The sequence below is a fragment of the Vibrio taketomensis genome (assembly GCF_009938165.1).
Classification (GTDB): domain Bacteria; phylum Pseudomonadota; class Gammaproteobacteria; order Enterobacterales; family Vibrionaceae; genus Vibrio; species Vibrio taketomensis.
In genome coordinates, this window is sequence record NZ_AP019649.1 from 2,422,204 (window position 1) to 2,479,874 (window position 57,671).

Genomic DNA, 57,671 nt, shown 5'->3' on the forward strand with positions numbered 1-57,671 from the left:
CGTCATTGGTGTATCCAGCAACATTCGGCTTAGACCAACAATCCCGTTCAACGGTGTACGCAGTTCGTGACTGATCGTTGAGATAAACGTGGTTTTATCACGGCTCGCTTTTTCTAACGACTCTTCATGACGTTTACGTTCGGTAATATCACGGCCAAAACCCACTAATCCAAGGTGACGTCCTTCCTTGCTATAAAAAGGCACTTTGCGCAGTTCAAAATAAATCTTGCGCCCATCGGGATATTCCAACCACTGTTCATAGGTGATCGCTTGGTTGTCAGCAAAAACGGCGTCATCGGTTTCTACAACTTGTTGTGCGACTTCTTTGGTGTAAACATCCCACGGGGTTAAACCAACCAGTTGCGATTCTTTTTTACCCGTTAGCTCTTCCATTGCTCGGTTACAGCCAGAGAAAACGCCTTCTGCATTGCGGTAATAAATCAAATCTGGTGACGCATCGATAAATGAACGAAGTAATGCCGTTCGTTCCGCCAATTCGACTTGTGTTCGCTCACGCTGATACACCTCGTTTTCGAGGTCTTTCATCGCCTCTTCACGGCCTTCTTCCGCTTTAATCCGTTCTTCAATCTCTTGGTTAAGCTTTTCGATATTGAGTTGCAGCTCTTGATTTAACTCTAAGTCGCGCGAGCGCATCACTTTCAGTTTGGCCACGAGTTTGGAAAGTCTTTGGCGAGATTCTTCTAATTGATCCACCACAACCGAGAGGAAATACACCGCCCAAGGGGTAATAACTAAACCAAAAAATACCGAACGAACGATATCTATGTTATCGACGTGACCACTTAAAAAGAGAGTAATGGCAACTTGCACTACAACAGCAAGAGAGATCAATGCCAGTGCAAGTAGAATAGAAAAGCGCAAGATACCCAGTTTGACGAGTAAATCGACATAGTATTGAGCGAGGCTTTTTATGGTTTTCATTGGACGCTCCGAGCGAAACAATACAGCACTCGTCGCTCCATGCTGAGATGTTCTAAAAAAGTGAGTAAGAAGCGACTTATCGCACTATTTTAACTTTTTTCACACATGACTGCTAAACAATCCCTTGTGTAGCAAGCGTTAATTACTGGATGTGTGATGTATGCAAGTTTGGTTACGACCATTTGCCTTAGCTTGATACAACGCGCTATCGGCCATCGCAATCATGACATCACAAGAGTGCTGACTTTGAGGCGTTAACGAGACGACACCAATGCTGACCGTAACGCGATGACCAACTTTAGAGTTAAGATGATCTAGTCCAATCTCCATGACCTGTTGATGAATTCGTTCAGCGATTAGCTCTGCCCCAACTTGCGATGTGTTCGGCAAGATCAGTGCAAACTCTTCACCACCATAACGTGCAACACAATCACTCGAGCGCGTAGCGACTCGCTTAAATGCTTGCGCCACTTCGACTAATGCATCATCACCGGCTTGATGCCCATTGAGATCATTAAACTCTTTAAAGTAATCAATATCACACAGCATGACCGTTAAGGGCTGCTGCTCGCGCAGATGAATATGCCAAAATAGCTCCAACTGTTCATCGAATCGACGACGGTTAGCGATTTGAGTCAAACTATCAATAAAGCTCAAACGCTCGAGTTCTAAATTCGCTTGCGCGAGTTGTCGTTCTGCTAGGTATCGCTCAGTCACATCTCGCGCCATCACTAAAGCACCGTTAGTACCAGACACCGGATCGCGAAATGGTGTTTTTACTACGTCATACCAAATCACCTCACCATTACTTTGAGACACTTGGTCGACGTAACGTAACGATGCACCTTGAGACAGCACTTGTTCATCCGATTCATTCAAGCGTCGATAATTCTCAATAGGAATCACATCTTCCAGTCGACGCCCAATGAGCTCATCAACTTCGGCAATCCCTAAGGCTTTAACAAACGGCTGGTTACAGGCTTGATAGACTTTGTTCTGATTGAAAATACCAATCGAATCCGGACTCGCATCAAGAATGTTTTGCAAAATGGTTTCACGCTGGGCTAGCTCAACTTCCGTATCGCGTCGTTTCTCCATTTCATCGCGTAAATTCCTCTGCATATCATGCCAATCCGTCACATCATGGCTCATTCCCAGCATGCCTAATAGATTACCTTGAGGCGAGAGCAATAAGCTTTGATGGGTTTCCAGCAGACAACTGCGTCCCGATAAGTCAACCGTCCAGTGCCTCAACGATACTCTCCCTTTATCGATACCTTTGATGTCGCTCATTCCCTCATCAAATCGCTCACCCCAGAAGCGCTCAAAAGCTCGATTGATAAACAGTTTTTCACCGTCTGGCCCTTTGATGAATACCGGCGCTGACAGATGTTCAAATGCACTTTTGACCACTGAAAGGGATTCTAATTGCTGATTGATTTCATTCGAGTTGACCTGATATGGCGCGACATTAAACAACCAACACTCTTTACCTTGGTATTGCGTTTGACGCCCATAAATTTCAACACTGATTGATTGGTTAGCCGTAATGGGCCAGTCAAAACGATAAGCTTCTCCTTGGTTAATATAAAAATGATCAAGGAGCTCAAATAGGAATGAGGCAGGTAGCGTGCCGGGTAGTAAATAGTGTTTACCTATTTGGCGAACACCAAGTTGTTTGGCACAAATAGGATTAGAGATGAGGATACGACCGGTATGACTATCCACCAGCATCATCGATACTGGTGAATCTTCAATCAGCTTCTTAATTTGGCGGCTATATCGCAAACGCTGCTGAGCCAGTAAAAGCAAAAACCTAAAATAAAAACAAGTTCAAATCCATGATAACTCATAGATGAAAATAGGTTTTGACTCAGAATATCGATCATAAAATGGCAATTTAGCGCAATTATCGCAAAGGGATTCTGTTTCTATTCGAGAGCACAAAATAAATCAAGCAATACCATCGCTAAACAGTATTATTTTATAAAACTTTCTCGTATTGGAATGCATCGCCGATTAAAGAGCCTTGTGCGCCATCACGATCAAGTGCTCGACCGATTTCCGTCATCGCAAGCCAACGGTTTTCACACCAAAGTGGTGACAACAACATCGGGCGACGTGATGCCGATGAAACTCGGTGATAAACCACATTTGATGGCGTACTACGAATCATCTCACTCGCAATGCTGACATATTCCTCGAGCTCTGGTGCTTCTAATTTTCCCGCTTTCCACGCTTTGGCCATAGTGCTACCTTCAACGATATGCAGACCATGCAGTTTGATCCCATCAGTGCCGACCGCGAGTACTTTTTGCAGCGTCTCAAGGTTATCAGTACGAGTTTCACGAGGTAGGCCAACTATCAGGTGTGTACATACTTTGATGCCAAGGGCGCGAGCACGCTTGGTGATTTCGGCGTAACATTCAAAGTCATGGCCACGGTTAATGCGCTTAAGTGTATCGTTGTTGGCCGTTTGTAAACCCAACTCTAGCCAAATTTCGTACCCTTGTGCCACATACTCTGAAAGTAAATCTAACACCGCATCTGGCACACAATCAGGACGAGTCCCCACACACAAGCCGACAATATCCGCTGCTTTTAACGCTTCTTCATACATGTTTTTTAGTACCTGCACTTCTGCGTAGGTACTGGTATAGGCTTGGAAATAGGCAAGGTATTTCTTCGCGCGTTTTATCTCACCAGCGCGATCAGTAAGCTGTTCTTGAATAGTTTTGACTTGCGTCTCTTCATCGGCAAATGACGCCACATTACAAAATGTACAACCACCACGACCAATCGTGCCGTCACGGTTAGGGCAACTAAAGCCACCATGTAAGGTGAGTTTATGGACTCGCTCGCCATAACGACGGTGAAGATCTTGACCAATAGTGTTAACTAATTCATGTAATTGCATGTCAAACCAGTAATGAGAATGTAAATCATTGATAACCGTGTAATCGAATTACACAATTCGTGTGCTTTTTCGCCGAGTGAGATTTAAACAAATTTTACAATTTGATCCCTATCACAAATCAATAAACATTCATTTTATAAAGCCTGGAGCTAAGATTTAGGCAAAAATCCAACATAAACCAAACCACATGTAAAAAAAATGCGCAACATTGTTGCCTTTTGATTGCATTTTGACCTCAAGAAATTGTAGGATACTTACAGATCTCACTTGCAAAACGTTAGGGCTAAAATCACAACAAGCGCAAGGAGTTCGGTGATAATCCAATCCCACCTAAAAAATCACCACATAAGTGATGCAGTTAAATGGATGTCACCAAAGGATTATCTTTCTCGCAACATTTTTCCTGTGAGAAGAGAAGGGAATCAAACCTAGCCAACCTCGGTTAGGTGCGAATCAAAATTATAAAAGGAAGTGACGCGCGATTAAGTTCGCTTGATGGAAGTGCGTCCAAATTTAGATTGGAAGGATGTATCTATGGTAGATAGAGAGCAGAGCACGCAAGGTCTGTATACTCCTGAATTGGAACATGACGCTTGTGGTATCGGTTTTGTCGCTCACCTCAAAAACCGTAAATCGCATGCAGTTGTAACTCAGGCCCTTGATATGCTGGCACGCATGGAGCACCGTGGTGGTCAAGGCTGCGATCCTTGTAGCGGTGATGGTGCAGGTATTCTACTGCAAAAACCTCATGAATTTCTTTTGGAAGAAGCCGTTAAGCTTGGTATCAAGCTACCTTCTTTTGAAAAATACGGCGTTGGTGTGGTGCTTTTCCCTAAAGACCAACACAAACGCGAGCAATGTCGTGATATTTTAGAACGCAATGCCAAACGCCTCGATCTTGAAGTGATCGGCTACCGTGTATTGCCAGTCGACAACTCAATGATTGGTGCCGATCCACTTAGCACAGAACCTCAATTTGAGCATGTATTTATTAGCGGCGGCCCAAGCACTACACCAGAAGAGCTGGAGCGCAAACTGTATGTACTGCGTAATTACACGGTACGTGTATGTCTAGAAAGCGTGTCAAACATTGGTGATGATTTCTACATCAACTCAATGTCATACAAAACCTTAGTGTATAAAGGTCAGTTAACTACCGAGCAAGTACCGCAGTACTTCTTAGACCTGCAAAATCCAACTATGGTTACGGCTCTAGCGTTGGTTCACTCTCGCTTCTCAACCAACACCTTCCCTAAATGGCGCTTAGCGCAACCTTTCCGCTACATTGCACACAACGGTGAAATCAACACCGTGCGCGGCAACCTTAACTGGATGAAAGCGCGTGAAGCGATCCTTGAATCAGACTTGTTCACTCAAGCTGAAATTGACATGCTGCTACCAATCTGCCAAGAAGGTAGCTCAGATTCCTCTAACTTCGATATGGCACTTGAGCTCCTAGTTTTATCTGGTCGTAGCCTGCCACATGCGTTGATGATGATGATCCCTGAAGCATGGCAAGAAAACAAAACTATGGATCCAAAACGTCGTGCATTCTACCAATACCATGCAAACGTAATGGAGCCATGGGATGGCCCTGCATCAGTCTGTTTTACCGATGGTGTTCAAGTCGGTGCGACGCTTGACCGAAACGGTCTGCGCCCATCTCGCTACACAGTGACCAAAGATGACTTCCTAGTGATGGCGTCTGAGTCTGGTGTGGTCGATATTGATCCAGAAAATGTTGAGTTCCGTGGCCGCTTACAACCAGGGCGTATCTTCGTTGCAGACCTAGAACAAGGTCGCATCATCTCTGATGAAGAAGTGAAAGATGGTATCGCCTCTGCTCAGCCTTATGACAAATGGGTAGAAGAGAACCTACTTAACCTCAATAAACTACCGGATGCGAGTAACCAATTCAGCCAACCATCACCAGAGAAGTTGATGCATCGTCAACAAGCCTTTGGCGTGAGCTCTGAAGAAGTGAATGAAATCATTCTTCCGCTGGCACAAACTGGTTATGAACCACTATCAGCAATGGGGGCAGACTGGCCTTTGGCTGTGTTGTCGCATCAATCGCAACATCTTTCAAACTACTTCAAGCAGTTATTTGCACAGGTTACCAACCCGCCAATCGACCCGATTCGTGAGCGTATGGTTATGTCACTTAACACTTACTTGGGTAGCGATCAAAACCTACTCACTGAAACGCCTCAGCACTGCCAAAAAGTCGAACTGGAATCGCCTGTACTGGCAAACTCTGAGCTGGAAAAACTGCGTGCGATCGACAACGTTCACTTGCAAGCCAAAACCCTGGACATCGTATTCCAAGCCAACGAAGATCCCGGCAAACTTGAGCGTGCGCTAAAACGCATCTGCCAATACGCTGAAGATGCGGTCATTGACGGTTACTCTATCATTCTATTGACTGACCGTGCGGTGAACTCAAACCACGCCGCGATACCTGCAATGCTTGCAGTTGGTGCTGTTCACCACCACTTAATCCGTAAAGGTCTGCGCGCCAAATGTGCCATCGTAGTTGAAACCGGTGATGCACGTGAAACGCACCACTTTGCGACCTTGCTGGGTTATGGTGCCAATGCGGTTAACCCATATTTGGTGATTGAAACCATTATCGATCTGCAGCGCACTAAGAAGCTAGATCCAAACGTAAGCCCGACGGAACTGTTCAATAACTACCGTAAAGGGGTGAACGGCGGCCTACTTAAAATCTTCTCGAAGATGGGTATTTCAACCCTGCAGTCTTACCAAGGCGCACAAATCTTTGAAGCGCTAGGTATTCACAAATCTGTGGTTGATAAATACTTCACAGGTACAGTATCTCGTATCCAAGGTCTAACTTTGGATGATATCGCTAAAGAAGTGCTGATCCGTCACCGTGTGGGTTACCCACAACGTGAAATCCCAGTGCAAATCCTAGATGTCGGTGGTGTCTATCAGTGGAAACAACGTGGCGAGAAGCACTTGTTCAACCCGGAAACTATCTCGCTACTGCAAGAATCAACGCGTAACAAAAATTACGATCAGTTCAAGCAATATGCTGCGGCCGTCGACAAACAAGGCGATAACGCAGTTACACTACGTAGCCAACTGGAGTTTTTGAAAAATCCAGCAGGTTCAATCCCACTGTCAGAAGTGGAACCGATTGAGACCATCGTTAAACGCTTTGCTACTGGTGCGATGTCGTTTGGTTCTATCTCTTACGAAGCGCACTCTACCCTCGCTGTAGCGATGAACCGTCTAGGCGCCAAATCAAACTCGGGTGAAGGTGGTGAAGACCCAATTCGTTTTGAACCAAAAGAAAACGGAGATTGGGAACGCTCTGCAATTAAACAGGTTGCTTCTGGTCGTTTCGGCGTAACCTCTTACTACCTCACCAACGCAGAAGAGCTACAAATCAAAATGGCTCAAGGCGCAAAACCTGGTGAAGGTGGTCAGCTACCTGGCGATAAAGTTGATGACTGGATCGGGGCAACCCGTCACTCCACCCCTGGAGTTGGCCTAATTTCACCACCGCCTCACCACGACATCTACTCAATCGAGGACTTGGCGCAGTTAATCTACGACTTGAAGAACGCGAACCGTAAAGGCCGCGTTAACGTCAAGCTAGTATCGGAAGCAGGTGTGGGTACCATCGCTTCAGGTGTAGCAAAAGCAAAAGCTGACGTTGTACTGATTGCCGGTTTCGATGGCGGTACGGGTGCATCACCAATGTCTTCGATTCGTCATACTGGTCTTCCATGGGAACTTGGTCTGGCGGAAACTCACCAAACGCTACTGAAAAACGGCCTACGTAACCGTATCGTCGTGCAAGCGGATGGTCAGATGAAAACACCACGTGACTTAGCCGTAGCAACCCTGCTAGGTGCTGAAGAATGGGGCGTAGCGACAGCTGCACTTGTAGTTGAAGGCTGTATCATGATGCGTAAGTGTCACAAGAACACTTGCCCAGTTGGTATTGCAACCCAAAACAAAACACTGCGTGAGCGCTTTGATGGCCGCGTAGAAGACGTCGTTACCTTCTTCCAATACATGGCTGAAGGTCTACGTGAAATCATGGCAGAGCTTGGCTTCCGCACTATCGATGAGATGGTAGGACAAGGTCAAAAACTGAAGATCCGCCAAGATATTTCTCATTGGAAATACAAAAACCTCGATCTGTCACCAGTGTTATTCGTTGAAGAAGCTCGTGCAGAGGATGGCGTATTCTGCCAAACCCAACAAAACCATAATTTGGAATCGGTACTCGACCGCAAACTGATTCAAGCGGCTATTCCTGCGCTTGAAAAAGGCGAAGCAGTGAATGCTGAATTCCCAATCGTCAACACTGACCGCTCCGCTGGTACCATGTTGTCGAACGAGATTTCGAAAGTTTACAAAGACCAAGGCCTACCTCAACCAATGAACGTTAAGTTCAAAGGCTCTGCGGGTCAGTCATTCGGCGCTTTCCTTGCTAAGGGCGTGAAGTTCGAAGTAGAAGGCGATGCGAACGACTACTGGGGTAAAGGTTTGTCAGGTGGCACGCTAGTGCTTTACCCTGACGCTAAATCGACCATCGTTGCAGAAGACAATATTGTAGTCGGTAACGTTTGTTTCTACGGTGCTACATCTGGTGAGTCATTTATTCGTGGTCTGGCTGGTGAACGTTTCTGCGTACGTAACTCAGGTGCGAAAGTGGTAGTAGAGGGTGTCGGTGACCATGGTTGTGAATACATGACTGGTGGTGCGGCAATTATCCTTGGTTCAACCGGCCGTAACTTTGCTGCAGGTATGAGCGGCGGTGTGGCCTATGTTTGGGATAAGTCGGAAGACTTTAAATCGAAACTCAACCCAGAACTGGTTGATCTCGACCCAATCGAACAAGAAGACAAAGACCTACTACTCGACATGTTAACCAAGCATGTTCAGTTCACAGGAAGTGAAGTCGCTCAGTCTTTCCTCGACAATTTTGAAGCAAGCCTTGAAAGCATGGTGAAAGTCATGCCACGTGATTACAAAGCAGTGCTACAAAAGCGTAAAGCGGAAGCTGAGCAAAAAGAAACGGAGGCAGTGTAATGGGTAAGCCTACTGGATTTTTAGAGCATGGTCGTGAACTCCCACAGAAGATCGACCCAAAAGAACGTATCAAGAACAATAAAGAGTTTGTTCTTAATGAGGAGTTTGGTGACAAAATCAATACTCAAGCTTCTCGTTGCATGGACTGTGGCGTGCCGTTTTGTCATAACGGCTGCCCTATCGGTAACATCATTCCAGAATTTAACGATGCGGTTTATCGTGATAGCTGGGAAGAGGCTTGGAACATTCTAAGCTCAACCAACAACTTCCCAGAATTTACTGGTCGCGTGTGTCCTGCTCCATGTGAAAGTGCGTGTGTGTTAGGGATCAACCAAGACCCAATCACCATCTGTAATATTGAGAAGACCATCGTTGAGACGGCCTACCGTGAAGGCTATGCGAAGCCGAAAACACCTCGTTCACGTACGGGTAAAACCGTGGCTATCATCGGCTCTGGCCCTGCTGGTTTATCTGCAGCAGAGCAGCTCAATAGCGCTGGCCATTCGGTCACTGTATTTGAGCGAGATGAAAAAGTCGGCGGCCTACTACGCTTTGGTATTCCTGACTTTAAACTGGGCATGGACATCATCGACCGTAAGATCAACCTGATGGCAGAAGCAGGCATCGAGTTCAAAGTGAACCAACACATCGGTGTAGACGTCAATGCACAGCAGCTACGCCAAGAGTTTGATGTAGTGCTGCTAACCGGTGGCTCAACGGTTCCTCGTGATCTTCCTGTACCGGGACGTGAGCTGAATGGTGTTTACTTTGCGATGCAATTCTTAGGTCAAAACAACCGCCGTGCCAACAACATGGATCTCAAGACAGAAGAAATTCACGCTAAAGATAAACATGTGGTGGTCATTGGTGGTGGTGATACGGGCTCAGACTGTGTCGGTACTTCTAACCGTCATGGCGCGCAAAGCATTACTCAGGTAGAAATCATGCCGATTCCGCCAGAAAAACGCCCAGCCAATATGCCTTGGCCACAATATCCAATGATCATGCGTACCTCAACTTCCCATGAAGAAGGGGTTGATCGTCACTGGAATATTCTGACTAAGGAATTTGTTGGTAACGAGCAAGGCGATGTTACTGGTCTGCGTATCGCCGATATCGTTTGGGATGAGCCAAAGCCGGGTGAACGCCCTAACTTTAAAGAAATTGAAGGTAGTGAGCGAGTCATCCCTTGTGATATGGCATTTCTAGCAATGGGCTTCCTACATCCTGAACCTCATGGGGTTCTGGCACAACTTGATATCGCTCTGGATGAACGTGGTAACGTAGCAACTCAAGGCTTTGCCACCAATCAACAAGGTGTGTTTGCAGCGGGCGATATGCGCACAGGTCAATCTTTGGTTGTACGTTGCATTAACGAAGGTCGTGAGTGTGCTCGTGCTATCGATGAATACCTAATGGGTGGCACCAACCTAGAAGCAAAAGCAGATTCACTGATGTTATCTGCATAAAATCATTGATGAGCCTCTACCATGGTTCATCAAGGTTCCTTTCCAAACTATTTGACCAGCCTTGCGCTGGTCTTTTTTATGCCGCTACTTTATCTAGCAACAAAATGCTAACATCAATATAAAGCGAACTGACGAGAGCTCTATCATATTGATTATAGTGATCTCTTCAAACTAGCACGCGTAAGCATCTACATTGAATTATACCCCTTAAAACCACAACACGGACAGCAATCATGAGAGGCTACCCCCTACTTATCTTAACCACACTATTGCTTTCAGGATGCAGCCAAGGAGAACGCACAATGACCAGTAAAATCAACCAAGGGTGTAGTGATAAACCTAACTGTGTTTCAACCCTAGAATCTCGTGAAGACTACAAATTAGAGCCGTATGTTTTACGTGCCGAGGTTAACATTGAGCAAATCGAACACGCGGCACTACAGCTACCAGGAGCAAAAACAGCAGAGAAAAGCGATGACTATCTGCGCATCGAGTGCACCAGTAAAATCATGCGTTTTGTTGATGATCTCGAATTAAAAATCGATGGGAACCAGCTAATGGTAAGATCTGAATCACGAGTGGGTTACTCTGATTTTGGCGTTAATCGTAAGCGAGCAGAGCAACTAAGAACGCTCTTATCTCAAGCCAATTTACTCCAATAACACCGAATGAAAAGCCACGATATCAATCGTGGCTTCATCTTCATCTCAATGAATTATACCGTGCTGTCGGTGATTAAATTGTGCTTGTTGAGCAAACGGTACATAGTGGCACGAGACACTCCAAGCTCCTTCGCTGCCATTGACACTTGCCCTGCATGAGACTCAAGAACCAAGAGTAGCGCATCACGTTCACTACGCTCACGAATACTCTTCAAACTACGTTTGCCATCACTGCGCTTAGGTAAATCAAGGCTCACTTCATCAAGCATTACGCTATCTGACATCAGCACGACCCGCTTGATTTGATTCATCAATTCACGCACATTGCCTGGCCAATGGTAACGAGTTAATGCTCGTACCGCATCTTCAGTAAAACTGCGGGCCTGAGCGTTATATTCACGCGAGTAATCCAACAAGAAATGACGAGCAAGAATTGATATATCCCCAGCGCGTTCTTTCAAACTTGGCACATTGATACGTAATACATTGATGTAATGGTATAACTCTTCATTAAAGTCACCATCGATCAACGCTTTCTCAATATCAGCAGAGTTGGCTGCGAGGACACGTACATCCACTTCCTTACTGCCATTTTCTGTCTCAATTGTTCCTTCTTGCAAAAAGCGTAAGAGGTTCAATTGTTGAGATTTAGGTAAGGTCAAAATATCGTTTAATAGTACGGTACCACCGTCCGCTTGCTCCAAAATTGATGGCGCACTTTCGTCTTCACGGTTAATGCCGAATAATTCACTTTCTATACGACGTTCAGACAATGCGCGACAGTTAACCGAAACAAACTCTTTGTGCGCTCGTGATGAAGTTCTGTGCACAGCTCGCGCAACGGTTTCTTTTCCCGTCCCACTCTCTCCAAAAATCAAAATACTCACATCGGTCGGGCCAATACGTTTAATTTGATCACGTAGCCGTTTCATTGGAATGGAGTCACCAATCAAGCCCATGTCATTATTGTTGCCATAATGAGGCCAAACCTTCTTCTCCAGTTTAAGCATACCAAGTTGGTGGCCGATGGTACTGAGCAACTGCGCATCAGGAATTGGCGCAGTAAAAAAGTCGATACAAAAGTTAACAATAAACTGGCAAATTGTATCTGAGCTGAGCTGAGACTCACGAATAAAAGCGATCCATCGCACTTGCTTGTGGGCACTCACCAAATTGGCGATACCATTCAAACTAAACTCATCATGACTGAGATCGACGACGCCAATGCATGGACCCGTTTCAGAAAACAATGTGTTCGCTTGACGTAAATCTGCGCATTGAGTGCAACGCCACCCCACTTGCTCTAGTACGGAAAGCCATGGCTCGTAGCTACCACCCACTACGATTAGTGATCCCGGGACAGAATCCATACGGAATTGACTACCCATTGAGCTTGTTCCTTATACTGAATTTATAACTTTTACAGTGCAAAAATGCACCAACTAGACTGCTACACTATAAGAGCCTGAGTTGATAATCTGTCTCACAAATAAGACTAGACGCTATTCCACAGTTACGACAAGTTAATCTGCGATAGAGGTACAAGTTTCTCTGTAATTAGATGATTAGCCTATAAATTGTATTCAAAGCCTTTATCGGCTTAGCCTCGCGATGTTATTCGTCTCTCTGTTTACGATAAAAAATGCATAAAAAAAACCACCCGAAGGTGGTTTTACTATTCAATTCAAATTTAGCAATTTGAATAATTAAGCTTGTGGGCGCATTGCTGGGAACAAGATCACGTCACGAATAGTGTGCGTGTTAGTGAATAGCATCGCTAGACGGTCAATGCCGATACCTTGGCCCGCTGTTGGTGGTAGGCCATGCTCTAGCGCAGTAATGTAGTCTGCATCGTAGAACATTGCTTCATCATCACCAGCATCTTTTGCGTCAACCTGCGCTTTAAAGCGGTTATCTTGGTCTTCTGCATCATTAAGCTCAGAGAAACCGTTCGCCACTTCACGACCACCGATAAAGAACTCAAAACGGTCAGTGAAGAATGGGTTATCATCGCTACGACGCGCTAGTGGTGAGATATCTGCTGGGTAACCAGTGATGAAAGTTGGCTGAATCAGTTTTGGTTCAGCAGTTTCACCGAAGATCTCTTCAAGAAGCTGACCACAAGTCCAGAATTTCTCCACGTAGATTTCTAGCGATTGAGCAATAGATACCATTAGGTCACGATCTTGAACGCCTTCTTCTGTAAGCGCTTGGATAGCCTCGTGCTCAGGATTGTAGTGTTTGATTGCTTCAAGCATAGTCATACGAGCGTATTGACCACCAAACTCAACCATTTGGTCACCGTAAGGCATTGCTGTTGCACCTAGAACTTCTAGTGCCACTGTGCTTAGCATTTCTTCAGTTAGATCCATCAGATCTTTGTAGTCTGCGTAAGCCATGTAGAATTCAATCATCGTGAATTCTGGGTTGTGACGAGGTGATAGGCCTTCATTACGGAAGTTGCGGTTGATTTCGAATACACGTTCAAAACCACCAACCACTAGACGTTTTAGGTATAGCTCAGGAGCGATACGTAAGAACATTTGTTGGTCAAGTGCGTTGTGGTGTGTGATGAATGGACGAGCAGACGCACCGCCAGGGATCACTTGCATCATTGGAGTTTCAACTTCCATGAAGCGTTTTGATTCCATGAAACGACGAATCGCAGAAACCAATTTAGAACGTACTTTAAATGCATTACGTGAATCTTCATTCACAATTAGGTCTACGTAACGTTGACGGTAACGCATCTCTTGGTCTGTTAGACCGTGGAATTTTTCTGGTAGTGGACGAAGTGCTTTAGTGAGCAATTCGAACTCTTCCATATTTACGTAAAGGTCGCCTTTGCCTGACTTATGCAATGCACCTTTCACACCGATGATGTCACCGATATCAAGACCGTGGTATTGCTCTTTTAGTACTTTTTGTACTGCTTTGTCAGCGTAAGCTTGGATATTACCTGATGTTTCTTGAAGAAGCAGGAATGGACCACGCTTAGCCATTACACGACCAGCGATTGCAACGACATGGTTAAGCTCTTCTAGCTCTTCCTTAGTCTTTTCACCGAACTCAGCTTGTAGGTCGCCAGCTAGTGCATCACGACGAAAGTCATTTGGGTGACCGTTTGCTTTACAGCTTTGACGGATCGCATCCAGTTTCGCGCGGCGCTCAGCAATGAGCTTGTTCTCTTCATGTGCAGAAGGTTCTTGTACGTTTTCGTTTTGAACAGCATCAGTCATTTTCGATGTATCCTGTTTTTTGTCGGTGAAAAGCTTACAGGCCTGATTTCAGGCTAGCTTCAATAAATTTGTCTAGGTCGCCGTCAAGTACCGCTTGAGTGTTACGGTTTTCAACGCCAGTACGTAAATCTTTGATACGTGAGTCATCCAGAACGTATGAACGGATCTGGCTACCCCAGCCGATGTCAGATTTTGCATCTTCGTTTGCTTGTTTCTCAGCATTTTGCTTTTGCATTTCAAGTTCAAACAGTTTTGCACGAAGCTGCTTCATTGCTTGATCTTTGTTTTTATGCTGAGAACGGTCATTCTGACATTGTACTACTGTATTAGTTGGTACGTGAGTAATACGCACCGCAGATTCAGTGGTGTTAACGTGCTGACCACCCGCGCCAGATGCACGGTAAACGTCGATACGCAGATCCGCTGGGTTAATATCGATTGCGATATTGTCATCAATCTCAGGGTAAACAAACGCAGAAGAGAAAGAAGTATGACGACGGCCGCTTGAGTCAAATGGAGACTTACGAACTAGGCGGTGAACACCTGTTTCAGTGCGCAACCAACCATAAGCGTATTCACCAGAGATCTTCACTGTTGCGCCCTTAAGACCCGCAACTTCACCTTCAGAAACTTCGATTACTTCAGTCTTAAAGCCTTTTGCTTCCGCCCAACGTAGGTACATGCGAAGTAGCATGTTGGTCCAGTCTTGTGCTTCTGTACCACCAGAACCAGCTTGAAGGTCGATGTAGCAATCAGACGAATCGTGGTCACCGGAGAACATACGGCGGAACTCTAGTTTTGCGAGCTTGTCTTCAAGCTCAGCCAACTCAGGTTCGATCTCGTCAAAGGTTTCCTGATCTTGTTCTTCAACCGCAAGCTCTAGAAGACCTTCAACATCTTCTACGCCCTGCTCTAGTTGGTCGATAGTTTCTACTACCGCTTCTAGAGATGCACGCTCTTTACCTAACGCTTGTGCGCGCTCAGGTTCATTCCATACATCTGGTTGTTCAAGTTCTGCGTTTACTTCTTCTAGACGCTCTTGTTTAGCGTCATAGTCAAAGATACCCCCTCAGGACTTTTGTGCGCTCAGACACATCCTGTAGACGGTTTTTAATTGGATTGATTTCAAACATGCTTGCTCAATATTTATGAGTAGAATTTAACCGAAGAATTGTACTGAAAAGTGTGACGGAGATACAGGAATTTTTTTATCCGTGCTATCCACCCATTCAGATAAAAAAATCCCTCGTAATGCTAAGCATCACGAGGGATTACAATCAAACATTTAACGCTAATTAAGCTGCATCTTCAGCTAGCGTTGGTTGTTCTGATTTACCAACAAAAAATACGCCAATCATCGCAACCACAGTTGGTAGTAGCCAACCCATACCGACATCAAATAGAGGTAGGAAGCTAAATACTGATACATCGATACCCGCCACTTTTGCCGCATCAATCAGAGCAAACACTAACGACACTGACATTACTGAACGGTAAGCAAAGCGTGAGTTAGGCAGTTTATTGCGTAGGAATGTTAGCACTACCAACGCAATTGCGACTGGGTATAGAGCAAACAATACTGGCACTGATAGAGAAATAAGTTGCGCTAGGCCTACGTTTGCTACGAACGCACATGCTGCGCCGTTAATGATCACCCATTGCTTGTAAGTAATCTTAGTCAGCGAGCTGAAGTAATCAGAACACGCAGAAATTAGACCGATAGCGGTAGTCAAACATGCTAGTAGAACAATGATAGTCAGAACGACTTGACCATATTGACCAAATAGCGCTTGTACATATTGGCTAAGAACCACACCACCGTTGTCAGCACCTAAAGCGATCGCTGAACTGGTTGCGCCAAGGTAGAACAATGATACATAAACAAACACCAAACCAAGAGCTGCAATAAGGCCTGCACAAATTAAGTATTTAGTTGTCGCTTTTTGCTCAGTAATGCCTTTGCCACGTAGTGCATCAACAATCAGAACACCAAACATCAATGAACCGAAGGTATCCATAGTGTTGTAACCTTCAAGGAAACCTTTTTGCAATGGGTGCGTTAGGTATTCGCCTTGCGCTGCAACGATCTCACCTTGTGGGTTAAAGAACACGGCAAATGCTAATACGATCAAGCCAATGAACAGCACTGGAGTCAAAATCTTACCAATGATGTCAATCAATTTGCCTTGTGACCATGCGAACGACATCGCAACGATAAAGAATAAGATAGAGAAAATAGTCAGGTGGATTTGTTCAGCATGAGCAAAGAACGGTTTTACCGCCATTTCATACGCAACAAGACCGGTACGAGGTGCTGCAAACGCAGGGCCGATAATGATAAAGATCAGCACCGCCATAATCGTTGCCGCCTTAACAGGCAGATCTCTGGTTAGCTTTTCCCATGAGCCACCCGCGACAGCAATAGCAATAATGGTGATCAGAGGAAGACCTACCGCTGTCAATAGAAAACCGAACATAGCTGGAAGTACATTCTCGCCCGCTAGCTGTCCCGCTAGTGGAGGAAAGATGATGTTACCGGCGCCTAAGAAGAAGGCGAAAAGCATAAAGCCTAACGCTGTAATATCTGTTAATTTTAACGACTGCTTCACAGAAATACCTTTACCGCTAATGATGGATGTTGTGTTCGCCTAGATAAGTAAATCACTCTAAACTGTGTTTATGAATCAGAATAATGACCAAATACTCATCTATCCGCAACAGCAAAGCGAAAAACACCATATAAATTTATATCAGCAAGCAAAACCAGTTAATATCACTACTTTTAAAATCATATAAAGAACAATGCATCAATAAAATCATTAACAACACGCGTCAGTTTTAGATTAATATTTTATACAATATTTATACATTGGTTAATTTAACTACAATGAGCAATGATTGCCGGATAAATAATGAACAAAAAAATTAAGCAAACCAAAGGCTTCTGTTTTAAACAATTTGAAATAGATGGTGGTCAATGTGGCATGCCGGTCAGCACCGATGGTGTCATGCTCGGCGCATGGGCTGAAGTCGAACACTGTATGCACTTACTTGATATTGGTACCGGTACTGGACTGCTTGCTTTAATGTGTGCTCAGCGCACACAAAACACTCAAATCTGGGGCGTGGATATTGATGAAAATGCGGCAATTACAGCGCAACTCAATGTAGCAAATTCGCCATGGGCAGAACGAATTCAGATTGAATTAGGCGACATTAATAACATCAGTTACCCACATCAATTTGATGCGATTATTTGTAACCCACCCTACTTTAAAACTGGCGCTCAATCAGAGCTTCAACAACGTGCTACCGCTCGTCACACAGACAGCCTCAATCATCTCGCGTTGCTTGAACGCTGCGCAAGTTTGCTTACCGACGACGGCAAAGCGAGCTATATCTTACCGGAGGTTGAAGGGCGTGAGTTTATCGCCTTAGCTCGCGAAGTCGGATTCTGTCTCTCTCGCCTATGTGAGGTGAAACCAACTGAAAGCAAAGACGTCTCTAGGCTATTGTTTGAATTAAGTAAACACCACACAGAATGTCAGCATCAACAACTGACGATCCACAGTAAAGAAGGTTACAGTGATGCGTTTATCGCGCTAACAAGAGACTTTTATTTAAAGATGTAGAAATAAGGTGTGATCATAATCACCAATGCCACTATAATGTGCGGTCTAATTTTTGGCTTAGCTCGTAAAGGGCTTTGTGCTATACCAGTCCTTATACTTTCAATCTCGCCAACAAGGCTTGTGGAGAACTCACTGTGATTAAAAATTTTGCAGAACTCGATTTGGATCCAAATCTGCTTAGCGCTATCGAAGAAATGGGCTTTAAACGCCCTACTCAAGTGCAGGCTCAGGCGATCCCTCAAGCTCTAGATGGTCGAGATATTCTTGCCTCTGCGCCTACGGGTACTGGTAAAACAGCGGCGTTTGTACTGCCAGCACTGCAATACCTACAGGATTTCCCACGCCGCAAACCTGGACCTGCACGCGTACTGATTCTAACTCCTACTCGTGAGCTAGCAATGCAGGTAGCAGATCAAGCGCGCGCACTGGCAAAAAACACTAAGCTAAATATCTTTACCATCACTGGTGGCGTGCAATACCAAGAACACGCTGACATTCTAGCGACCACTCAAGACATCGTGGTAGCAACGCCGGGCCGTCTAATGGAATACATTAAAGCTGAGCGCTTTGATTGCCGTGCGATTGAATGGCTAGTTCTTGATGAAGCTGACCGTATGCTCGATATGGGCTTTGGTCCAACAGTAGACCACTTGTCTCAAGAGTGTCGCTGGCGTAAACAAACACTCCTATTCTCTGCAACGCTTGAGGGTAAAGGGGTTGAAGGTTTCACTGCCGATCTACTAAAAGATCCAGCAGACATTGATGCTGAACCATCTCGCAGCGAACGTAAGAAGATCACCCAGTGGTACCACCGTGCAGACAACGCAGAGCACAAATTGGCACTGCTGAAGAAGATCATCACTGAACAAGCAGAGCGTTCGATCGTGTTCCTAAAAACGCGTGAACGTCTTGCTGATCTACGTACGGAACTTGAGAAAGCGCAAATTCCTTGTGCATGGATTCAGGGTGAAATGCCGCAAGATCGTCGTAATAACGCAATTGCTCGTTTCCGCGATGGCACAGTAAACGTACTACTTGCAACCGACGTTGCTGCGCGTGGTATCGACTTACCTGACGTAAGCCATGTGATTAACTACGACATGCCACGCAGTGCGGATGTTTACCTACACCGTATCGGCCGTACGGCACGCGCAGGTAAAAAAGGTAATGCGATCTCAATCGTAGAAGCACATGACCAACAAATGATGGACCGTGTTGCGCGCTACGTAAAAGAAGACATCAAAGAGCGCTTCATTAAAGAGATGCGCCCAACCCACAAAAAACCTGTGTTTAAGAAAAAGAAAAAAGACGACAAGAAAAAGTCGACAACCAAAGCGAAAAAGAAACCTTCTAAGAAGAAGTAATTAACAACACTGCGCTTTGAATTGAGCGCGCTTCGCTTTGAGATGATAGAGAGGCTGATGTGAAAACATCAGCCTTTTTGTTTGAAAGCGAGAAGCGAGAAGCGAGAAGCGAGAAGCGAGAAGCGAGATCAGTATGAAACTTGCCTATCTTGAATCAAGCGACTCTCAAAGTATTGCTGCTCAATACGCTCTCAACTCTCATATCTAGATATAAAAATACCGCCTCAAGGACGGTATTTTTGTATCCATCAATATTCAATGTAGTTGGTGTCAGAGCAAGGCGACAAGTTCATTCATCGCCATGAGCATAGTCAACTATGTGATTGGTGTGAATTAACGCAGTCAACGCCGCTATCACACCAAATACGCAGAATATTAGTGTTCGCGAGTCGCACGGAACTGAACATCCGGATGACGCTCTTGCGCTAAATTCAAGTTCACCATCGTTGGTGCGATATAAGTTAGGTTATCGCCGCCATCGAGCGCTAGGTTCGCTTGGTTCTTACGCTGGAATTCATCCATCTTCTTCGCATCGCCACATTCTACCCAGCGTGCGGTTGCCACGTTTACGCCTTCGTAAATGGCTTCTACGTTGTATTCAGACTTCAAGCGCGCCACAACCACGTCAAACTGTAGGACACCGACTGCACCAACGATAAGATCGTTGTTTTGTAGCGGACGGAATACCTGTACTGCGCCTTCTTCCGACAGCTGTACTAGACCTTTTAGCAGTTGTTTTTGCTTCAATGGGTCACGTAGACGAATACGACGGAACAGTTCTGGGGCAAAGTTTGGAATACCAGAGAACTTCAATGATTCGCCTTGAGTGAAAGTATCACCGATTTGAATCGTACCGTGGTTATGCAGACCAATGATGTCGCCTGCGTATGCGTTTTCTGCACGTGAACGGTCACCCGCCATAAAGGTTACCGCATCAGAGATGCTCACTTGCTTACCAATACGCACGTGGTTCATCTTCATACCTTGAGTGTAGGTACCCGATACAATACGCATGAAAGCGATACGGTCACGGTGTTTAGGATCCATGTTTGCTTGAATCTTAAATACGAAACCAGAAAACTTCTCTTCTGTTGCTTCAACGTCACGCTCAACCGCTTGACGAGTTTTTGGCATTGGAGCCCACTCAGTCAGGCCATCTAGCATGTGGTCAACACCAAAGTTACCAAGTGCCGTACCAAAATAAACTGGCGTTAGTTCACCTTTAAGGAACAGTTCGTGATCGAACTCTGGGCATGCACCCATAACAAGTTCAAGTTCGTCACGTACACTTGCTGCTAAATCCGCACCCACTTTGTCATCTAGCTCTGGGTTATCAAGACCTTTGATGATACGTACTTCTTGAATCTCATGACCATGACCTGATTCGTACAGAATCGTTTCATCACGGTGAATATGGTAAACACCTTTAAACTCTTTACCACAACCGATTGGCCATGTGATTGGTGCACACATCATGCCAAGTTCGTTTTCAACTTCGTCCAATACTTCCATTGGATCACGAACGTCACGGTCAAGTTTGTTCATGAAGGTGACGATTGGCGTATCACGTAGACGCGTTACTTCCATCAGTTTACGCGTACGATCCTCGACACCTTTTGCTGCATCGATAACCATTAGACATGAGTCTACTGCGGTTAGAGTACGGTAAGTATCTTCCGAGAAGTCTTCGTGTCCAGGAGTATCAAGCAGGTTTACTAGACAGTCGTTGTAAGGAAACTGCATTACAGACGTGGTTACCGAGATACCACGTTCTTTTTCCATTTCCATCCAGTCAGATTTTGCATGCTGGCTTGAGCCACGACCTTTTACGGTACCCGCTTTTTGGATCGCGTTTCCGAACAGTAGAACTTTTTCGGTAATAGTGGTTTTACCCGCATCCGGGTGCGAGATAATAGCGAACGTTCTACGTTTAGACACTTCGCCAATAAATGGTGTATTTGACATGAAACTGGTCTTCTTTCTCTGTCTAGATGCTTGTTTAAATCACTAAACAAACGGGATTCGATTCAATTTTGCGCGGTATTTTCGCCTATATTCCTTTGCGGGGCAAATCAGAAAAGGAATAAATAACTCATGATAATCGCATCTTCTTTACCGCTTGTAGTCGGATAGTAGTTTTTACGTCGATCAACTTCGTTAAATCCGGCCACTTCATAAAGTGAAAACGCTTTATGGTTGCTCTCACGCACTTCAAGCCAAGCACTTTCCGCCTTCGCTTGCTCGCAAGTATCAAGAAAATGCTCAAGCAAGGCTTTACCAAACCCCTTGCCTTGATGCTCAGGGGCAATCGCAATGTTGAGTAGCGTTACCTCACCCACGATGTTCTGCGCATAAAAATAGCCTACCACTTGCTCATCTTCGAGCAATACATGATGGCAGGCACCACGACTGTCTAAGTCGCGAATCATAGATTCAGCCCAAGGATGGCTGTGAGCTTGCTGCTCAATCGCCCAAACATCATCAAGATGTGATTGAGCCATTGGAAGAAAATGTAACGTCATAATGCTTTAAGAATAGGAGCAAATTTGCTGCCAAAGTGATTTACGTTGTTCGTTGTTACCATCGATTTCTTTCAATAACGGAGAAACCAGAACTTTAGCGGCAATCGCATCGTTTTTTGGACAACCTGCAAACCAGACCCATTCAATGTTGGTCGCTTGCAGTTGGGGAGTTTGCTCGGGGTAAATATGACGAACTTGCGCTAAGTCCAACTGCATGCTCTTTAGCACTCGAGCTAAAAATTCAGCCAGTTGGTTTTGCGGCAGTTCTGGTGAGATAAACAACATTTTACACTCTGCAGGTAGAACCAATGGCGCAGCCTGATAGCCAGTTAAACGCTGTGGATGCGCTAACTGATAGGTATCGATACCCATTTCGGATAAATATGCCATCGGATTGGTTTGCATAACTGTTGCTCTCTGAAGTTTGGTCGCCAATGCTACCACATTTAGCCAACAAAAAAGGGGCATTTTGCCCCTTTTCGCTGCCAAATCTATGGTTATAGATCAGCAAACTCTGGACTGTACTCAATCAAACCTGAGCGTCCAGCAAATTCTTGTTCAGCAATCGCTAATACTTGGAATGCACCAGCAGGCACTTCCCATTCACAACGGAAATCATGCTGCTCTGAGGCAATAAATCCAAAGCGTGAATAATAAGCAGGATCGCCTAACACCACACACGCTGGATAACCAAAGTCGCGCAGAGATTCAATACCTTCACGTACCATACGCTCAGCAATACCTTGCTTGCGGTAATCTTCACGTACCGCAAGTGGCGCTAAGCCCTGCCAGTTTAAATCCTCACCCTCTAGGGTTACTGGACTAAACATCGCGTGACCAACCACTTCACCTTCGTCATTACATGCCACCAGCGAAAGCGTCAACTTGCCATTTTCGCGTAGTGCCATCACCAAGTTTGCTTCCGCCTCGGTTTCAAATGTTTGTTTGAGTAGGCGATCAATGACCAGAATATCCGCTGGCGCTTCAGTTCGTATAAGCATGTGCTACCTCTTTCTGCATTGTTGGCGATTGTACGCCTTTATGCACAAAGTCGGCTAGTTGATTAAGCAAAATTTGCATTGGTTTTGGCAAAAGCTCTAGATCTACGCTATCCATCAAGTTTTTCACTTCCAAACCTAATTCGGTATCGCCTTCAATCGATAAGCGACGTTGGAAAAATAGCGTATCTGGATCTTCTTTACGGCCAGCAATCAACACTAAGTCGTTTAAGTTACCAGAGAAAGAGACATCTTCCGTTACTGGTTTATCAGCGACAACAAGCTTTTCATCTTGGTAGCTAATAAACCAAGCAAGATTCATATCTTTTATCTCAACTTTTAGCCACTTATCTTCAAGGAATTCAAAATCACCGTCTTCTAGAGCCTCTTTGAAGACTAGTTTTAGCCCATCAAGCAAGGCTTTTTTTTGTACAGAATGAGGCAATATATGGACTGGAGATCGCAAAATTGATGCTGCATTTTGAACTAATTGAGTGCGAATCTTGTTAATCACGCAGATTATCCGTTACTTTGTAAATAATGGAAGAATCATAATAGAACATGTTGTAGCGATACCTGTTATGCATCAATAAATCACCATTTGGCTAACATTTGCGAGCTTTATTGATATAAATGTTATTTAAATCAATAACCTTTAGGTATACTCGCTACAAGTTTCTATCTTTGGACAACTGGTACTTTTTTAATGCCTCCGCAACAGCTTCAGCACTGGTTTAAACAAATTACGGCCAAAGGTCCTGTTTTCTCGGCCATTTTAGATAACCAACACAACTATGTGATGGTTAATGAGCGCTATAGTGACATCGCGGCCCTGAGCTGTGAGGAGCTCGTTGGCTTAAACGACAAAACGATTTTAGGACGTCAGCTATATCAACAGCTCAAACCCTATTATGATCTCGCCTTCAATGGCCAACATATTGAAGCTGAAATCGCTATCAAAGACGCGCATTTAGAAACCAGTCTGACTTGTACCTTTTCTCCAATCGTCATTGATGACCAAGTCGGTTATGTCGCTTTTCACGCCGTAGACACGTCAGAAAAACAGCTGTTGGTGCGTTCTCTAGAAGAATCCGAACACAAATTTTCCGCACTATCACACCTTCTTACGGACGGACTTCTTTTGGTGGAAAATGATTGCATCATTTCCGCAAACTCAGCCGCAGTGAGGTTACTTGGTTTTGAATCAAGTGATGATTTACTAGGTGAAGAGCTCTCACGTCTATTTATCGATGAAAACAGCAAAACAGTGTTTAACAATAAGCTGTGTATTTTGCTGCATGACAACCCAATAAAATGTCTAACCGGACCTCGATGCGGGATAGAACGTAAAGTTCAACTTCAAGCGGCGCACACGACGATACTGGGAGCCTCGTCTCAGTTGGTGTTGTTGCAAGACGCAGAAAAAACACCCAATAAAAGCAGCGGCTCAAAAATTGAAGATCTGCATATCGATACGTTAACGGGCTTGTATAACCGCCTTGGTTTTACCAAACGTCTAGAGCAAATGATTAAAAACGACACGCCGTTAATCATGCTCTATTTGGATATCGATAACTTTAAAAACATCAACGATTCACTTGGTCACCATATTGGCGACAAAGTCATTAAAGAAGTCTCTTTGCGATTAAAGCGCCTGCTGCCAGCACAAGCAGTATTGGGGCATCTTGGTGGTGATGAGTTTGGCTTGATTTTACCCGAGCCGGAAAACAGCCAAATGGCCGAAATCCTGTCCGATCGTATTATCTCTCTAATTAACCAGCCTTTTGATCTGCACCATTTCACTAAACGCCTTGCTTGTTCCATTGGCAGTGTGACTTATCCTGGTGACGGCAATGATGCGCGCATTTTGCTGCAAAATGCGGATACCGCGATGTACGAAGCCAAAGAGCGAGGGCGCAATCGCCTGATCAAATTTAATGATCAGATGAACAAAGAAGCTCGCATGCGTTTATGGTTGGAGATAGAGCTGCAAAAAGCACTGCAACAAAATGGCTTAGAAGTTTGGTATCAACCTAAAGTCAATGCTCGGGATTTCAGCATCAATGGCGCTGAAGCTCTAGTGCGTTGGAAGCATCCTGTGGAAGGTTACATTAGCCCTGGCGCTTTTATTCCCGTAGCAGAAAAAGCGGGATTGATTGAAAACCTAGGCCGCGTCGTCATGCGCGAGGTATTTAATACCGTTAAACGCTGGAAGATGCAGGGCATTCTGCCTGGTAGAGTCGCGATTAACTTGTCTCCCGAACAATTTGGTAACCCGCAACTGATCGATTACATGCGCAAGTTACTGCAAACCACCGAGTTAGACCCGAGTTGCATTACTTTTGAACTTACCGAAAGTGCCGTGATGAGTGACAGTGAACACACACTACAAATGCTCAATGCGATTAAGAAATTAGGCTTTGCACTGTCTATCGATGACTTTGGTACTGGTTACTCATCACTTGCATACTTAGCACGTTTCCCTCTTGACGAACTGAAAATTGACCGCGCTTTTATTAGCGAAATTGATAGCCTGCCAAAACAAGTCACCGTCATTGAAAACATTATCAATCTCGGAAAATCACTCAATTTAACAGTGGTGGCAGAAGGGTAGAAACACAACAACAGGCAACGCTGCTGTCCAACCTAAACTGTAACTCGATTCAAGGCTTCCACTTCCATCGACCTCAACCAAAGCAAGAGGTAGAAGAATTGTTTGTGCAAAATCGTCGACATAAAAACTAATTTAACTTTCCAACGAAAAAATCAACATTGTTTACTAGTTAACTAACCTAAATCTGCTTTACATCAAATTGGCCGTTCACAATTCTTCATAAAATGCGGACAATAACAGAAGTAATAGATTTAAGTTAGCGATGGAACTTTTATGTCCTGCGGGCAGCTTGCCCGCTCTAAAAACCGCTATCGATTGCGGAGCTGATGCAGTTTACATCGGCTTTAAAGACGATACTAACGCTCGCCATTTTGCCGGCCTAAACTTCAACGGCAAAAAGTTAGATAAAGCGGTGCAATACGTTCATGACAACAACAAAAAAATCCACGTAGCATTGAATACCTTTGCGCACCCGGATGGCTTTGAACGTTGGACTAACGCCGTTGATCACGCAGCAGCTGTTGGTGTTGATGCATTGATTGTCGCGGATATCGCGGTGCTTGAGTACGCATCTCGAAAATATCCAGAAATGGAGCTGCACTTGTCAGTGCAAGCGTCAGCGACTAACGTTGCAGCGATTGATTTCTACAAAAACAACTTCAACGTTAAACGTGTTGTACTGCCGCGCGTGCTGTCTATTCATCAAGTGAAACAACTGTCGCGCAACATCACCAGTGATGTAGAGCTTGAAGTGTTCGCGTTTGGTAGCCTTTGTATTATGTCAGAAGGTCGCTGTTACCTATCTTCATACATGACCGGCGAATCACCAAACACGGTTGGCGCTTGCTCTCCAGCGAAATACGTTCGTTGGCAAGAAACCCCGCAAGGTTTAGAAACGCGTTTAAATGACATTCTCATTGACCGTTACAGTGACGGCGAAAACACCGGTTACCCAACCCTGTGTAAAGGCCGCTTTATGGCGAATATCGATGGCGAGACAAAACGCTACCATGCGTTAGAAGAACCTACGAGCCTAAACACCCTATCGCTACTGCCAGAGCTTTTTGCCGCAAATGTTGCGTCAGTGAAAATTGAAGGTCGCCAACGCAGCCCTGCTTATGTAGAGCAAGTCACTCGTACTTGGCGCGCAGCAATTGACCGTTACCAAACTAATCCTGAAGCTTATCAAGTTGAAGCGGCTTGGGATGCGGCATTGGCGAATGTCTCTGAAGGCACACAAACTACACTCGGCGCTTACCACCGTAAATGGCAATAATCCGTTAGGAAGAAATTGAATGAAATACGCACTTGGCCCATTGCTTTATTTCTGGCCAAAACAAGATATCGAAAGTTTCTATCAACAAGCAACGCAAAGCTCTGCTGATATCATTTACCTCGGTGAAACGGTTTGTTCAAAACGTCGTGAGATGAAACCTGCTCATTGGTTTGATATTGCCAAAGAGCTCGCAGATAGCGGTAAGCAAGTGGTGCTTTCTACGATGGCACTGCTCGAAGCGCCAAGTGAAGTCAATATCATGAAAAAGTACATTGATAATGGTGATTTCACGATTGAAGCGAACGATGTTTCTGCCGTGCAATTGGCATTTGAGAACAAAGTACCTTTCGTGGTTGGCCCTGCGATCAACACTTATAACGCTCACACTCTCAACCTATTCCTTAAACAAGGCATGGTGCGTTGGTGTATGCCGGTAGAACTGTCACGTGAGTGGTTGAGCAATGTACTGATTCAATGTGAAGAGCTTGGTATTCGCAATAAGTTTGAGGTAGAGGTCTTTAGCCACGGTTACCTGCCCCTGGCCTACTCTGCGCGCTGCTTTACGGCCCGTGCAGAAAACCGCGCCAAAGACGACTGTGAAACTTGCTGTATTAAATACCCAACAGGTATTCAAGTAAAAAGCCAAGAAGGCCAGGAAGTGTTTAACCTCAATGGTATTCAGACTCAGTCTGGCTATTGCTACAACTTAGTAAACGACCTACCAAGCATGCAAGGTCTGGTCGACGTTGTGCGCCTGAGCCCACTGGGTTTAGACACCTTCTCTGAACTGAACCGTTTCCGTGCCAATGAGCAAGGTCAAAACCCAATTCAGATTGCCGATCGTCAATGTAATGGCTACTGGCACCGTCTAGCCGGTCTGGAAATTCAGTCATAAGCTTACGCTTATTCGATAAAAGCCAACCTTCGGGTTGGTTTTTTTATCTCAATTCTCATTTCACACGCTTCATCACCAACAAATATGGAAACTCTCTACCAAACAAAGCAAACGTTTGCATTTTATTGTGAGTTTACTCACTAATTGAGTAAGACCGCTTGTTTATAGTCTGCGCCATTCCCTTTCCAACAACATATTTTGGTTACAGATGACGACACTAACAAAAACTCGCCTTGCACTTTCTCTCGGCGCCCTATTAATGGCTGGCTCTTTTAGCGCAAATGCTGAAGTAAAAGAGATCACACTACTCCATACCAATGATATTGAAAGTGTTTACGAACCTGTTGACGCTTTCTGGAACCCAGATATTACTCGCATTGGTGGTATCCCTTACCTTGCTTCACTGATTAAAGACGTTCGAGCGGAGGAGGAAACGAGCTTCCTGTTTGATGCTGGTGATATCTTTACAGGCTCTCTATCAAAGAAGACTCAAGGTAAATTGGCGTTCGACCTATATAGCGCTATGGGCTATGACGCGATCACTTTAGGCAACCATGAATTTGAATACGGCTGGAAAACGCTAAAAGAAACCATGCCACGCGCAGCCTACCCAGTGCTCAATGCCAATATCAAATTTGAGCAAAACGATGCACCATTTGCCCAGCCATACACTATCGTTGAGCGCGATGGTGTGCGTATCGGTGTGGTTGGCGTGATGGGCATCGATGCCTTCTACAACACGATGTGGAAAGGTAACCGTAAGGGTTTGACTATCGATGATCCTATTGCTGTTACTCAGTTCTGGGTGGATAAAATCCATGATGAAGTCGACATGGTCGTGGTACTGACCCACCAAAACAAAACAGCACCAATGCAAACGGACAAAGAAGCCGATCCGGAAGTACAACGCGGTTTTGATGAAGACTACGCAATGGCAGGCAAACTAAAGAACGTGGATGTCATCTTTGGTGGTCACTCAGATCACGGATTGTGGAAACCCGTTGTGCACCCGGAAACAGGTACTGTGGTTGGCCTAACGTTTGGTCAAGGAAAATACCTCGGTTATACCAAGTTTGAAGTCGATACTAACAGCAACTCAGTTAAATTCCTCAACGGTAAACTGATTCCGGTTGAAGCTGACAAACTGACTCGTGATGAGAAAACAGGTGCGCTTGTTGATCAGGCTCGTCAGCAATACCCAGAGTTAAACCAAACTATCGCGACTATTGATGATACTGCTTTCCGTCGTTACTACCGCGAATCAAATATCGGCAACTTAGTCGCCGACATGATGCGCGATGCAGGTAAAGCGGATATCGCCATGATGAGCTCTGGTAGTATTCGCGTCGATTTAAACCAAGGTGATGTCACTTTGGAAAATGTAATGAACGTGTTCCCGTTTACCGATAAACTTGCCGTGGTTTCAATCAACGGCAAGCAAGTGAAACAGTTATTGGAATACAGCTACACCTTGCCATATGGTTTGGCACAATTCTCAGGCATCGAAGCAACATACGACAGCACAAAACCAGAAAACCAACGCTTAATCAGCCTGAAAATTAACGGTGAAGCTGTTGATGACAATCGCCAATACAGCGTTGCTACCTATTCTTACGCAGCGAGCGGCGGCGACGGCTACCACGTCTTTGCAGAAGGTAAAGCGTTGTCGCAAGGTGAACCTGTCATGCAAGTGTTGATTGAACAATTTGAACAGCGTAAGAACATCACAGTGCCAAAACTTGGTCGCCAAGTCGATATCAGCCGCCAAGAATAATAGATAGAGATAATAAGCCTTGTCTTTTCGACAGAACTATAACGGTTGTAAAACGTTTGGTTGCCGCAATTGCGGCAACCCAAATAAAGACCTATACCACCTATCAGAACGGCTTGGCTATCCAGCATGGCACTGCGATTTATGCGGTGCCTATCCCCCCGAATTACTCGATGCGCCTATCCTCGCTTTGGCAAAACAGATTCAGCAACGCCATTACCTAAGTTACCTAGGCCAAAGCTGTACCTGTATTGATACTTCTTGGCTGCGTTATGGGCGCACACCTTCAGGTAGTCAGCGAATGCAATGCCGAAGCTGCACCGCAGTTGTTACTTTGCCGAATGCGACTTTACTGGGAAATCGACTCCAACCTTGGTTGTCTGCGCTGGTGACTGGCGTCAAACCACAACGGCTACAGCAAGAGCTTGGTCTCACCAACAAGGTATTTAACCAGCATATCGAACAGCTATGCCAATTACTTAATTGCTACACACACCATATCGAGCAACAAGCATTCGCTGTATCTAACCATTTCAACCTGTACAGTTTTTCTCACACTCAAGCCTGTCGTTCAGGGTTACGTCTATCAGCAACACCATCACAAGCAGCCTACTTATGGACGCTCACCACCATTGATAGCCAGACAGGCTATGTGTATCTCATCTCTGACAATGCCCTGCAAAATGAGCTCACTGCTGACTATATTCATCAGCCATGGCTGAACTGCAGTCAATATCAAGCCAAAGAAAAAGAAGTCTCGGCGGGAGATGAAGCGGATGTGTTGTTACGAGCAGAAAAAACCTATCAAAAGATTTTGGCTCGTAGCCAATTTGATCAAATCGGTTACTGCCACCCAACGCATAGCCAACTTAAGCTTGGCAAGAGCAATCAAAATGCCCTTCTGCGTCCGGTATATGCAGCGCATGCACATATGCAAAATCTCTATCAGCACTTTCCAAAATCAGTAAAAATCGATTGGTTGCTTGAACATGAAAGCTTTATTCGAGGAGCGGCGATAACGTCATTTAGTGAGAGCGTTGCAAATGGCACGACCGATCTCTATTACTACCACTATTCGCTCAACTGCGAGCCTGAAAACTCCCTCAATGAAAAACGTACCATCAGTTGGTGGAATGAAAAATGGCACAAGATTCAGCTATGGGATGAACGGAGGTTACATCAAGTCGGTTTAGGCATTTTAACCGCCACCAGCGAAGAACAGCCCGAAAAGCTGCGCCAACGGTTACCCAAACATCTCGATATAAGCGAGCATTTCTGGCTGCAATTTGAAGATTGGCTTCCGGCTCAATACACACATAAGCTCAGTGTCACTCGCATACAGCAATGGCAGACCCTCTATCGTTATTTGCATAACTTTGTCTTAACTGACAAACCAAGAATAGCGGTTTCAAACCCAGCTTCACTGCATTCCATTGCCGCTATGGTCACGGAACTCAATGCTAATTTTGTGGCAAATAGCAAAACGGGGTAAGCAAGCTCACCCCGTCTGATGCATTTTAGTGTGCCAATGTCATTGGCTGAGTTGGCGGCAAAATCATACGTTTCACATCACGCCATAACATCCATGCTACCACTAAGCTCAACGCCACGTTCGACAGCGGGTAAGCAATCCAGATCCCCGGAACACCCATCAGCTTTGGCATAATGAACAAAAATGGCAATTGGATCACCATGTTCCCTACGGTAACGAACATTGCTTTGCTGCCCTTATTAATTGATTGATAGTAAGCGCCTGCCACCACCAAGAAACCATCTAAGAACATCGCAAACATATGCAGGCGAATACCAATCACGGCGTTATCCATTAATTTGGCATCGGTTGAGTTAAATACCGAGACAAACTCGCGTGGGAAGATATTGAGCAAGATGACAAACGCTAAGCCGCCAAGCACCGCACTGCCCATCGCCACGCCTAATAGCTTGCGAATATTATCTTGGTTACGCGCACCGTGGTTATAGCTCACTAGCGGTTGCATGCCATTCGCGATCCCTTCTACGACTAAGTAGTAAACGGTCACGATGTAACCCAGAATGGCATAGGCTCCAATCAATACTGAACTACCGTAATCGGCAAACAGACTGTTGTGCAATGCAACCATCATCGAACCGTAGGCATACATAAAGAAGCTTGAAACACCAATCGCCGCAATCTGTGGTACTTCATTAAACTGCAAGCGCAAGTCGCTCACACGCAGACGCATCTTCGCTTTGCTTGAGAAGAAGTAAGCAACCCCGAGAGTCGTCACGACCATCTGTGCCAGAGCCGTTGCGATCGCCGCACCTTTTAGTTCCCAACCAAGGTGTGCGATAAACACATAATCGAGAACAATGTTCACCAGCGCGCCAATGACCATTAAAAGTGTGGCTAGATTCGGGCTATCGTCATTACGCAATAAAAATGGTGCCGCAATGGACCCCAATGAAAATACACAGGCAAAAATCAAAATATGCAGATATTGCGAACCCAACGCTAAGACTCGCCCTTCTGCGCCTTGCCACAACAAGAAGCTGTCGGCAAAGTTATACAGAACAAATGACACAATGGGTGCTAAAACAGCGAGCAATAGTAATCCTGTCGCTAACGTTGCTCGTGCGCCTTGCTGATTGCCCTCACCTTGCTTAATCGAAGCCAATGCGCCTGTGCCCACACCCACCAGCATACCAATACCAAGAATCGAGCCAATCACTGGCCACGCAACGTTAATGCCCGCTAGACCTTCAGCACCGACATAGCGACCAATAAAAATGCCATCGACCACCTGATAGAGGCCATTCACTAACATTGCAGCTACCGTTGGAATAGCATAACGCCAAAACTGTTTATAAATAGATACTTGCATCTTTTCACCAAGCAAAAGTGCTCTCGCACTGGTTAGCAAAGCTAACTAAATTGATAAATTTTTATTTCTTAAGTGCTTTATTCAGCAGCGCGACTAATTGCTGCGCTTCTTGCTCACTCAGCTGTGCATTAAGATCGGTGGCGATTTGCTGGTAAACAACTCTCTCAAACGACATATTTTCAATCATCCAATCGGTTAATACCACCCGTTTTGCGCGTGCATCTTCACTACAAGCAATGGTGCGAACTAAGTTTTTCTTAGCTAACCGCGTTACCATATTTGAAGCCGAAGGTTTGGTCACACAAAGCTCTTGCGCTAAGTCGGTAATCCGCACACCCTGCGGATGCTGCTGAATCACTTTTAAATAATCGAACTCATTAAAACTTAGCTGACACATAGGATCATCATTACCATGTTGTCGCCAAGCTTTGGAACAAAAGCGTTCCAAATCCATTAAGCTCTCTTCTAATTGCATACTAGACACCCAATAGTTAGCAAGGCTAACTATTCTATTCAAATATTGCTTTCGCGCAATAAAAAACCACCTTTCGGTGGCCTTTTATCTTATTCGCTCTTCGCCAGTTGGTCGGCTTTGATTTGATTAAAGATACGACTGAGCTCCAAGAAGGCGTAGCGATGTTCAACATATTCAAAAACATTGAATGAAATCGCCAATTTGTACATCGAGATCGCATCTGCGTAGTCGCCTTGATGCTGATAACGTTTTCCGAGATAGAAATAGGCCTCTGTTAAACGCTGAGCCAATACCGTGTTATCACGAGTGCCTGCGAAAATGGCTTTGAATGTTTGCTCTTCAGACACCTCACCAAGAGTGAGTGCCACCAGTACCCACCCCCACTGTCCATCACGGTCTTGATATAGATCCAACAACTGCTGACGAGCCATCAGCGGGTCTTTTTCTAGCTCAATCCAATATAGCCACAAAGCACGAAATGGGTCTTTCGGATCCTCATTGTAATGTGCTTGAATATCTTCCAATGCTAAATCAATGCGATCGCCATAATAGAGGGCGATCGCACGGTTACGTACGGCGTAAGAATTGCTTGGGTCAAGATCCAACGTTGAGTCGAACGCTTCATAAGCCGCATCAAACTCTCCGATTTGGGTGTAATAAACCCCAAGTAGGTTATACAAATCGGGCTGAGCAGGATTAATCTGTAGCGACTGACTGTAGTCTAAACGGGCTAAATCACGTAAACCCACGCTGTCATAATAACTGCCACGTTCGTACAGCATTTTGGCGCGTAATTCATCTGACAAATTAGAACGCAAAAGGAGTTGAGACAAACGCGCAATCTGTACTTCTTGCTGCATACTCGCCTGCAATGGCACCGCCATCGGTGGATAGAACCACTGGGTATTATCCGTCGTTGAGGCACATCCAGCGGCAAGCATTACGCTTAAGCTGAGCGTTACGGTTTGAAACCATTTCACAAATAAGTACTCCTGTTACTAACTAATTTAGAGTGTACACCTTGCGTGTATTTTTGGTGCAATTTACACCAACAATCACTCATTAAACCGTGTTTTGAACCAATAAAAAAAGGGAAGCTCACGGCTTCCCTTTATAGCATGCTTTTAGCTAACTAAGCTAATAGGATGAAAAATTACTCTGCGTCAGCTGCTGGTTTTTCAGCGGCTTCTTCAGTTTTTTCAACTGCTTCTTTCATGCTTAGACGTACACGGCCTTGGCGGTCGATTTCAAGTACTTTAACTTGAACTTCTTGGCCTTCTGCTAGGTAGTCTGACACTTTCTCAACACGCTTATCAGAGATTTGAGAAATGTGTACTAGACCATCTTTACCTGGAAGAATCGTTACGAATGCACCGAAATCAGCTAGACGTGCAACTTTACCAGTGTAGATACGACCTACTTCAACTTCAGCAGTGATCTCTTCGATACGACGGATAGCTTCTTTCGCTGCTGCACCTTCAGTTGCTGCAATCTTGATTGTGCCGTCATCTTCGATTTCGATCGTTGTACCCGTTTCTTCAGTAAGAGCACGGATTACCGCACCACCTTTACCGATAACGTCTTTGATCTTGTCTGCGCTGATCTTCATTGTGTGAATACGCGGAGCAAATTCAGAGATATCTTCACGAGCACCAGAGATTGCTTGATCCATTACAGATAGGATGTGCTTACGTGCGCCTTGAGCTTGGTTAAGCGCAATTTGCATGATCTCTTTAGTGATACCTTCGATCTTGATGTCCATTTGAAGTGCAGTGATACCAGTGTGAGTACCTGCTACTTTAAAGTCCATATCACCTAGGTGGTCTTCGTCACCAAGGATGTCAGAAAGAACAACAAAGTCGTCGCCTTCTTTAACAAGACCCATTGCGATACCCGCAACAGAAGACTTGATTGGCACACCAGCATCCATAAGCGCTAGAGAAGTACCACATACAGAAGCCATTGAAGATGAACCGTTAGATTCAGTGATTTCTGATACTACACGTACAGTGTATGGGAACTCATCGATTGATGGCATTACTGCAGCAATACCACGCTTCGCTAGTTTACCGTGGCCGATTTCACGACGCTTAGGAGAACCTACAAAACCAGTTTCGCCTACACAGTATGGAGGGAAGTTGTAGTGTAGTAGGAAGTAATCTTTCTTCTCACCAGTTAGCTCGTCGATGATTTGAGCATCACGTTGAGTACCAAGAGTCGCTGTTACTAGCGCCTGAGTCTCACCACGAGTAAATAGTGCACTACCGTGAGTACGTGGAAGAACACCAGTACGTACATCTAGAGCACGAACCATGTCTTTTTCACGACCATCGATACGTGGGTTACCAGCGATGATGCTGCGACGTACAACTGTCTTCTCTAGATCGTGGAAGATAGTGTGAATTTCTTTTGCATCCGCTTCTGGATCTTCAGCAAGAATCGCTTCGTTAACTTCACCTGCGATCTCGTGGATGCGGTCGTAACGAGCCATCTTCTCAGTGATTTGGTAAGCTTCAACTAGTTTAGCTTCTGCTAGATCTGCCACTTTCTCGTTAAGCGCTGTGTTTGCTTCTGGAGCAACCCAGTTCCACGCTGGAGTCGCAACTTCAGCTTTAAACTCGTTAATTGCAGTGATAACAGCTTGTTGTTGGTCGTGACCAAACACAACCGCTGCTAGCATTTCTTCTTCAGTTAGGTTGTCAGCTTCTGATTCAACCATTAGTACTGCAGATTCAGTACCTGCAACCACTAGATCTAGGCGAGATGTTGCTAGCTCAGTGTTGCTTGGGTTCAGTACTAGTTGACCATCGATATGACCAACGCGTGCTGCACCGATAGGACCGTTGAACGGAATACCAGAGATAGCTAGTGCTGCAGAGGTACCAATCATTGTTGGGATATCTGGTTGCACGTCTGGGTTAACAGAAACTACAGTTGCAATAACTTGTACTTCGTTAGTGAAACCCTCTGGGAATAGAGGACGAATAGGACGGTCGATTAAACGAGCCGTTAGTGTTTCACCTTCAGAAGGACGACCTTCACGCTTGAAGAAGCCACCAGGGATTTTACCTGCAGCGTAAGTACGCTCTTGGTAGTTTACTGTTAGCGGGAAGAAGTCTTGACCTGCAACCGCTTCTTTCTTACCAACTACAGAAACGAATACCGCAGTATCATCCATAGTTACCATTACAGCTGCAGTAGCTTGACGTGCGATAACGCCAGTTTCTAGAGTAACCGTGTGGTTACCGTACTGGAACGTTTTAACAACTGGTTTTTCGAACATTGTTATTCCTTGTGTCCGCACTCTTTCTTGATGAAAAAGCACAGATTACGTTGATGTAAACTCAAGGCATTACGAATCGCGACTAGTAAAAAGAAACTCGTAAGAATTCCCTTTTAATAGTCGCGACCTTTTGGCCGACGTGGTTGACTGTAATGCTATGAGCTATTGAGAAAACCTCGAAACGAGGTTCAGCCGTGCGTAGTATAACGGCATTAACCAGATTTGGCTAAATTTAGGCAACAAAAAAGGGGCGAAACGCCCCTTTTTTGACAAACTGCTATGCAGTCGCTGATTAGCGACGTAGGCCTAGACGTTTGATTAGGTCTTGGTAGCGAGCTAGATCTTTACCTTTTAGGTAATCTAGAAGCTTACGACGGCGAGAAACCATGCGTAGTAGACCACGACGGCTGTGGTGGTCGCCTTTGTGAGCTTTGAAGTGACCTTGTAGGTGGTTGATAGAAGCAGTTAGTAGTGCTACTTGTACTTCTGGTGAACCAGTGTCGCCTTCGCCACGTGCGTATTCAGCAACGATTGCTGCTTTAGTTTCTGCATTCAGAGACATAATTCTCTCCTAATAAGAGTAGGTTAATATTTGTGCCAGCCAATCTCTGATTCAGCCGACACGAGGAGCGCGAATTATATGGGATGTACAGAGGTTAAGCAATAGCTTTTACAAAGCTCAGGGTTGTAAAGCATACAAAGTAAAGCTTCGCTGTGAGAATCGATAAATAGCCATTAAGAACGTAAAGCTACGCTCTATGGCGGGAAACACCCAACACGCGAGAAATGTTGGCAAATAACGGGACGTTGTTCGCACTGTTACTCCGCCTTGAACAGCATTCAGGCCTTTCAACAATAGGTTCTATTCATAATAACAACCAAATTATCTGCAAGCGCCGCCCTACTCTCAACTCTCTTAACTGGGTGAGAGCCGTGAGTTCCCATTGCCACCTTTTCTGGTACACTTACGCCATTAAAATATTGTTAGTTAAATAAACAGGATTTCCTATGAAAATCGGTATCATCGGAGCGATGGAACAAGAAGTTGCCATCCTAAAAAGCGCTATCGACAACTGCCAAGAAGTAACGAAAGCAGGTTGTACTTTCTTCTCTGGCCAACTAAACGGCGTTGATGTGGTATTGCTTCAATCAGGTATCGGCAAAGTTTCTGCTGCTGTTGGCACCACTATTTTACTTGATGAGTACCAACCAGACGTAGTGATCAACACTGGTTCTGCAGGCGGCTTTGATTCAAGCCTGAACCTAGGTGATGTGGTTATTTCAACAGAAGTTCGTCACCACGATGCAGACGTGACCGCATTTGGTTACGAAATCGGCCAAATGGCACAACAGCCAGCAGCGTTTCTAGCAGATGAAAAACTAATGAACATTGCAGAGCAAGCGCTAGCACAAATGGAAGACAAACACGCGGTGCGTGGTCTGATTTGTACTGGTGATGCATTCGTTGCAAGCGCAGAACGTCAAGCGTTTATCCGCACTCACTTCCCATCAGTTATCGCGGTAGAAATGGAAGCAGCGGCTGTTGCTCAAACTTGTCACCAATTCAAAGTACCATTTGTCGTAGTACGTGCAATTTCTGACGTTGCAGACAAAGAAGCCACCATGAGCTTTGACGAGTTCCTACCGCTAGCGGCGAAGAGCTCTTCAGAAATGGTGATCAAGATGGTTGAATTACTAAAGGCATAATTACTGGGTCAAAAGGCCAAAAAGCTCATGGAAGAACTTTATCATCAGTTAGTGTCTAACGGTGCGCTCCTCGTTATGTGGGGCGCATTACTTTGTCATTGGATTCTTCCTTTTCCCCGCGAAGCTCATCCGGCAATTCTCTGGCATAAATTTGCTGAGTTATTAGCCAACAAAGTTAACGCTTCAAATCATTACTCTCAAAGCTTAATCTCAGGCACCCTTGCGTGGCTGCTTATGATGCTGCCGTTGTTGCTCGTGCTATTTGCTTTGCAAAATATCGTTTGGCAACCCATGCTCTACCAATTGGCATTGCTGTTACTCGCGCTTGATTGGCGTCATAACGAGAAATTTGCCACCGAGTTTACCCAACTACTTGCCAACGAAAACAATGCCGCGGCGAAACACCTGCTCACCCCTCTGATTAATCGTTCAACTGACAGTTTATCATTGCTCGGTCTAGGTAAAGCGGGGAGCGAAACCTTAATCATGAGTTATGGTCGTCATGTTGTCGCCGTACTGTTTTGGTATGGCGTTGCGGGAGCCATCGGTGCTTTTGCTTATCGTATGACCATGGAATTGGCTCGGGCATGGTCACCGACTCGCCGTCAATTTATGCCCTTTGGTTTACCAGCGATCCGTATCCTTGCGGTATTGGATTTCCTTCCGCTTCGACTATTTGCCATGTTGATCACGCTTGGTCAGCGAGCCAATATAGTCATGACAACCATCAAACAACAAGCCGCATCTTGGCCTTTGCCAGGCCCGGCTTGGTTATTAATTGCTTGCGGCGCAAAGCTCGAACTCTCTTTAGCTGGCCCTGCTATCTATAACGGCAAAAAATCGGTTCGAGCCAAACTCGGCGGACGCATTGCCCCAGCTGCCATTCATTTCGCCCAATTAAGAAAATTATTACTGCATCGCCTTTGGATCTGGTTGCTCCTGCAAAGCCTTATCATGGGTATCATCAATCAAGGACTATAATGTTTCGCCTGTTACTTGCGCTATCTCTATTCAGTACTTCTATTTATGCTCAATCCATTGAAAGAGTGATCAGTTTATCCCCTTCAGCTACTGAAATGGCTTATGCCGCAGGCTTAGGCGATAAATTAGTCGCCGTGAGTGAATACAGCGATTACCCACAATTCGCGCAAAAATTAGAGAAAGTCGCTAACCATCAAAGCATTAATATTGAAAGGGTTTTAACCTTACAGCCAGACTTAGTACTGGCGTGGGAGTCAGGCAATCCGGCTAAAGACATTGCTAAATTACGTCAGTTGGGCGTTAACGTTGTTTATTCAGATGCCAATACTCTGGAAGGTATTGCCAATAAGATTGAAGAACTCAGTCAATTTGCTGATGACCCAAGCATTGGGAAAAACAATGCAGCGCACTTTCGCCAAACTCTTACCCAACTAAAAAGCACGTATAAAACTCAAGAGCCTGTCAGCTATTTTTATCAATTGAGTGAAAAGCCCATCATTACTGTTGGACAAAATAATTGGCCAAGTGAAGTGTTTTCATTTTGCGGTGGCAGGAATGTATTTGCCGACAGTCGAGCCCCATACCCACAAGTCGGGTTGGAACAAGTCATTATTGCCAATCCTGAAGTGATCTTTACCTCCCGCCATGCAATCGAAAATGGCAGTATGTGGCAACCTTGGAGTGAGCAACTTCAAGCGTTACAAAAAGAGCAGGTGTGGACGCTAAATTCCGACTGGATCAATCGCCCAACCCAAAGAACTTTACTCGCAATTAAGCAAGTTTGTGAGCTCTTCGAAACAGTGAGACAAAAGCGTTAACGGTTGCGCGAAGAATCCAGTACCATGCGCGCCGATTTTAATCCACTTTAGTTATAAGAGTGGCCACCGTTTTGTTTTACGTTTTGAGTTCCTGACAACATGGATTCTTTGTTAATTTATTTAATTGACCTTTTTGGTACCGCTATTTTTGCCATTTCCGGTGTATTGCTTGCGGGCCGTTTAAAAATGGACCCATTTGGTGTCATTGTTCTTGGTAGCGTAACGGCGATTGGTGGTGGCACCATTCGCGATATGGCGCTAGGTGCAACTCCGGTATTTTGGATCACCGATACTAACTATTTATGGGTTATCTTGGTCACTTGTCTTTTGACCATGCTAATCGTTCGTCGTCCGAAACGAATCGCTTGGTGGATTTTGCCTGTCTGTGATGCAATTGGCTTAGCGGTATTTGTCGGCATAGGCGTAGAAAAAGCGATGATGTTCCAAGATTCCGCGCTGGTTGCGATTATCATGGGTGTGATAACGGGTTGTGGCGGCGGTATTATTCGCGACGTATTAGCACGTGAAGTACCAATGATTTTGCGCAGCGAAGTTTACGCCACTGCCTGTATTATTGGTGGGGCTTGCCACACGTTAGCGCTAACTGCAGGCTTTGATAACCATACTGCATTTTTGGTTGGGGTCTTCTCAACATTAGTGATTCGCCTAGGCGCCATTCGCTGGCATTTATCATTGCCAATTTTTGCATTAAACCGCTAATGTTATAGCCATTAGGAGACCGCAAGGCTGAGCGTTGCACTCCAATGCTTCCAACAAAAAAGGTCGCTTTCGCGACCTTTTTTGTTATTTCTGCACTTTTCTCAGCACTTGTTTTAAAGCTTCGAAATCATTGGCAAGATCTTCTGAAAGAAGCTCCATCGCTGCGTGTTTAGCCAGTGGGCCCGGCAATTCAATATCGCTACCAAGGATATCATCCACCACTTCTTTGAATTTCGCAGGGTGTGCCGTACACAAGAATAAACCTGTCTCGCCTTCAGCCAATTGCTCTTCCAAAACTCGGTAGGCAATCGCACCATGTGGTTCGCATAGGTAACCTAGCTGATTAAGCTCACGCACTGAATCAGCACTTTGCGCATCTGTTACCGCACCTTTGCCTAACGTATCTAAGCCCCAACCTTTAATTTTGCATAGCTCTTCAATACGCGGCCAGTTATTCGGTTGGCTCACATCCATGGCATTTGACGTGGTCGCCACGGTAGGTTTTGGATCCCACTTACCCGTATCCAAGTAGCGTGGCACAGTATCATTCGTGTTAGTTGCTGCAATAAAGCGTTTCACTGGCAGACCAATAGCTTTGGCCAATAAACCTGCAGTTAAGTTACCAAAATTGCCACTTGGTACTGAAATAACCAGATTTTCGCGTTGCTGTTTAGTCAGCTGAGAGGCCGCTTCGAAGTAGTAACAGATTTGCGCCATCAAACGGCTAATGTTAATTGAGTTAGCAGAATTAAGGCCAATCTCTTCGCGCAATGCTGCATCATAAAAGGCTTGTTTAACCAACGCCTGACAGGCATCGAAATCACCATCAATCGCAACAGTATGGATATTGTTACCCAACGTACAAAACAGCTTTTCCTGCAGCGGGCTGATTTTGCCTTTCGGATAAAGAATCACGACATTGATATCTTCCATGCCATAAAAAGCATGAGCAACAGCCGCCCCAGTATCACCAGAAGTTGCCGTTAGAATTGTGATTTTACCACCATTCGAAACCGCCGCTAACGACTGTGCCATGAAACGACCACCGAAATCTTTAAACGCAAGGGTTGGTCCATGGAACAACTCTAACGCATACACACCTGCTTTGACGTGCTTAATCGGCGCCGGGAATTGAAATGCCGCATCAACCATGGCGTTCACTTGCTCTTGAGCCAGTTCATCACCAATTAATGCCGACAAAATTTTGGTGCTGCGCGAGATAAAATCTTCATCTAATAACGCATCTACATCGTCAAACTGAGGGAGTTGCGATGGAAAAAACAGACCTTGGTTACGGCCTAACCCTTGGCGCACGGCTTGGCCAAAGGAAACCTGTTCATCATTTTCTTTGATATTATAAAGCTTCATAGCTTACTTCCTGTAACAATCGAACCTTGCTTATCTAGACGACAAACATGAACGAATCCTTCTTCATTTTGTACGTAGTTTTGTTCGAGCCATCGAGCTACGCGCTCCGCTATTGCTTGATCATTACAGAGACTAAATAGCGTTGGTCCACTACCAGAAATACCAGTAGCAAGCGCTCCTGCTGAGGCTGCAAACTCGCGCGCTCCAGCAAAACCAGGCAATAGTTTCTCACGATATGGTTCAGCAATCACGTCTTTGATCATTTTTGCAGCAAGTTGCGGCTGCTTAGCATGGCAAGCGTGAATAAAACCACCAAGGTGGCGACCATGAGTAATCACATCTTGACGACGATATTGAGAAGGTAAAATTGCTCGCGCCTCTGCCGTTGAGACTTTAATTCCTGGGTAAGCCATCACCCAGAACCAATCCTCAAAACATGGAACCTCTTGGCTAATGATGCCCAATTCTTCTAGCATCAATTGCAAGCCACCAAGATAACATGGCGCCACGTTATCGTAGTGAACACCGCCAGAGATCTGCCCTTCCATTTCACCCATTAAAGCAAGTAATTCGGTCTCATTCAGAGGCTGACCATGAAAGCGATTCAGCGCATCTAATGCAGCGACAATGGAGCAAGCACTCGAACCAAGCCCAGAACCAATCGGCATGTTTTTCTCAAGAGTCATTGCAACAGGCAAGAGCTCAACGCCTTTTTTATCTAACTCGCGAGCAAATACACGCCAACAGTCATAAACAATATTTTCTTGTGGATTGGTAGGTAGCTTAGCGACAAAGTTACCCGCAGTTTTGAGAGTAAATGCTTGCTCGCCACGAGCAACCAGCACGCGATCGCCAAGCAAAGTACCATCGATTGGGGACACGGCCGCCCCCAATACATCAAAACCGACGCTAACATTGCCAATTGATGCCGGTGCGTAAACCACTACATCCATACCATGACTCATGATTACACTCCCAATTTCCAGCCTAATGTACGCATCACATCTGCAAATACACCTGCGGCAGTCACTTCAGTACCCGCACCGTAACCGCGAAGTACCAATGGGATTGGATTGTAGTAACGGCTGTAGAACGCCAAGGCATTCTCACCATCTTTGATCTTAAACATCGGATCATTTTCATCAACAGCAGCAATACTTACACGGCACTTACCGTCTGTGATTTCACCAACATAACGCAGCACTTTACCTTCAGCGCGAGATTTCTCTGACCACTCTTGGAAGTACGCGTCAGCTTCTGGAAGGCGTTGCATAAATTCATCGACACTACCCGAATCATCAAAACCTGGAGGCAATGCCGCATCAACCTCTACATCTTCCAGCTCAAGCGCCATTCCTGCTTCACGAGCAAGAATCAGAAGTTTACGTGCAACGTCCATACCAGATAAGTCATCACGAGGATCGGGCTCTGTAAAGCCATTGTCTTTAGCGATATTGGTTGCTTGGCTCAGCGTCATACCTTCATCAAGCTTACCGAAGATATAAGACAATGAACCGGATAAAATACCGGTAAAGCGCTCTAACTCATCCCCCGCAGCAATAAGATTTTGCAAGTTCTCAATAACAGGCAAACCCGCACCTACGGTTGTTTCATACATCAACTTGCGACGAGAGCCACGCGCGACATTACGCAATTGATGGTAATACGCCATGCTGGCTGTATTAGCCTTTTTGTTTGGAGTGACGACATGGAAGCCCGCCGCAAGGAAATCTGCATATTGGCTGGCAATCTCTTCACTGGATGTACAATCCACCAGCACAGGGTTAATGATGTGGTTACGTTGCACCAATGCAGAAAGACTCGCCAAACTAAATGGTTCTGAAGCGCCACTTAAACGGTCACGCCAATGTTCCAGTGGCAAGCCCTTCCCATCAAGCAATACACCTTTACTATTCGCTAAACCGCACACGCGCATAACAATGCCTTTTTGCGCCAATTTAGCTTGCTGACGTTGAATTTGGTCGACTAATTCACCACCAACGCCGCCCACTCCGACTACGAACACATCAAGGAAATGCTTCGAGTTAAATAGGTTCTCGTGACACGCTTTGATCGCTTCTGAAATACGGTCTTCAGGAATAACCGCGGAAATTGCACGCTCTGATGACCCTTGCGCAATCGCGACAATGTTGACGTTCACTTCCGCTAAAGAAGAGAAAAACTGCGATGCAACTCCGCGTGAAGTGCGCATACCATCACCGACTAACGTCACAATCGCGACATTATCAATATACTCAACTGGCTCGAGCAAACCTTCTTTTAGCTCTAATTCAAACGCATCTCTTAGCGCTTTTTCTGCCAACACTTTATCGTCCGCTTCAATACAGAAGCTGATGCTGTATTCCGATGAAGATTGCGTGATCAAAACAATCGAAACACCTGAAGCTGACATCGCTCCAAACACACGGCTAGCCATACCAACCATGCCTTTCATACCCGGACCAGATACGTTGACCATAGTTAGTTCACTGAGTGTGGTAATACCTTTAATCGCCAGTTTATCTTCACCCGTATCTTGACCAATTAAAGTGCCCGCACCTTGTGGGTTAAAGCTATTTTTAATCAGACATGGAATTTGGAACTGAGCAATTGGAGCAATTGTTTTTGGATGAAGAACCGAAGCGCCAAAGTAAGATAACTCCATCGCTTCTTGATAGCTGAGTGATTTCAAAAGACGCGCATCATCAACTAAACGTGGATCGCAGTTGTATACACCATCCACATCAGTCCAAATCTCACAGCATTCGGCACGCAAACAGGCTGCTAATACCGCTGCTGAATAATCAGAACCGTTGCGGCCCAACGTCACCAATTCGCCTTTTTCATTGCCCGCCGTAAAACCAGGCATGATATTGACATGACCTTGAGGTAACGGCTTAGCGCGGAAGTTTTCTGTTGAAAGTTCAACATCCACCATAGCTTCAAGATGATCGCCACGGGCAAATAGATATTCCACTGGATCAATCAGACTTGCTGGCTGCCCTTTCGCCTCAAGCACAGCTTTCATTAACTCAATTGATACACGTTCACCCTTACTGATAATGCGTGCATTGACATTATCAGGACACATACCAAGTAGCGTAATGCCATTAACATACTGACGTAATTGGCTCAATGAGCTTTTCACTTGATTGCTGTAAGCATGGCTTTCAATATTTGGTAAGCGTTGTTTGATCTCTTCAAACAACCCTCTAAACAAATCTTCAATTTCCGCTATTTGCAATTCGGCATCACTGTTTTTCAGCGCCGCCTCAATCACCGCAACGAGTTTATTCGTGGTTTTGCCAGGTGCTGAAAGCACAACTGCCACTTCTTCCTGTTGGGCGTTATTGGCGATGATATCTGCCGCTCTTAAAAAGCGATCAGCGTCCGCTAGTGATGATCCTCCAAACTTTAAAACTCGCATCCCTTCCTCCGAATTCTCAATCAATTGGTATAAAAAAAGGCCTGTTCCATTTGGGATACAGGCCTTTTCTAAAATTTTTTACGCTTAGCAGCCTGCCCCAACGCGCGTAGTGTCGGTAATAATAATAATGGTTGTGGTCATTACATTTAGGCTGTTCATTTACGTAGTCAATTTACTGCTGTGTGTTTGCTTGCTTCTACGTTTAACCTATTTTCCAACATTTAGTCAACGAAAACTTTGTTTTTTCAGTCGAGAATTTATTCTCAAATGTATCTTTAACCATCTAAACTCGCTCAAAAACAGAACGGATATAGCAAATTTGATCGCTTATGGTTAAAAAACGCGACTGAATTTCAAGTTTTATGCTTTAATTGTCGAAGCAGCGGAACTAACTATACTCACATGGTTTGAGGGGGCTTATGAAAAGACAAATATGCCTTGTCCTCACCCTACTTTCGAGTGGGGCAATTGCTGCTGAGCTGCCACAACTCAATCAAATGCAATCTCCCCACAAGCTGTTTATCTCAACCGAAACCAACCAACGCAATTTTGACTCTTGGGTCATTGATAGTGGTTACTCATACAACTTATTCGAAAAAGTCGATGTTTATGTGGGTACGCGTTTAGTTGAAAATAACGAGAGTGGCTTTTTGAGTGGGCTGAGCTATCAAGTTTCGCCAAAGCTATCGGTGAAAAGCTCATTGCATTCTTATACCGATAACGATGCCCCAAAAGGGCAAGAATCAGGGATTGCCGCTGAAGTGCAAAGCCGTGTTCATTTAACTGAAAATCTCGATTTGCATGCCACTCTCGATTACCAAGAGTGGCAGAAAGGTTTCGAAGTCGGAATCGGCTTCCGTTTCTAAATCATTAGTTCCAATTCAGTAACTCTTTTGAAGTCAGCAATCCATTCCAATCGGCATAAATATATTCTCCGGGCTGGATAATTTGCTTATGCACTGACAAAGTCACGTTTACTTCACCGAGCCCACGCTTATTGGTTTTCATTGGGCAAGTACCTAGAGCCTGAATGCCAATATCCATCTCTGCTAACATCGCAGCATCACGGACCGCACCATGGACAATAATACCTTCCCAGTTGTTTTCAATCGCAAGAATGGCTAACTGATCACCAAGCAGTGCTCGATGCATTGAGCCATTACCATCCACGACCAAAACTTTACCTCTTCCGTCTTGGCTGAGCACTTCTCGAACTTTTGAATTGTCATGATAACAACGGACTGTCACCACCTGTCCCCAAAACGCTGTGCGTTGTCCGAAATTACAAAGTGGTAAATTTACGAAATTAATGCGATCTCCAAATCTATCGCAAATATCAGGGGTTATGTCTCTCATGTGTTCCTCCATGAAAAATTATTGAATTCCTTATCTGATCCTGTGCAACCAGTTTCCCAGGTTAATATTTGTACGATCCGACAAACAAGATAACAAAAAAAGTTGCTCTTCCTGAACAAAATAAATCGCATTCTGCTGATATTTTCGTGCGAGCTCAATAGCAAAAGAGAGTGATATTCGACACACAAAACTCTCTTCAGCCCACGAAAAGTCATTATTGCCGACTGAGACAAACTCAAAATTATATTGCTCCAGATCACACTGCAAGCATTTATTTCTTATACAATTTTCTTCTTCTGATAGCTTCTTACTCGCTGGATTTTGAGCCGTAATTATCACAAATTCGCCAGTTGGAATTCTATTTTCAAATTTGAAGTACGGATCACAGTAAGCTTGCCAAAATGCGCATCAATCATCATATAACCAGTATTTTTACAATTGTCATTTAGTATTAAAATCTGTTACAAAGATTCTCTTGATGTAAATCAACAAAGTGAATGGAATTAACATTTGAGCGTTGTTAGCATGCTGTTAACTCTATAAAATCCGGCTTAATCGCCTAATAGATGAATGAGGTAAATGGACCTCTTCTGAAAGAAAGTAACACCAAGGATGGCGGGCATTCTGAGACACACTTTTTTCGTCTCTATTTTATTGTCAAAATCAAATTACCTGTAAGTAATGTTTTGCCTAGTATTTATTCTATTAGTACATTTTTTTTACAAGTTTAGGTAACGCCAATGCAAACCCCGCAGATTCTTATCGTTGAAGATGAGCAAGTAACCCGTAACACTCTTAAGAGTATTTTTGAAGCAGAGGGCTACTCTGTATTTGAAGCTAGTGACGGTGAAGAAATGCACCAAATTCTGACTGAAAGTCAGATCAACTTGGTGATCATGGATATCAATCTTCCTGGTAAAAACGGTCTACTTCTAGCGCGTGAACTACGTGAGCAAGCAAACGTTGCTCTAATGTTCCTTACTGGCCGCGACAACGAAGTAGATAAAATTCTTGGTCTAGAAATTGGTGCTGATGATTACATCACTAAACCATTCAACCCACGCGAACTGACTATTCGTGCACGTAACCTTCTAAACCGTTCTATGAACTCTAACGCGGTTCAAGAAGAAAAACGCAGTGTTGAGAAATACCAATTCAATGGTTGGATCCTAGACATCAACAGCCGCTCACTAGTAAGCCCTGATGGTGATAGCTACAAACTACCTCGTTCTGAGTTCCGTGCTCTACTGCACTTCTGTGAGAACCCAGGTAAGATCCAAACTCGTGCTGACCTACTGAAGAAAATGACTGGTCGTGAGCTTAAGCCACACGATCGTACGGTAGACGTAACTATCCGTCGCATCCGTAAGCACTTTGAATCAGTATCTGGCACGCCAGAAATCATCGCGACAATTCACGGTGAAGGCTACCGCTTTTGTGGTGAGCTAGAAGACTAATCTTCAAATGAAAAAGGAGCCTCAAAGGCTCCTTTTTCATTACAAAAACAGTGTTATCTAAACAAAAACGCCCATCATTGATGGGCGTTTTATTAGATGAGCAGATTAACCTTTACCACCTTTGATGGCATTGATTATTTCACTTGTCGAGCAGCCATCTTCAAAATTCAGCACTTTGACTTCACCACCATTGGCAATCACTTCCTTACCACCAGCAATTTCTTCTGGTTTGTAGTCACCGCCTTTTACCAACAAATCGGGCAAGACTTCGCTAATTAAACGCTGAGGTGTATCTTCACTAAACGGTACAACCCAATCAACCGCGCCTAAACCAGCTAGCACCGCCATACGACGATCCGTTGGGTTAACCGGACGACCAGGACCTTTCAAACGCTTAACCGATTCATCTGTATTTACAGCCACAATTAAACGATCGCCCAGCTTCGCCGCTTGGTTCAAGTAAGAAACGTGACCAGCATGCAGAATATCGAAGCAGCCATTGGTCATAACAACCTTCTCACCACGCGATTGAGCCTTCTTCACGGCTTCGATCAGCATTGATTCTGAAATCACACCAAAATCCGTATCGTGGCTACCATGAATCGCTTCTGCAAGTTCAATCGTTGATAGCGTTGAAGTACCCAGTTTACCGACAACAACACCAGCAGCTGCATTAGCAAGCGCACACGCTTGATCCAAAGGTTTACCTGCAGAGACTGATGCTGCTAATACCGAAATTACGGTATCGCCAGCACCCGTTACATCAAATACTTCTTTGGCTTGAGTTGGCATATGGAATGGTACTTGGTCGCGGCGAATCAAGGTCATGCCATTTTCACTGCGAGTCACCAGTAACGCTTCAAAATCATATTTTTCAATCAAACCCAGTGCTTTTTCAATCAGCTCTTGCTCTGATTTAACTTTGCCTACAACTTGCTCAAATTCCGACATATTTGGCGTAAGAAGCGTTGCGCCGCGGTAGCGTTCAAAATCCGCACCTTTTGGATCAATGAACACTGGGACATTAGCCGCTCGAGCCTTTTGAATGAACTGCTGTACGTGCTCAAGTGCACCCTTCGCATAATCAGACAAAACCACTGCTTTCACTTTTGGCAGAGCTTGCTCCATACGGTCAAGAATAGGTTCAGGATCGACACCCTCAAACGCTTCTTCAAAATCTAGACGAATAAGCTGCTGACCACGACTCAGTACGCGTAACTTAGTGATGGTAGGGAAGTTCGGCAGTGAAACAAAATCACACTTCACATTCAATGCAGATAGTGTTTCATTCAAAATTTTAGCCGGCTCATCAATCCCTGTTAAACCAACGATATGAGCATGGCCTCCCAGAGATGCGATGTTCATTGCAACGTTGGCTGCACCACCTGGTCGCTCTTCGTTATTCTCTACTTTTACTACTGGTACTGGTGCTTCTGGTGAAATACGGCCAGTTGGGCCAAACCAGTAACGATCTAGCATTACGTCACCGACAATAAGCACACCAGCTTGACTGTAGTCAGGTAGGACTGGTTTCATCAAGGATCTCCACTATTTTCTTCTGCGCAAAGTTTATCATAGGCCGATTGCTCTCAAAACTAATAGATTGCTTTACGCGCTCTACTTGAGACTGCATGACGATGACTTGAAATTTAGCTTAACCATTGATGCCAAACCTCGGTCACTAATTGACGCTCTTGTATAAATCGATCCTCTGCCACATCAGCATCTTGATTGAGCAAATTACGATGATGAATCTGATCTCGCATTTCTGTGTAAGCATTGGTTATCGACAGGGCTTGCGCTTCATCCATAATGCCTTGGGCAATCAATGATTCAAACACGCGCACATTGTCAGACCATCGGGTTAACTTCGGTTTCTCATGGCTATAGTTAAGCACCAAATATTGAGCGAGAAACTCGATGTCAGTGATACCTCCCGGATCTTGCTTAAGCATAAAGCGCCCTGACTTTTTACCGCCGAGATGATCACGCATCTTAAGGCGCATCTCAACCACCTGTTTTTTCAGCTCAGCAGTCTCACGTGGTAAGCATAAAATCTCATGACGAACACGATGAAACTCGCGTTGTAACGGCTCATCGCCATAAATCATACGTGCACGCACTAACGCTTGATGTTCCCAAGTCCAAGCCTCACTGCGTTGGTATTCTTCAAATGCATCAATAGGGCTAACCAATAAACCTGAAGCTCCCGATGGACGTAAACGGGTATCCACTTCATACAAAATCCCTGAAGCGGTACGTGTGGAAAAAATATGAATCACACGCTGCGCAAGTCGCAAATAGAACTGACGGCCATCAATATCCTTCTTACCATCGGTGTAACTGCTCACGGGGCAGTCATGGATAAAGACAATATCGAGGTCAGAATTGTAGCCCAATTCCCAACCACCAACCTTGCCATAACCAACCACGGCGAAACCTTTACCTTCGCGATCTTTGAGATGGTTAGGTTGACCATATTTCGCCACCATTTGCAGCCAAGCCTGATTCACCACACACTCAACAATCGCTTCTGCCAAATAGGTTAAGTGATCACTCACTTTCATCACGGGCAAAACACCGGCAATATCAGCGGCAGCAATACGCAAAATACAAATCTGCTTAAATTGGCGCAGTGCTTCCATCTGTTGTTCCATATCGTCTTCCGGTATCCGCGCTAAAAAGTCGCGCAGTTCTGTACGATAAGATTCGAGTGGAATTGGGTTATACAGGTGCTGTGGATCAATCAGTTCATCTAGCAGTATTGGATAGCGTCCTAACTGCTCTGAAATCATGGGACTGGCGGTACACAAACGCACTAATTGAGTTAACGCTGCCGTGTGTTCATCCAACAATTCTAAGTAGGTGGTACGAGTGACGATTCGATGCAATAAATGCAGCACTCGCGGCAAACCAAATTGCGCTTCGGGATGAGCAAAAATCGCTTGAAACACTTTTGGCATTAAACGATTTAGTACCTCACGCCCACGGGGACCCAAAGTCTTCTTCGCCAAATCCTCTTTAAAGCGAACGATCGTTTGAACCATCTCTTGGGGATGTTCCACCTGCAGATCATGCATAAGCACATGTTCAATCACATCACTGTTTTGCGTCATGTCCCATAGCTCATGAAAATGCTTGGCAACCTCACTCGACTCTTCGTCGTCATCACCAATTAAGCTCTTAAACACACCATGAACATTGTCCATATGGTGGTGAACTTGATTAAGCAACGTTGGCCAATTGCCTTCTCCCATTGCAGTCGCCAATTGCAGTTGTTCTTTTTCACCTTCAGGCAAGGTTTGAGTTTGCTTATCCGCCATCGCTTGCAACAGGTTTTCAAGGCGACGTAAATATTTATAAGCTGCACGCAATTGAGTGACTTCTTCACGGCTCAGCAGCTCTAAATCATCAATCGCATCAAGTGTTACCAATAGCCCACGTTGGCGTAAACTTGGCTCACGCCCGCCGCGGATTAACTGAAATACTTGAGCGATAAATTCCACTTCACGAATGCCACCCGCACCGAGTTTAATATTATTGCTTAGTCCACGACGACGAACTTCGCTGCTGATCATTGACTTCATTCGGCGCAGTGATTGAATGGCACTAAAATCGATATAACGACGGAACACAAACGGGCGCAGCATTTGGCGTAGCTCTTGGTATTGGGGATACATTTCTTTGCCCATTACCCGAGCCTTAATCATCGCGTAACGCTCCCAATCGCGCCCTTGTTCTTGATAATAATCTTCCAGCGCAGCGTAACTCATCACTAGCGGTCCGCTATCACCAAACGGGCGAATACGCATGTCGACCCGATAGCAAAAACCATCAAAGGTTTGCTGATCCAATGCTTTAATAATGCGCTGTCCAAGACGAGTAAAAAACTGCGCATTGGCAATCGAACGACGCGCACCTTGGGTTTCACCATTCTCTGGGTAAGTGAAAATCAAATCGATATCAGAAGAAAAGTTCAGTTCACCACCACCCAATTTACCCATACCAATAATCAGCATCGGTTGCGCTTCACCTTCAGCATTACACGGTGTTCCCCAAAGCTCACAACATGCCTTGTATTGCCATTGGTAGGTTTCAAAAATCATCGCTTCCGCTAATTGCGATAAATGCTCAAGGCTCTCTTCTAATGTCCAAGAGGCACAGAAATCACGCCAAGCAATGTAGGCCATCTCTCGGTTGCGAAACTGTCTTAACACTCGCTGCCCGCTTGCTTCATCGATGCAATGACTTAACTGTTCAGACAAAACACGGCGATAATCTTGGTAGCGCTGAGTTTGTGCGAGCCTATCTGGCAGATTCGCTCGCAACTCTTCATCTTTAAGCAGAACCTCAACCACAAACTTACTAAGTCCTGCTACATATTCCAATTGGTTGAACACGTCAGCAGGCCACAATTGCTTCAATTGATATTGTTCTAAATTGGCGAGTGCAGATTGAGCAATAGGCGAGAGTTCTGAAGGCAACTGCATGGTTATTCCTTGTCGATCAAAGGGCGATGGGCTATTTATAACAAACTTTAGATAATAAAAAACGCCTGAGACTTAGTCGCAGGCGTTTATTAATTAACTCTGTGAGATCAAACTTTGAATGCAGAGATTTTGCTGTCTAAGTCTTCTGCATTTTTCTGCATCATTTCAGATGTTTCTAGCAACTCAGTCACCACGGTTACCGATGCTTCAACCAACTCTCGTACGTTAGTTAGGTTCTGGCTCATCTCTTCTGCAACACTACTTTGCTGACCGGCTGCAGTAGCAATCTGGAAATTCATATCATTGATACGAGTTACCTGCTGCACAATGCCGTCCAATTCATTGCCGGCATTAGTCACAAGCTCAACGCCTTCAGCCGCTTCCACCACGCTTTTTTCCATCAGGTCAACCGCAGAATTAGCGCTAGATTGTAACTGCGAAATCATGGCTTGAATTTCAATCGTCGCTTGTTGAGTTCGCTGTGCTAGGTTGCGCACTTCATCGGCTACAACAGCAAAGCCTCGGCCAGCTTCTCCAGCTCGAGCCGCTTCGATCGCCGCATTAAGAGCGAGCAGGTTGGTTTGTTCTGAGATGCCTTGGATCGTCCCAACAACGCTACCAATTTTTACTACACTCTCTTCAACTTGGTTAACAGCATCGGCAGATGCTGCAATGTCTTGTGAAAGTTCGCTGATTTTGCCAATCGTATCTTGAACAAAGCGTTGACCTGTCATGGCCTGATTTGAAGCATCCTCCGTAAGAGAAGAGGCACTTTGAGCGTGCTCAGCCACCGTTTGAACGGTTGAGGTCATTTCGCTCATCGCGGTAGCCAATTGGTCAATCTCGTGGAACTCTTCCTGTGCAGACTCTTTCGTTTCTGACATGCTCATCGTCATGACTTCAGTGAGACCGGCTAATTCTTGGGTCGAGTCAACTTGAATTTTGATTAACTCTTGCAGTTGAACACGAGTTAGCTCTAACTGACGAGCCAAATCACCATATTCATCTTTACAATCTAAATGAATTTCTGATGACAGATCGCCTTTCGCCATGCGCTTAATCGACGTGTCTAAGGTTTGAATTTGACGCTGCATGGTGCGAGCTGCAAAAAGAAGAACAGCAAGAAAAACGGCAATCAGAATGATGGTTTGCCACACAATATCAACAAGATAAGCTTGGTAATGCTCATCAGCCAAAGCGCTATTGTCAGTCAAAGCCAGTATCGATTGATAAAAAGTATTGGCATCCCAAAGTTGCTTAATCACTATCAATACCGTACTAAATACCATCAGCAAGACCATTTTAGGAACAAGGCGTACGTCCGTTATCACTCGCTCCCATGGCTTAAATGCCACTCTTGTCATTGTTAGTTCTCCATTAAGTCATATATTCTTTTATACCGTAATAACGTCATTCTTTATGTTTCAACCTCAAATGAGTCAAAATGGACTAGGTTGAACCATTCAGTTTTTGGATCGTTTCGGCATTAGTCGCACTGAATTGTGTATTCTGATATCAATTAGAGTTCGATGTAGCGATTTAAGAACCCGATAATCCAGCACTTTTGCATTAGCACTGTCTATTTATTTTGAGCCTCGTATGAAAACAAATGATAGCAAAGACGAAACCAAACCGATGAGCTTACTGTCACTAATCCTCTCATTTATGGCGCTATTTGTGATCTCTGCGTTACTATTTTTTCCAATTTCGTTAGAGACACGTCAAATTCTTATCGGCTTAGACTTTTTTATCTGTAGTATTTTTATTCTACAACTATCGATTGATCTGATTAGAGCTTCAAACAAGCGCAGCTTCTTGAAAAATCACTGGATTGATTTTGTCGCCAGTTTGCCGATGATTGAGCCATTACGCTTTGCCCGAATCTTTCACATTTTGCGCGTTATTCTAGTGATTCGTTCCAGCCGTAACATCGTCAAACAGATTCTATCTAACAGAAAAGAAACCACAATTGCTTCGATCTTGCTACTAATGGTGGTGTTATTAACTTTGGGTTCAAGCTTAGTATTATTCGCCGAAGGGCATTCGCCTGACGCGAATATAACCACGGGCGCTGACGCGCTATGGTGGGCGCTCGTGACCATCTCTACCGTCGGTTATGGTGATCACTACCCAGTAACGGATATGGGTAAGATTTTGGCGTCAGTAATCATAGTTTGCGGCGTCGGGTTGTTTGGTATGATTTCGGGTTTAATCACTTCCGTTATTACCTCACCAAGCAAACTTCAAGCATTAAAAGCTCAACAGAAAGAGCAACAAATGCAAGTATTACTCGAACAGCAGCAAGTCATTTTGCAACGACTCGAAAAGCTAGAGAGAAAAATGAGCAAAGACCTCGATAAACTGCATCAAACGCCGACCGATACGCAACAAAAAAGAGAGCCTTAGCTCTCTTTTCATTGCATTATTCGACTATTCTTGCCAGTAAGGCTGCGCTTCGATACTGATAATGCGAGTCTGCTCCATCGCATGCATAATCGACGTTTCTTGACGGTATAACCAACGCTCTAGTTGTTCACGCTCTTCCCCTTCCAAAAGCTCAACCATCGCTTCTAGTGGTCTTAGAGTTAGTAAATCATCGATGCCTTGCAATAAGTCTGCCCAAGGTAGGCGGAAACGAGTGCGCTCTTCATCATCGTACAAACTCGCAAAACCAACGCCCGTATATAGATTGCGCATCAGGTGATACTGCTGATCAATATAGTCTTGCGGCCCTAGCGGTTTTTCTGGAGGAAAAGCATCCATCAACTCATGCCATGTGCGCTCAAGTTGTTCAACCGAGAATGATTTGATGCCTTGAGACATCGCATTACGCGATTTATCATCGAGGAATGGTTGCCAACCGCGAGTCAAAATCCAGCGACTTAAATCTAGCAATAGCGCGGTATAACGTGCTGAATTAAACAACTCTAGCATATCTTCACGGTCAGGAAGATCATGCTGTACTTCTGTTAACTCTTTGATTAAGAACTTACGCGCGTCCAGTTTTCGCAATGCATGACCTTTGTCTTCCAACAAATCTTCTAAATAGTCATATTGCTTGGTCCACTCGAGATCTTGCTCAAGCCATTTCAATTCCTGACGAATCAACGCACTCGCTTTACGTGGTACAATATCACCGTAGATAGTCAACGTTTGACGAATAAAACTGATCGAATTTTTAATTTCGTGCAGTGCATCAATCGACTCACGTTCCGAGTAGATTTGCTCATGGTAATGCCAATGCGAGAGAGCATGCTCAAGTGAATTGATAAAACATGACTCAACCGTGTCGTGCTTATCCGTCGCGACCAAATCCATTGACTTGACTTCATCACCTTCGTAACCCAAAGCGAGACGATAGCCGCGAGCTGCTTTGCTCAAGTTGCCAAGGCGCATGCCTCCGTGGTCGCTTAGGCTGCGAGCAAGGGTAAACAATGCGTCGGTCTGACCCGATTTCAGTTCCAATTCAACTTCGCAAATCGCGTCGCGTTCTTCTCCAGAAAGCACCTCACCTTGGTCAAACGCGACTTCCACTTGACTACCATCAGGCATCGCCACTAGCCATTGTTCACGCGTGAAATTGGTCGAAAATAGCGGCGCTATCTCATCTTGTAAGTCATCGAGATCTTTACCTGCAGGCCAAATGTCACTTGGGTGCAACGTTAAATCTGGTTCATTACAACAATGCTCAGCGTTGTATTCTGGTCTTTGATGCAATCCAGCGACAACTCTGCCTGCAGTTTTGACCGTTTGAACATATACTTCATCGAAACGGCGAATGCGCAGACCAATATCATGCTGTCTTAGCCAATTATCTGGTGTATCAAAATAAGTGTTACCCAGCTCACGACAGCTATGCTGAAGTATCTTTGCTTCAGAAATTTTTTGACGTAAAGTTTCTGAAAAATCTGGAGAAACAAAAAACTTCAGTTCTATCTCGGTTTCCATAGTTATACCTTTCAAAGCAGATAGAGACAGGATATTGCTATATTTCTCACTCGGCAAGAGTGAAATATCGCTCAATTGATGATCTAAAACAGTTTTAATGATGGATTTAATGCGTTACCATGCGCGCCTTTATAGCCATCACACAACATTATGTCCAATAAGGGTATACTGTTACTTATAGGTTATATTTAGTAGGTTGAATGACCATGCCAGTAAATACAATTATGGGGTTATTTGCAAAGTCCCCTATTAAGCCTTTGCAACGTCACGTTGTGTGCGTAAACGAATGTTGCTCTCACCTAGTTAACTTCTTTGAGGTTTGTGCTCAGGGAGATTGGGAGACAGCAGCTGAAATTCGTGCACAGATTTCTCATCTAGAGAAGGAAGCTGACGTACTTAAGCGCGAAATTCGTATCAAACTTCCTCGCGGTTTGTTTATGCCTGTAGATCGCAGCGATATGCTCGAACTACTAACGCAACAAGACAAACTCGCAAACTTAGCAAAAGACATTGCAGGTCGAGTCTATGGCCGCCAACTTGCGATTCCAGCTCCACTTCAAGAAAACTTTATCGCTTACGTTAAGCGCTGTTTAGACGCAGCTCAACAAGCACAAAAAGTGATCAGTGAGCTAGATGAACTGTTGGAAACAGGATTTAAAGGTCGTGAAGTCACTCTAGTTGCAGAAATGATCAATCAACTAGATAAGATCGAAGATGACACCGATGCGATGCAGATCCAACTTCGCCAACAATTAATGGCGATTGAGCACGATCTGAATCCAATTGATGTGATGTTCCTTTATAAGATTTTAGAATGGGTCGGTGGTATTGCTGATCAAGCACAACGTGTTGGTGCTCGATTAGAAGTAATGCTATCGCGCTCGTAGCGTTAAATTAAACTCAATAACGAAGAGCATATTTAATTCACACCCCAGCCAGGCAATGAATATTTCGGCGCCTATGGGGCTTTCTCGTGTCAAAAATTTGCTCCGCTTGTTATCAAACAACTAGGTATTACGATGGATATCCTTGCGAACTATGGCACTGTCCTGATTATTGTTGCAGCTATTTTTGGTTTTATGATGGCTGTGGGTATTGGTGCGAACGATGTTGCCAATGCGATGGGCACATCAGTAGGCTCTAAGGCTCTGACAGTAAAACAAGCAATCATCATTGCAATGATTTTTGAATTTGCAGGTGCTTACTTAGCAGGTGGTGAAGTAACCGACACTATCCGTAAAGGTGTAATTGAGACTTCTCTATTTGCCTCTCAACCAGATGTGCTTGTATACGGCATGATGTCAGCACTACTTGCTGCTGGTACATGGTTGCTACTCGCATCATACATGGGTTGGCCTGTATCAACTACACACTCAATCATCGGTGCAATCATCGGTTTTGCATGT

At 44.8% G+C, this 57,671-nt stretch carries 44 protein-coding genes, 1 pseudogene and 1 other annotated feature (2 of these 46 only partly in view); of the genes and pseudogenes, 19 read left to right on the forward strand and 26 right to left on the reverse strand.

From position 1 onward, the window contains the following. From arcB to mnmL, 3 genes are all read right to left on the reverse strand, one after another. Nucleotides 1-942, reverse strand: partial view of an aerobic respiration two-component sensor histidine kinase ArcB gene (gene arcB / locus Vt282_RS11185; protein WP_162045656.1) — the 5' portion only. It extends 1,404 nt beyond the left edge of the window; 942 of the gene's 2,346 nt are visible here — the first part of the coding sequence; the start codon lies at nucleotides 940-942; its stop codon lies off the left edge, out of view. A gap of 138 nt (nucleotides 943-1,080) precedes the next feature. Next, nucleotides 1,081-2,730: a sensor domain-containing diguanylate cyclase gene (locus Vt282_RS11190; protein ID WP_232055053.1), complete on the reverse strand. Its 1,650-nt coding sequence runs from the start codon at nucleotides 2,728-2,730 to the stop codon at nucleotides 1,081-1,083. A 196-nt stretch (nucleotides 2,731-2,926) separates the two neighbouring features. After that, entirely contained in the window at nucleotides 2,927-3,859 is a 933-nt protein-coding gene (gene mnmL / locus Vt282_RS11195) for a tRNA modification radical SAM protein MnmL/YtqA (RefSeq protein ID WP_162045654.1), read from the reverse strand. A 534-nt stretch (nucleotides 3,860-4,393) separates the two neighbouring features. On the opposite strand from mnmL, the gene gltB reads away from it, so the two are divergent. From gltB to Vt282_RS11210, 3 genes are all read left to right on the forward strand, one after another. Then, nucleotides 4,394-8,932: a glutamate synthase large subunit gene (gene gltB, locus Vt282_RS11200; RefSeq protein WP_162045653.1), complete on the forward strand. Its 4,539-nt coding sequence runs from the start codon at nucleotides 4,394-4,396 to the stop codon at nucleotides 8,930-8,932. Next, entirely contained in the window at nucleotides 8,932-10,401 is a 1,470-nt protein-coding gene (locus Vt282_RS11205) for a glutamate synthase subunit beta (RefSeq protein WP_162045652.1), read from the forward strand. The genes gltB and Vt282_RS11205 overlap by 1 nt, the downstream gene beginning before the upstream one ends. Nucleotides 10,402-10,634: 233 nt before the next feature. Next, complete coding sequence (locus Vt282_RS11210; protein WP_162063402.1) at nucleotides 10,635-11,063, forward strand: DUF1499 domain-containing protein; 429 nt, start codon at nucleotides 10,635-10,637, stop codon at nucleotides 11,061-11,063. Between the two features lie 53 nt (nucleotides 11,064-11,116). On the opposite strand, the gene vpsR is transcribed toward Vt282_RS11210, so the two are convergent. From vpsR to brnQ, 4 genes are all read right to left on the reverse strand, one after another. Beyond that, nucleotides 11,117-12,451, reverse strand: coding sequence for a cyclic-di-GMP-binding transcriptional regulator VpsR (gene vpsR / locus Vt282_RS11215; RefSeq protein ID WP_162045650.1), 1,335 nt, complete (start codon nucleotides 12,449-12,451; stop codon nucleotides 11,117-11,119). Between the two features lie 318 nt (nucleotides 12,452-12,769). Next, nucleotides 12,770-14,302 carry a lysine--tRNA ligase gene (lysS, locus tag Vt282_RS11220; RefSeq protein ID WP_162045649.1) on the reverse strand — a complete coding sequence of 511 codons (1,533 nt, stop codon included), beginning with the start codon at nucleotides 14,300-14,302 and terminating at the stop codon, nucleotides 12,770-12,772. Between the two features lie 34 nt (nucleotides 14,303-14,336). After that, nucleotides 14,337-15,435 (reverse strand): peptide chain release factor 2 gene (gene prfB / locus Vt282_RS11225; RefSeq protein WP_162045648.1). Its coding sequence is split into 2 segments (ribosomal slippage): nucleotides 14,337-15,359 and nucleotides 15,361-15,435, totalling 1,098 coding nucleotides; the frame shifts between segments, so codons are not numbered across the junction. Between the two features lie 162 nt (nucleotides 15,436-15,597). Beyond that, nucleotides 15,598-16,911, reverse strand: coding sequence for a branched-chain amino acid transport system II carrier protein (brnQ, locus tag Vt282_RS11230; RefSeq protein WP_162063403.1), 1,314 nt, complete (start codon nucleotides 16,909-16,911; stop codon nucleotides 15,598-15,600). A 303-nt stretch (nucleotides 16,912-17,214) separates the two neighbouring features. On the opposite strand from brnQ, the gene Vt282_RS11235 reads away from it, so the two are divergent. Together Vt282_RS11235 and srmB are read left to right on the forward strand one after the other, a co-directional pair. Then, nucleotides 17,215-17,934 carry a tRNA1(Val) (adenine(37)-N6)-methyltransferase gene (locus tag Vt282_RS11235; protein ID WP_162063404.1) on the forward strand — a complete coding sequence of 240 codons (720 nt, stop codon included), beginning with the start codon at nucleotides 17,215-17,217 and terminating at the stop codon, nucleotides 17,932-17,934. Nucleotides 17,935-18,068: 134 nt separating this feature from the next. Next, nucleotides 18,069-19,298, forward strand: a complete 1,230-nt coding sequence (gene srmB / locus Vt282_RS11240; protein ID WP_162063405.1) for an ATP-dependent RNA helicase SrmB — start codon at nucleotides 18,069-18,071, stop codon at nucleotides 19,296-19,298. Between the two features lie 375 nt (nucleotides 19,299-19,673). Here the strand turns inward: srmB and prfC are convergent, their stop codons facing one another. From prfC to ubiT, 5 genes are all read right to left on the reverse strand, one after another. After that, the gene (gene prfC, locus Vt282_RS11245) at nucleotides 19,674-21,263 is read right to left on the reverse strand and encodes a peptide chain release factor 3 (protein WP_162045644.1); all 1,590 of its coding nucleotides are present in this window, start codon (nucleotides 21,261-21,263) and stop codon (nucleotides 19,674-19,676) included. A 107-nt stretch (nucleotides 21,264-21,370) separates the two neighbouring features. Further along, on the reverse strand, nucleotides 21,371-21,820 hold the full coding sequence (gene rimI / locus Vt282_RS11250) for a ribosomal protein S18-alanine N-acetyltransferase (RefSeq protein WP_162063406.1): 450 nt from the start codon (nucleotides 21,818-21,820) through the stop codon (nucleotides 21,371-21,373). A 6-nt stretch (nucleotides 21,821-21,826) separates the two neighbouring features. Further along, the gene (locus Vt282_RS11255) at nucleotides 21,827-22,225 is read right to left on the reverse strand and encodes a DNA polymerase III subunit psi (protein WP_162063407.1); all 399 of its coding nucleotides are present in this window, start codon (nucleotides 22,223-22,225) and stop codon (nucleotides 21,827-21,829) included. A 92-nt stretch (nucleotides 22,226-22,317) separates the two neighbouring features. Then, nucleotides 22,318-22,821, reverse strand: a complete 504-nt coding sequence (locus Vt282_RS11260) for a GNAT family N-acetyltransferase (RefSeq protein WP_162045641.1) — start codon at nucleotides 22,819-22,821, stop codon at nucleotides 22,318-22,320. After that, on the reverse strand, nucleotides 22,805-23,332 hold the full coding sequence (ubiT, locus tag Vt282_RS11265) for a ubiquinone anaerobic biosynthesis accessory factor UbiT (protein ID WP_162045640.1): 528 nt from the start codon (nucleotides 23,330-23,332) through the stop codon (nucleotides 22,805-22,807). Before ubiT ends, Vt282_RS11260 begins: the two co-directional genes overlap by 17 nt. Before the next feature lie 192 nt (nucleotides 23,333-23,524). On the opposite strand from ubiT, the pseudogene Vt282_RS11270 reads away from it, so the two are divergent. From Vt282_RS11270 to Vt282_RS11290, 5 genes and pseudogenes are all read left to right on the forward strand, one after another. Continuing rightward, a pseudogene (locus Vt282_RS11270) lies at nucleotides 23,525-25,563 on the forward strand (sensor domain-containing protein). A 131-nt stretch (nucleotides 25,564-25,694) separates the two neighbouring features. Beyond that, nucleotides 25,695-26,708 (forward strand): ubiquinone anaerobic biosynthesis protein UbiU, encoded by a 1,014-nt coding sequence (gene ubiU / locus Vt282_RS11275; protein WP_162063408.1) that lies wholly within the window; start codon nucleotides 25,695-25,697, stop codon nucleotides 26,706-26,708. 19 nt (nucleotides 26,709-26,727) lie between these two features. Next, on the forward strand, nucleotides 26,728-27,603 hold the full coding sequence (locus Vt282_RS11280; RefSeq protein WP_162063409.1) for a U32 family peptidase: 876 nt from the start codon (nucleotides 26,728-26,730) through the stop codon (nucleotides 27,601-27,603). Between the two features lie 259 nt (nucleotides 27,604-27,862). Further along, on the forward strand, nucleotides 27,863-29,377 hold the full coding sequence (locus tag Vt282_RS11285; protein ID WP_415663450.1) for a bifunctional metallophosphatase/5'-nucleotidase: 1,515 nt from the start codon (nucleotides 27,863-27,865) through the stop codon (nucleotides 29,375-29,377). A 19-nt stretch (nucleotides 29,378-29,396) separates the two neighbouring features. Further along, nucleotides 29,397-30,866, forward strand: coding sequence for a hypothetical protein (locus tag Vt282_RS11290; RefSeq protein ID WP_162063411.1), 1,470 nt, complete (start codon nucleotides 29,397-29,399; stop codon nucleotides 30,864-30,866). A gap of 25 nt (nucleotides 30,867-30,891) precedes the next feature. Here Vt282_RS11290 and Vt282_RS11295 read toward each other — a convergent pair whose 3' ends face one another. The 5 genes from Vt282_RS11295 to rpsO form a co-directional block, all read right to left on the reverse strand. After that, the gene (locus tag Vt282_RS11295) at nucleotides 30,892-32,235 is read right to left on the reverse strand and encodes an MATE family efflux transporter (RefSeq protein ID WP_162045634.1); all 1,344 of its coding nucleotides are present in this window, start codon (nucleotides 32,233-32,235) and stop codon (nucleotides 30,892-30,894) included. Nucleotides 32,236-32,296: 61 nt separating this feature from the next. Continuing rightward, complete coding sequence (locus Vt282_RS11300; RefSeq protein WP_162063412.1) at nucleotides 32,297-32,710, reverse strand: MarR family winged helix-turn-helix transcriptional regulator; 414 nt, start codon at nucleotides 32,708-32,710, stop codon at nucleotides 32,297-32,299. A gap of 89 nt (nucleotides 32,711-32,799) precedes the next feature. Further along, nucleotides 32,800-33,690: a lipoprotein NlpI gene (gene nlpI / locus Vt282_RS11305; protein WP_162063413.1), complete on the reverse strand. Its 891-nt coding sequence runs from the start codon at nucleotides 33,688-33,690 to the stop codon at nucleotides 32,800-32,802. A gap of 173 nt (nucleotides 33,691-33,863) precedes the next feature. Further along, nucleotides 33,864-35,993, reverse strand: a complete 2,130-nt coding sequence (gene pnp, locus Vt282_RS11310) for a polyribonucleotide nucleotidyltransferase (protein WP_162045631.1) — start codon at nucleotides 35,991-35,993, stop codon at nucleotides 33,864-33,866. Nucleotides 35,994-36,285: 292 nt separating this feature from the next. After that, nucleotides 36,286-36,555, reverse strand: a complete 270-nt coding sequence (gene rpsO, locus Vt282_RS11315; protein WP_162045630.1) for a 30S ribosomal protein S15 — start codon at nucleotides 36,553-36,555, stop codon at nucleotides 36,286-36,288. 446 nt (nucleotides 36,556-37,001) lie between these two features. On the opposite strand from rpsO, the gene mtnN reads away from it, so the two are divergent. The 4 genes from mtnN to Vt282_RS11335 all read left to right on the forward strand — a co-directional run bounded on the left by mtnN (nucleotide 37,002) and on the right by Vt282_RS11335 (nucleotide 40,219). Then, nucleotides 37,002-37,700 (forward strand): 5'-methylthioadenosine/S-adenosylhomocysteine nucleosidase, encoded by a 699-nt coding sequence (mtnN, locus tag Vt282_RS11320; protein WP_162063414.1) that lies wholly within the window; start codon nucleotides 37,002-37,004, stop codon nucleotides 37,698-37,700. A 27-nt stretch (nucleotides 37,701-37,727) separates the two neighbouring features. Further along, entirely contained in the window at nucleotides 37,728-38,681 is a 954-nt protein-coding gene (locus Vt282_RS11325) for a cobalamin biosynthesis family protein (RefSeq protein WP_162063415.1), read from the forward strand. Beyond that, nucleotides 38,681-39,499 (forward strand): vitamin B12 ABC transporter substrate-binding protein BtuF, encoded by an 819-nt coding sequence (btuF, locus tag Vt282_RS11330; RefSeq protein WP_162063416.1) that lies wholly within the window; start codon nucleotides 38,681-38,683, stop codon nucleotides 39,497-39,499. The genes Vt282_RS11325 and btuF overlap by 1 nt, the downstream gene beginning before the upstream one ends. Before the next feature lie 99 nt (nucleotides 39,500-39,598). Then, complete coding sequence (locus Vt282_RS11335) at nucleotides 39,599-40,219, forward strand: TRIC cation channel family protein (RefSeq protein WP_162045627.1); 621 nt, start codon at nucleotides 39,599-39,601, stop codon at nucleotides 40,217-40,219. An 84-nt stretch (nucleotides 40,220-40,303) separates the two neighbouring features. Here Vt282_RS11335 and thrC read toward each other — a convergent pair whose 3' ends face one another. Genes thrC through thrA form a run of 3 tightly spaced genes read right to left on the reverse strand, consistent with a single transcriptional unit; the run spans nucleotide 40,304 to nucleotide 45,014 of the window. Beyond that, nucleotides 40,304-41,587 carry a threonine synthase gene (thrC, locus tag Vt282_RS11340; protein WP_162063417.1) on the reverse strand — a complete coding sequence of 428 codons (1,284 nt, stop codon included), beginning with the start codon at nucleotides 41,585-41,587 and terminating at the stop codon, nucleotides 40,304-40,306. Beyond that, complete coding sequence (gene thrB / locus Vt282_RS11345) at nucleotides 41,584-42,540, reverse strand: homoserine kinase (protein WP_162063733.1); 957 nt, start codon at nucleotides 42,538-42,540, stop codon at nucleotides 41,584-41,586. The genes thrC and thrB overlap by 4 nt, the downstream gene beginning before the upstream one ends. 14 nt (nucleotides 42,541-42,554) lie before the next feature. Next, complete coding sequence (thrA, locus tag Vt282_RS11350) at nucleotides 42,555-45,014, reverse strand: bifunctional aspartate kinase/homoserine dehydrogenase I (protein WP_162063418.1); 2,460 nt, start codon at nucleotides 45,012-45,014, stop codon at nucleotides 42,555-42,557. Between the two features lie 30 nt (nucleotides 45,015-45,044). Further along, nucleotides 45,045-45,163: a sequence feature (Thr leader region), on the reverse strand. Nucleotides 45,164-45,433: 270 nt separating this feature from the next. On the opposite strand from thrA, the gene Vt282_RS11355 reads away from it, so the two are divergent. After that, nucleotides 45,434-45,880 carry a ribonuclease regulator gene (locus Vt282_RS11355; protein WP_162045624.1) on the forward strand — a complete coding sequence of 149 codons (447 nt, stop codon included), beginning with the start codon at nucleotides 45,434-45,436 and terminating at the stop codon, nucleotides 45,878-45,880. Between the two features lie 4 nt (nucleotides 45,881-45,884). Here the strand turns inward: Vt282_RS11355 and Vt282_RS11360 are convergent, their stop codons facing one another. Both Vt282_RS11360 and Vt282_RS11365 read right to left on the reverse strand, forming a co-directional pair. Beyond that, nucleotides 45,885-46,370: a putative 4-hydroxy-4-methyl-2-oxoglutarate aldolase gene (locus Vt282_RS11360; protein WP_162063419.1), complete on the reverse strand. Its 486-nt coding sequence runs from the start codon at nucleotides 46,368-46,370 to the stop codon at nucleotides 45,885-45,887. 30 nt (nucleotides 46,371-46,400) lie between these two features. Next, nucleotides 46,401-46,709, reverse strand: coding sequence for a DUF3293 domain-containing protein (locus Vt282_RS11365; RefSeq protein ID WP_232055054.1), 309 nt, complete (start codon nucleotides 46,707-46,709; stop codon nucleotides 46,401-46,403). Nucleotides 46,710-47,110: 401 nt separating this feature from the next. Here Vt282_RS11365 and arcA point away from each other — a divergent pair, with 401 nt between their 5' ends. Next, nucleotides 47,111-47,827: a two-component system response regulator ArcA gene (arcA, locus tag Vt282_RS11370; RefSeq protein WP_162045623.1), complete on the forward strand. Its 717-nt coding sequence runs from the start codon at nucleotides 47,111-47,113 to the stop codon at nucleotides 47,825-47,827. A gap of 105 nt (nucleotides 47,828-47,932) precedes the next feature. Here the strand turns inward: arcA and hldE are convergent, their stop codons facing one another. From hldE to Vt282_RS11385, 3 genes are all read right to left on the reverse strand, one after another. Continuing rightward, the gene (gene hldE / locus Vt282_RS11375; RefSeq protein ID WP_162063420.1) at nucleotides 47,933-49,363 is read right to left on the reverse strand and encodes a bifunctional D-glycero-beta-D-manno-heptose-7-phosphate kinase/D-glycero-beta-D-manno-heptose 1-phosphate adenylyltransferase HldE; all 1,431 of its coding nucleotides are present in this window, start codon (nucleotides 49,361-49,363) and stop codon (nucleotides 47,933-47,935) included. A gap of 113 nt (nucleotides 49,364-49,476) precedes the next feature. Continuing rightward, a complete protein-coding gene (glnE, locus tag Vt282_RS11380; protein WP_162063421.1) occupies nucleotides 49,477-52,317 on the reverse strand; it encodes a bifunctional [glutamate--ammonia ligase]-adenylyl-L-tyrosine phosphorylase/[glutamate--ammonia-ligase] adenylyltransferase in 2,841 nt (946 codons plus the stop codon). Between the two features lie 107 nt (nucleotides 52,318-52,424). Continuing rightward, the gene (locus Vt282_RS11385) at nucleotides 52,425-53,681 is read right to left on the reverse strand and encodes a methyl-accepting chemotaxis protein (RefSeq protein ID WP_162063422.1); all 1,257 of its coding nucleotides are present in this window, start codon (nucleotides 53,679-53,681) and stop codon (nucleotides 52,425-52,427) included. Nucleotides 53,682-53,916: 235 nt separating this feature from the next. Here Vt282_RS11385 and Vt282_RS11390 point away from each other — a divergent pair, with 235 nt between their 5' ends. Then, complete coding sequence (locus tag Vt282_RS11390) at nucleotides 53,917-54,723, forward strand: ion transporter (protein WP_162063423.1); 807 nt, start codon at nucleotides 53,917-53,919, stop codon at nucleotides 54,721-54,723. Nucleotides 54,724-54,747: 24 nt separating this feature from the next. On the opposite strand, the gene Vt282_RS11395 is transcribed toward Vt282_RS11390, so the two are convergent. After that, nucleotides 54,748-56,265 carry a CYTH and CHAD domain-containing protein gene (locus Vt282_RS11395; RefSeq protein ID WP_162063424.1) on the reverse strand — a complete coding sequence of 506 codons (1,518 nt, stop codon included), beginning with the start codon at nucleotides 56,263-56,265 and terminating at the stop codon, nucleotides 54,748-54,750. Between the two features lie 206 nt (nucleotides 56,266-56,471). Here Vt282_RS11395 and Vt282_RS11400 point away from each other — a divergent pair, with 206 nt between their 5' ends. Together Vt282_RS11400 and Vt282_RS11405 are read left to right on the forward strand one after the other, a co-directional pair. Continuing rightward, nucleotides 56,472-57,152, forward strand: a complete 681-nt coding sequence (locus Vt282_RS11400; RefSeq protein WP_162063425.1) for a TIGR00153 family protein — start codon at nucleotides 56,472-56,474, stop codon at nucleotides 57,150-57,152. Between the two features lie 132 nt (nucleotides 57,153-57,284). Continuing rightward, a protein-coding gene (locus Vt282_RS11405) for an inorganic phosphate transporter (protein ID WP_162045618.1) crosses the window boundary here: on the forward strand, nucleotides 57,285-57,671 show its 5' portion. Its footprint extends 873 nt past the window's final position; the window shows 387 of its 1,260 coding nt (coding positions 1-387); the start codon lies at nucleotides 57,285-57,287; its stop codon lies off the right edge, out of view.

Coding starts and splice junctions, on each gene's coding strand:
- mnmL (WP_162045654.1), bottom strand. CDS start 3,859: ATGCAATTACATGAATTAGTTAACACTATTGGTCAAGATCTTCACCGT.
- gltB (WP_162045653.1), top strand. CDS start 4,394: ATGGTAGATAGAGAGCAGAGCACGCAAGGTCTGTATACTCCTGAATTG.
- Vt282_RS11205 (WP_162045652.1), top strand. CDS start 8,932: ATGGGTAAGCCTACTGGATTTTTAGAGCATGGTCGTGAACTCCCACAG.
- Vt282_RS11210 (WP_162063402.1), top strand. CDS start 10,635: ATGAGAGGCTACCCCCTACTTATCTTAACCACACTATTGCTTTCAGGA.
- vpsR (WP_162045650.1), bottom strand. CDS start 12,451: ATGGGTAGTCAATTCCGTATGGATTCTGTCCCGGGATCACTAATCGTA.
- lysS (WP_162045649.1), bottom strand. CDS start 14,302: ATGACTGATGCTGTTCAAAACGAAAACGTACAAGAACCTTCTGCACAT.
- Vt282_RS11235 (WP_162063404.1), top strand. CDS start 17,215: ATGAACAAAAAAATTAAGCAAACCAAAGGCTTCTGTTTTAAACAATTT.
- prfC (WP_162045644.1), bottom strand. CDS start 21,263: ATGTCAAATACACCATTTATTGGCGAAGTGTCTAAACGTAGAACGTTC.
- rimI (WP_162063406.1), bottom strand. CDS start 21,820: ATGACGTTACATTTTCTTCCAATGGCTCAATCACATCTTGATGATGTT.
- Vt282_RS11255 (WP_162063407.1), bottom strand. CDS start 22,225: ATGCAAACCAATCCGATGGCATATTTATCCGAAATGGGTATCGATACC.
- Vt282_RS11260 (WP_162045641.1), bottom strand. CDS start 22,821: ATGCTTATACGAACTGAAGCGCCAGCGGATATTCTGGTCATTGATCGC.
- ubiU (WP_162063408.1), top strand. CDS start 25,695: ATGGAACTTTTATGTCCTGCGGGCAGCTTGCCCGCTCTAAAAACCGCT.
- Vt282_RS11280 (WP_162063409.1), top strand. CDS start 26,728: ATGAAATACGCACTTGGCCCATTGCTTTATTTCTGGCCAAAACAAGAT.
- Vt282_RS11285 (WP_415663450.1), top strand. CDS start 27,863: ATGGCTGGCTCTTTTAGCGCAAATGCTGAAGTAAAAGAGATCACACTA.
- Vt282_RS11295 (WP_162045634.1), bottom strand. CDS start 32,235: ATGCAAGTATCTATTTATAAACAGTTTTGGCGTTATGCTATTCCAACG.
- Vt282_RS11300 (WP_162063412.1), bottom strand. CDS start 32,710: ATGCAATTAGAAGAGAGCTTAATGGATTTGGAACGCTTTTGTTCCAAA.
- pnp (WP_162045631.1), bottom strand. CDS start 35,993: ATGTTCGAAAAACCAGTTGTTAAAACGTTCCAGTACGGTAACCACACG.
- rpsO (WP_162045630.1), bottom strand. CDS start 36,555: ATGTCTCTGAATGCAGAAACTAAAGCAGCAATCGTTGCTGAATACGCA.
- mtnN (WP_162063414.1), top strand. CDS start 37,002: ATGAAAATCGGTATCATCGGAGCGATGGAACAAGAAGTTGCCATCCTA.
- Vt282_RS11325 (WP_162063415.1), top strand. CDS start 37,728: ATGGAAGAACTTTATCATCAGTTAGTGTCTAACGGTGCGCTCCTCGTT.
- btuF (WP_162063416.1), top strand. CDS start 38,681: ATGTTTCGCCTGTTACTTGCGCTATCTCTATTCAGTACTTCTATTTAT.
- Vt282_RS11335 (WP_162045627.1), top strand. CDS start 39,599: ATGGATTCTTTGTTAATTTATTTAATTGACCTTTTTGGTACCGCTATT.
- thrC (WP_162063417.1), bottom strand. CDS start 41,587: ATGAAGCTTTATAATATCAAAGAAAATGATGAACAGGTTTCCTTTGGC.
- thrB (WP_162063733.1), bottom strand. CDS start 42,540: ATGGATGTAGTGGTTTACGCACCGGCATCAATTGGCAATGTTAGCGTC.
- thrA (WP_162063418.1), bottom strand. CDS start 45,014: ATGCGAGTTTTAAAGTTTGGAGGATCATCACTAGCGGACGCTGATCGC.
- Vt282_RS11355 (WP_162045624.1), top strand. CDS start 45,434: ATGAAAAGACAAATATGCCTTGTCCTCACCCTACTTTCGAGTGGGGCA.
- Vt282_RS11360 (WP_162063419.1), bottom strand. CDS start 46,370: ATGAGAGACATAACCCCTGATATTTGCGATAGATTTGGAGATCGCATT.
- arcA (WP_162045623.1), top strand. CDS start 47,111: ATGCAAACCCCGCAGATTCTTATCGTTGAAGATGAGCAAGTAACCCGT.
- hldE (WP_162063420.1), bottom strand. CDS start 49,363: ATGAAACCAGTCCTACCTGACTACAGTCAAGCTGGTGTGCTTATTGTC.
- glnE (WP_162063421.1), bottom strand. CDS start 52,317: ATGCAGTTGCCTTCAGAACTCTCGCCTATTGCTCAATCTGCACTCGCC.
- Vt282_RS11385 (WP_162063422.1), bottom strand. CDS start 53,681: ATGACAAGAGTGGCATTTAAGCCATGGGAGCGAGTGATAACGGACGTA.
- Vt282_RS11390 (WP_162063423.1), top strand. CDS start 53,917: ATGAAAACAAATGATAGCAAAGACGAAACCAAACCGATGAGCTTACTG.
- Vt282_RS11395 (WP_162063424.1), bottom strand. CDS start 56,265: ATGGAAACCGAGATAGAACTGAAGTTTTTTGTTTCTCCAGATTTTTCA.
- Vt282_RS11400 (WP_162063425.1), top strand. CDS start 56,472: ATGCCAGTAAATACAATTATGGGGTTATTTGCAAAGTCCCCTATTAAG.